The organism is Streptomyces sp. NPDC058579 (assembly GCF_042718575.1).
Taxonomy (GTDB): domain Bacteria; phylum Actinomycetota; class Actinomycetes; order Streptomycetales; family Streptomycetaceae; genus Streptomyces.
On record NZ_JBHXPI010000021.1, the window covers coordinates 1 to 56,048 of the forward strand.

Consider the following 56,048-nt stretch of genomic DNA (forward strand, 5'->3'; position numbering starts at 1 on the left):
CCACCGAACCGAACCGCTCGGAGAACAGCTCGGAGAGGATCCGGGGGATAGGCTCGCGCGGCTGCTCGCCGTCCAGCCAGCGGCGCACCCGCGAGGTGTCCGTGGAGATGTGGTGCGCGCCCATCTGGCGTGCCCTGCGGTTCACTTGACGCGCCAGTTCGCCCTTCGACCAGCCGCTCCGCACGAACCACGAGCTCAGCTGCTCGTTCGGGCGCTTGCCGGCAGTCGTACCGTCTGCGCCGTTGCCGCCCACAGGAACGCCCCCATCCAGGTCGAGACTTCTGTTGCGCGAACCCCTATCAGAATGCCGTGTCTTGCGGCTTCCGTCTGGAGCTTCTACTCCTTCGAACGGGAAAGCGGGTTGCCTCCGGCATACCCGCGTGCGCAAGGACTCCAGGGTTCGAGCACCGAAAGTAATCCTACGATCACCCGTCCCGCGAGGCGGATTCAAGAATCGCCACCATTCGCCACCCCTTCGAATGAACTCGCCTGCCACCGAACACGATTCACTTGACATGCGACGAACCAGAGTCGGCGGACCGTAGCGCCAGCAGGCGCGCGCCATGGACCGCACCACCTCGCCCACGTCCGCGCGCCACCCCCGGCGACGGAGCGTGACAGTGGGGCTCCGGGTCGTAACCACCGGCGCGTCCGACCCGTTGGAGGGGGCATGGGCTTCACGATCGGCGGCATTCGTGAGATGCGGTCCGGCTCACGTCGCCGCGTCCGCACCACGGAGTGCACAGCGGTGGCCGAGTACACCGGGCTGTGGGGCTGGGACGTGGTCCCCGGCGCCCGGGCCGTCTCCGGCCGGTGTTCCTGCGGCGACGCGTCCTGTACGGCTCCGGGGGCGCATCCGCTCTCGTTCGCCGAGCCGGTCCCGGCCGGCGCGGGCCTCGACGACGCGACCAAGGAGTGGGGCCGGTATCCGGGAGCGGCGCTGCTGCTGCCGGTGGGCCGGGCCTTCGACGTGATCGAGGTCGCCGAGCCGGCGGGGCGGCTTGCGCTGGTCCGCCTGGAGCGGATGGGCCTGCCGCTGGGGCCGGTCTGTGCGACGCCGACGGGACGGGCCCAGTTCTTCGTGGCACCCGGCGCGGCGGCGGAGCTGCCTCAGCTCCTGTACCGGATGGGCTGGGACGACGCGGACCTGGACCTGCGCGGCCTGGGTCCCGGCGACCACGTGACGGCGCCGCCCTCGGACCTCGGCGGCCTGGGTCCGGTCCGCTGGCTGCGGCCGCCGACCCTGGACACGGCGGGCGCGCCGCCGCAGGCACGACTGCTGCTCGGGACGCTGGCGTACATCTGCCACCGCACACACTTCTGACTTCTGACAGACGCCCGACACGCGAAGGGCCCCGCCGGAGACCGGCGGGGCCCTTCGCGTGGTGTCGGGGTCAGTCCCCGATGAGGGCGTCGACGAAGGCGCCCGGCTCGAAGGGGGCCAGGTCGTCCGGGCCCTCGCCCAGGCCGATCAGCTTGACCGGGACGCCCAGCTCGCGCTGGACGGCGATGACGATGCCGCCCTTGGCCGTGCCGTCGAGCTTGGTGAGGACGATGCCGGTGATGTCCACGACCTCGGCGAAGACGCGCGCCTGGACCAGTCCGTTCTGGCCGGTGGTGGCGTCGAGGACGAGCAGGACCTCGTCGAGCGGGCCGTGCTTCTCGACGACCCGCTTGACCTTGCCCAGCTCGTCCATCAGACCGGTCTTGGTGTGCAGCCGGCCGGCGGTGTCGATGAGGACGACGTCGGCGCCCTCCGCGATGCCCTCCTTGACGGCGTCGAAGGCGATCGACGCCGGGTCGCCGCCCTCGGGACCGCGCACGGTCCGCGCGCCGACCCGCTCGCCCCAGGTCTGGAGCTGGTCGGCGGCCGCCGCGCGGAAGGTGTCGGCCGCGCCGAGGACGACGGAGCGGCCGTCGGCGACCAGGACGCGAGCGAGCTTGCCCGTGGTCGTGGTCTTGCCGGTGCCGTTGACGCCGACGACCATGACGACGCCCGGGGTGCCCGGGGCGCTCTCGGTCTTCACGGTGCGGTCGAAGTCGGGGCGGAGGAGGGTGACGAGCTCCTCGCGCAGCAGGCCGCGCAGCTCCTCGGGGGTACGCGTACCGAGGACGCGGACGCGCTCGCGCAGCCGCTCGACCAGCTCCTGGGTCGGGGCGACGCCGACGTCGGCGGTCAGCAGGGTCTCCTCGATCTCCTCCCAGGTGTCCTCGTCGAGGTTGTCCCGGGAGAGCAGCGTGAGCAGCCCCTTGCCGAGGGAGTTCTGGGAGCGGGCGAGGCGGGCGCGGAGGCGGACGAGGCGGCCGGCGGTCGGCTCGGGCACCTCGATCTCGATCGCTGGCGCCTCGGCGACGACCGGGTCCTCGACGGCGGTCGGGGCCTGGGCGGCCTCCTCCGCGGTCGGGAGGTCGACCTCCTCGATGGTGCGGCGTGGTTCTTCCCGCGGTGTCTCCGCCTCCTCGCCGACGTGCGGCTCGGCGGGCGGAGCGGTGATGGTCGGCGTGGTGGACGGTGCCTCGGGCGGCGGCAGCTGCTTCTTCTTGCGGCCGCTGATCACGAGCCCGCTGGTCACGGCGACGGCGACGACCAGGGCGATGACTACAGCAAGAATGAGTTCCATAACGCGTCCCAGTATCGGCCACGACCGGACCGGAGGAGGAGCACGTACGCTGTGTGGGTCCCCCACACCCCGCACGGAGTACCGCCATGCCCCCTGCCGCCGATACCGCCGCGGAATTCTCCGCCGAAGCCGGAAGCTCGGTCGAGACCCGTGGTCTCGAACCCGTCCCCGACGCCGAGCGCGGCGGTCACGTCCGGGAGCTGTTCCCGACGTGGGTCGCCGCCAACATCAGTGTGCTTCTTCTCACGATGGGCGCCGGGCTCATCGTCTTCAACGGCCTGAACTTCTGGCAGGTGCTCGTCGTCGCGACGGCGGCGCCGATCCTCTCGTACGGGATCGTCGGCCTGATTTCGATCGCCGGGAAGCGCGGCGGCTCCCCCGGCATGGCCCTGTCGCGGGCGGTCTTCGGGCAGCGCGGCAACCTCTTCCCCGGTTCGTTGATCTGGGTGGCCCGCTGGGGCTGGGAGACGATCAACGCGGTCACCGGCGCGTACGCCGTCCTGACGGTGCTCGACCTGCTCTTCGGGATCGAGTCGAACACCGCGCTGATCGTCATCACGCTGCTGCTCTTCGTGGCCTGCACCTTCCTGGTGTCCGGGCTCGGGATCAACGCCCTGCGGGTGTGCAGCAAGTGGTCGACGTACCTCTTCGGCGCCTTCTCGGTGCTCGTCCTTGTCTATCTGGTGGCGAACACCGACTGGTCGGCGGTCTTCGACAAGCCGGCCGGTTCGACGGCGATGATGATCGCGGGCATCGGCACCATCGCGGCGGGCGGCATCAGCTGGGTGCCCTCCGGCCCGGACTTCACCCGCTATCTGCCGCGTACCGCCTCCTCGAAGGCGATGGTCGGCACCACGATCGGCGGCGCCGGGATCGTCGTCCTGCCGATGGTCCTGATGGGCGCGGTGATGGCGGTCGCCACCCCGGACCTCGCCTCGGCGCAGGACCCGGTCTCCTTCATCGGCGAGCTGCTGCCGACCTGGATCTCCGTGCCGTACCTGCTCATCGCGCTGATCGGGATGCTGCTGATCAACTCGATGTCGATGTACTCGGCCGGGTTCACCGCGCAGACGCTCGGCATCAAGGTCTCGCGCGCGGCGGCGGTCAGCGTGAACGCCGTGATCAGCCTGGTCTTCGGCTTCCTGCTCATGGTGGTGGCGACGAGTTTCATCGGCTCGTTCATCTCCTTCCTGACGCTGCTCGCGGTGGCGTTCTCGGCGTGGATCGGCGTCTTCGGCGTCGACATGCTGCGCCGCAGGTCGTACGACGGCGTGGCCCTGATGGACACGGGCCGGACCAGCGCGTACTGGTACCGGGGCGGTTTCGCCTGGCAGGCGATGACGGCGTGGGCGGTGGCGCTCGTGGTGGGGCTGCTGTTCACGAAGGTCGACTGGTTCTCCGGTCCGCTCGCCTCCTCCTGGATCGGCGAGAACGGGCTCGGCTGGGGGGCGACGATCGTGGTCGCGGGCGTGCTGTACGCCGTACTGCCGAGGGACCGCGCGCGGGTTCCCGCGGAGCCGGTCGAGGCGCCCGTCGCGGCCGGCGAGTCCGTTTCCGTCTGACGCACCCCGTTCTCATCTGACGCTACGTCAGATACCGTCCCCCTTCGCCGACTTCCCACGCGCGGAGGGGACTTCCCATGCCCTTCACAGTCGTACGGTTCAACCTGGTCGATCCGCACGGGACCCCCGAGTCCCTCTCGGAGCGCTACCGGGCCGCCCTCGCCATGGCCGCCTACGCCGACGAGCACGGCGTGGACACGATCCAGACCGAGGAGCACCACGGCGCGGCCAACAACTGGCTGCCCTCCCCCTTCGCCTTCGCCGGCGCGGTCTTCGGCGCGACGAAGAGGATCGCGGTCACGGTCTCCGCGATCATCGGGCCGCTGCACGACCCGCTGCGGCTCGCGGAGGAGATCGCCGTCCTGGACCTGCTGAGCGGCGGCCGCCTGGTGACGGTCGCGGGCATCGGCTACCGGCCGGAGGAGTACGAGGAGCGCGGGGTCGACTGGGGCCGCCGGGGCAAGCTCCAGGACCTGCTCCTGGAGACCCTGCTGAAGGCCTGGTCCGGTGAGCCCTTCACGTACGAGGGCCGTACGGTACGGGTCACCCCCCGGCCGTTCACCCAGCCGCATCCGCTGCTGCTCGTGGGCGGTTCCTCGAAGGCGGCGGCGCGGCGGGCGGCCCGGCTCGGGTTGCCGCTCTTCCCGAGCGCGCACCTGCCGGAACTGGAGACGTACTACCGGCAGCAGTGCGCGGAGCACGGCACGGAGGGCTGGACGATGATGCCGGCCGAGAAGACCCCGCTGCTGCACGTCTCGGAGGACCCCGACCGGACGTGGGAGCTGTACGGGGAGCACTTCCTGCACGAGGCGCGGACGTACGCGTCCTGGCAGTCGAAGGACATCCGCTCGGCGGTGCGCTCGGCGGCGACGACGGTGGCGGAGCTGCGCGCGGAGGGGGTCTACCGGATCGTCACGCCCGAGGAGTGCGTGGCGCTCGGGCAGGACCTGGAGAGCCTGGTGCTGCATCCGCTCTGCGGCGGGATGCCGGTCGAGGAGGCGTGGCGGTCGGTGCGGCTGCTCGGAGAGACGGTGCTGCCCCGGCTCAAGGCATAGGGCCCTGGGCCGGGGCAGTCCCGGTGTCGAGGAGAGGGGCAGCGGGGTTTAGCCCATCTCCTCCAACGCCTTGCCCTTCGTCTCCTTCACGTACCTGAGCACGAAGGGGATGGAGAGCACGGCGAAGAACGTGTAGATGATGTACGTGCCCGAGAGGTTCCAGTCCGCCAGGGACGGGAAGCTCGCGGTGATGGCCCAGTTGGCGATCCACTGCGCGGAGGCGGCGACGCCGAGCGCGGCGGCGCGGATCCGGTTGGGGAACATCTCGCCGAGGAAGACCCAGACCACCACGCCCCAGGAGAGCGCGAAGAAGAGCACGAAGACATGGGCGGCGACGAGCGCCACGACACCCTCGGTGTTGGGGAGCTTGCCGTCGACGAGGTCGGCGGAGAAGGCCCAGGCCTCGACGGCGAGGGCGATCGCCATGCCGACGGAGCCGACGAGCGCGAGCGGCTTACGGCCCACCCGGTCGACCAGGACCATCGCGATGACGGTGCCGATGATGTTGATGATCGACGTGGTGAACGAGTAGAAGAACGAACTCGTCGGGTCGATTCCGACCGACTGCCAGAGCGTCGAGGAGTAGTAGAACGCGACGTTGATGCCGACGAGCTGCTGGAAGACCGAGAGTCCGATGCCGACCCAGACGATGGGCAGCAGCTTGAACCGGGCGCCTGCCACCATCAGGTCCTTGAAGGTGGACTTGTGCTCGCTGTGCATCGCGTGCTCGATCTCGGCGACGCGGTGGTCGAGGTTCACGTCCTTGCCCTCGACCTCGGAGAGGACCTCCTTCGCCCGGTCGATCTTGCCGACCGAGATGAGGAAGCGGGGCGACTCCGGGATGGCGAACGAGAGCAGGCCGTAGAGCAGGGCGGGGACGACCATCACGCCGAGCATCCACTGCCAGGCTTCGAGGCCGCCGATCTCGCCGCGCTGGTCGCCGTCGGCGAGCTGCAGGATGCCGTAGTTGACCAGCTGCGAGATGGCGATGCCGATGACGATGGCGGCCTGCTGGAAGGAGCCGAGGCGGCCGCGGTAGGCGGCGGGGGCGACCTCGGCGATGTACGCCGGGCCGATGACGGAGGCCATGCCGATGGCGAAGCCGCCGACGATCCGCCAGAAGGCGAGGTCCCAGAGGGCGAAGGGCAGGGCGGAGCCCACGGCGCTGATCGTGAAGAGCACGGCGGCGATCTGCATGCACCGGATGCGGCCGATGCGGTCGGCGATCCGGCCCGCGGTCGCGGCGCCGATGGCGCAGCCGATCAGGGCGATGGCGATGACCTGGGCCAGGGTGCCGGAGCCGATGTCGTAGCGGTCCCTGATGGCCTCGACGGCGCCGTTGATGACGGAGCTGTCGTAGCCGAAGAGGAACCCGCCCATCGCGGCCGACGCCGTGATGAAGATGACGTGGCCGAGGTGGTCGGGGTGGGCGGCCCGGCCTTCGGACGGCGGCGGGGTGGGCGCCTGCTCTGTGTTGGTCACATGGACTCCTAGGCTCCGGCGGCGGTGCCGGGGCGTGGGGGGCGAGCCCTTCCAGTGGCGCACAACATCACGCCGCCCACCACGTGAAGGTAAAAGCAACGTTGCAGAGACTATGCCTTCAAGTTTCGAAGTCAATACTTGATGTCGTATGACTTAAAACAAGCTGCTTGGCGCGATGTGTTCAAGACTTGAAGCTTTTGGCTGTCAGCGGAGCCGCTGGCTGATGACCTTCGAGACGCCGTCGCCCTGCATGGAGACGCCGTAGAGCGCGTCCGCGACCTCCATCGTCCGCTTCTGGTGCGTGATCACGATGAGCTGCGAGGACTCCTGGAGCTCCTGCATGATCCGGATCAGCCGCTGGAGGTTGGTGTCGTCGAGCGCCGCCTCCACCTCGTCCATCACGTAGAACGGGCTGGGGCGGGCCTTGAAGATGGAGACCAGCATGGCCACGGCGGTCAGCGAACGCTCGCCGCCGGAGAGCAGCGAGAGCCGCTTGACCTTCTTGCCCGGCGGACGGGCCTCCACGTCGACGCCGGTGGTGAGCATGTTGTCGGGGTCGGTCAGGATCAGCCGGCCCTCGCCGCCCGGGAAGAGCCGGGAGAACACGCCCTCGAACTGGCGGGCGGTGTCCCGGAACGCCTCGGTGAAGACCTGCTCGACCCGGATGTCGACCTCCTTCACGACCTGAAGGAGGTCGGCCCGGGTCTTCTTGAGGTCCTCCAGCTGCTCGGAGAGGAACTGGTGCCGCTCCTCCAGCGCCGCGAACTCCTCGAGAGCCAGCGGGTTCACCTTTCCGAGCTGCTGGTACGCCCGCTCGGCGGCCCTGAGCCGCTTCTCCTGCTCCGAACGGACGAACGGCCGCGGTCGGTTCCGCGGATCCTCCGGGTCCTCCGGCAGCTCCTCGCCCTCGGCGGGCGGCGACGGCGGTACGAGCTGATGGGGGCCGTACTCGGAGACGAGTCCGGCCGGCTCGACGCCCAGCTCCTCCAGGGCCTTGGTCTCCAGCTGCTCGATCCGCATCCGCTTCTCGGCGCCGAGAACCTCGCCCCGGTGGACGGAGTCGGTGAGCTTGTCCAGCTCGGCCTTCAGGTCGCGGCCCCGGGTACGGGCGGCGGAAAGGCCCTGTTCGCGGGCGCCCTTCGCGGCGTCGGCCAGGGCGCGCTCCTGCTCGGCCCGGACGAGGGAGACCTCGATGTGGGCGAGGAGCTGCCGCGTACCGGCGGCCACGGCGGCGGCGACCTCCGCCTCGTGCCGCATCCGGGCGCGGCGCTGCTCGGCACGCGCGCGTGCCTCGCGTTCGGCGCGGGCGCCCCGGTCGAGGGAGTCGGCCCGTCCGGCGAGCCCCTTGACGCGTTCCTCGTGGGTACGGAGCTGGAGCCGGGCCTCCATCTCCGTCTGGCGGGCGTTGGCGCCGTCGGCGGCGAGCCGGTCGCGCACGGAGGTGTCGGGCTCCTCCTCGGCCGGAGCCTCCTCGGCGACGAGCAGCCGCTCGGCGAGCTCCTCGGCCTCGTAGAGCGCCTTCTCCAGGGCCTCGTCGGCGCGGGCGGCGGCGGCCGCGGTCCGCTCTGCCTCTCCGGCGGCGCCCCTAGCCTGTCCGGCGAGCCGGCCGAGCTGCTGGGCGACCTGGGACTTCTCGCGGTCGGCGGCGCGGCGGCGTTCGGCCAGGTCCTCGACGAGCGCGGCGGCGGTGCGGCGCGCTTGGGTCGCGCCCTGCTGGGCGTCGGCGAGCGCCTCGCAGCGCGACTCGAGCTCCTCCAGCTCGGCGGCCGCCTCGTCCACGGAGGCCTGCACTTCGAGGAGGCTGGGCGCGCCGGCGGAGCCGCCTTGCGCGTAGTGCGCGCCGAGCAGGTCGCCCTCGGCGGTGACGGCGGTGAGCGCGGGGTGCGCCCGCACCAGCTCGACGGCCTCGTCGAGCCCTTCGACCACGACGACGTCCCGGAGCAACCGGCGGACGGCACCCATGAGTTCGCCGGGGCCGTCGACGAGCCGGGTGGCGGGGACGGCGGAGCTGCCTCCGAAGTCGGCGGTCGGGGCGCCGGCCGGCTCCTGCGCGCCCGCGAGCAGCAGCGCCGCGCGGCCCGCGTCCTGCTTGCGGAGCAGGCGCAGGGCCTCGGCCGCCGCGCCGGGTCCTGTGACGGCGACGGCGTCCGCGGCCGCGCCGAGGGCGGCCGCGAGCGGGACCTCGTATCCGGGGGTGACGGTCAGGAGTTCGGCGGCCGGGCCGAGCAGGCCGGTCAGGGTCTCGCGGGCGCCGAGCAGCGCCCCGGTGCCGTCCTTGCGGCGCAGGCCCAGGGAGAGCGCCTCGTGGCGGGCCCTGGTCGCGGCGCGGCGGCGGTCGGCGGCGGTGGCGGCCTCGCGGGCGGCGGTCAGCGCGGCCTCCGCATCGGCGAGGTCGCGGCGGGCGGTCTCGTACCGCTCCCCCAGTTCGCTGTCGTCCGCGTCGAGACCGTCGACCTCGGCCTTGAGCTGCTCGTACTCCTCCTGCGCGGCGACGGCCCGTTCCTGCGCCTCGTCCCGGGCGGCGGCGAGCCGGTCGATCTCGGCCTGGGCGGACGCGGCGCGCGAGCGGGCGGCGTTGACCTGGCCGTGCAGCCGGGCGAGGCCCTCGCGCCGGTCGGCGATGGCACGGGCCACGTCCTTGAGCCGCCGCTCCTCGACCGCGAGCTCGCGCTCCAGGTCGGCGCGGTGGGCGACGGTGTCCTCCAGGGCGCGTTCGGCCGCTTCGAGGGCGGCCTCCAGCTCGGCCTCCTGCTCGCGGATGCGGGCGGCCTCGCGCTCCATGTCCTCCGGGTCGCGGCCCCGGCGCTCCTCGGGCGGCTGGGCGGTGGCGCTCTTCACGCGCGCGTCGGCGAGCGAGATCGTGCCCCGTACCCGCTCGGCGAGCTGGGAGAGTTCGTACCAGGTCTGCTGGGCGCGCTGGAGGCGCGGGGCGAGCCTGCGGACCTCGTCCTCCAGGTCGGCCTCCTTGGCGAGGGCGGCCTTCAGCTCGCTCTCGGCGCTCTCCTTGCGTTCCTTCAGCGCGGCCTCGTCGGCGACCTCGGTCTTCAGCGCCTCCTGGAGGCGTACGAGGTCGTCGGAGAGCAGCCGGAGGCGGGCGTCGCGCAGATCGGCCTGGATGACGGCGGCCCGGCGGGCGACGGCCGCCTGGCGGCCGAGCGGCTTGAGCTGGCGGCGCAGTTCGTCGGTGAGGTCCTGCACGCGCGCGAGGTTGGCCTGCATCGCGTCCAGTTTCCGCAGCGCCTTCTCCTTGCGCTTGCGGTGCTTGAGGACGCCCGCGGCCTCCTCGATGAACGCGCGGCGTCCCATCGGGTCGGCGTGCAGGACGGAGTCGAGCTGGCCCTGGCCGACGATGACGTGCATCTCGCGGCCGATGCCGGAGTCGGAGAGCAGGTCCTGGATGTCGAGCAGCCGGCAGGTGTCGCCGTTGATCTGGTACTCGCTGCTGCCGCCGCGGAACATGATCCGTGTGATGGTGACTTCGGCGTAGTCGATGGGCAGCGCGCCGTCGGAGTTGTCGATCGTCAGCGAGACCTCGGCGCGGCCGAGCGGCGGCCGGCCGGTCGTGCCGGCGAAGATGACGTCCTCCATCTTGCCGCCGCGCAGCGACTTGGCGCCCTGCTCGCCCATGACCCAGGACAGCGCGTCCACGACATTGGACTTGCCGGACCCGTTCGGCCCCACGACACACGTGATTCCCGGTTCGAACCGCAGGGTGGTGGCGGAGGCGAACGACTTGAAACCGCGGAGCGTCAGGGCCTTGAGATGCACGCCCCGGGACTCTACCTGGGGTTGCGCGTTTCACCCGTGAAGGTGCAGGGCACACCCTCCGGTAAGAACCGGGGTGGGACGTGGGGGACTCAAGAAAGAAGGGACGCCTGAGCGTCCCTTGCATATCTAGCTGTGCCAGCGAGAGTGTTTCTCACCTTGCCCCGGCACGGGGCTGACCGTCGGGGCTGACTGTCCGATGGTGCCGACCGTCAGGTGAGCGCAGGCTCCGCCTTGGGAACGTCGAGTTCGATGCTGTCGAGCAGCGACTCGCCATGATGTGCGGCGGCAGCGTTGAGCGCGTCGTTCTCGGACTGAATCCGTACCAGCTCGGACTCGAGGTCCTGGACGCGCTGCTGAAGCCGTCGCATCTCGGCGAGGAGTCGCGGGTCGGAGCCGCCGACGTAACCGAGAAGCGCCTTTGCCATGATGGATGGTCCTCCACAATGAGTGACCGACCGAAGCGGTGTGGGTCGTGAGGGATTTCGCACCCGCGGTGCTCGGCAGTGCTTCATGTCGTGCCGGTTTTTACTGCCAAACAGCTAAGGTGCGCGGGGATTCCAGAGTCTCACCAAAAAGTTTGACGGTCAACACGATCACGCCCTGTATCAAGGGGCGACCGGGGGGTCCGCGGCCGCACTACAGGCGGCGGCGCCTCGCAACTCGGTGCCTCAGGGGCGTCGCGATCATCCTTCCGCGCACGGAAGCGCACCGCAAGCCCTTCTCGGCAACCCGCAGGTCATTTCCCCTTCGGCACCCCTTCGCCGAACATCCGCCCGAGGACCGCGCAGGCCATCGGGCGGTGCCGGATCGAGGGGTCGTCAGCGGATCGCGAAGCCGTCGTAGCCGCCGCGCGGGGTGGCCCAGATCTCGGTGACTCCGTCCACCCGCCCGGGAGTGTCGGCGGAGCGCAGCCAGTCGAGCAGACGGTGGCAATTCTCACTCGGCCCCTCGGCCACGACCTGCACGCGGCCGTCGTCGAGGTTGAGGGCGAAGCCGACGAGCCCGCCGATCTCCAGTGCGTTTGCCCTGGTGAACCAGCGGAAGCCCACTCCCTGTACTCGGCCGCGCACCCAGGCGGTGAGCCGTACGTCTTCGTTCATGGATGAACGCTAACGGCCCAATAACTCAGGGAGCACACCACCCCCTCGTGTCATGGCGTACAGTCCCGACCGAATGCGGCTCACCCGTTCGGGCGCGTCGCATTCGACAAGCCCGCAGAAGCAAAGATCAGCAAAGACAGCACCGCAGAACATCAGGGAGGCAGAGGGATGGGACGCCATCGCAGGAGGCGCGGCGCGCCTTTGCGCACCGGACTGCTCGGTGCCTCCGCCGCGGTCGCCGTCGGCGCCGGCCTCGTCGCCGCGGGCCTGATACCCGGTGGGGACGTGCTCACCGTGGGCAGCGCGGGCTCCGGCACGGAGCAGACCCACTCGTCGTCCCGGCAGGCGCCGGAGCTGACGACGCAGGGCGGTTCGTCCGCGACGCCGACGAACCCGACGTCCGCTTCCGCCTCCGCGTACAAGAAGCCGGCCGCCCCGAGCACGAGCACGGGTAGTACGTCTCCCTCGGCCACCCCGTCGCCGAAGCCGAAGCCGTCGAAGACGACCGCCGCCCCGAAGCCGAAGCCCAAGCCTTCGAAGCCGGCCGTCACGCCGTCGAAGACGGCGAAGCCGAAGCCGGCCCCGACGACCACGAAGCCCGCGCCCCGCACCGAGGCGCCCGCTAAGCCCGCCGCACCGACCCCGACCCTGAGCCGTGCCGCGGCTGCCGAGGCGGAGGTCGTCCGGCTGGTCAACGACGAGCGGGCCAAGGTCGGCTGCAGCGCGGTGCGCTCGGACGCGGCGCTCGCGAAGCTGGCCGGCGAGTTCAGCGCCGACATGGCAGCGCGCGGCTTCTTCGACCACACGGACCCGGACGGCGACACCCCGTGGGAGCGGGCCGGCCAGGCGGGCGTCACCGGCATGGGCGGCGAGAACATCGCCCGCGGCCAGGCGGACGCGACGGCCGTGATGCAGTCCTGGATGAACAGCGACGGCCACCGCGCGAACATCCTGAACTGCGACTACACGACGCTCGGCGTCGGCGTGCACTTCGCCGACGGCGGCCCGTGGTGGACGCAGGACTTCGGCTTCTGAGGCCCTTGCCGACCCGCTGAAGCACTAACTCCTGGTGAGCGCTGTGCGGAAGTACGGTGCCGGAGTACCGTGAAGCCATGAGTGACGACGACCTCGCCTTCGACGTGTTCGCCCGCGCCTGTCCGTCGCGGGTCACGCTGGAGCACGTGACCGGGCGGTGGGGCAGCCTCACCCTCGGCGCGCTCCATGACGGGACGTTCCGCTTCAACGAGCTGCGCCGCCGGGTCGACGGGGTCAGCGAGAAGATGCTGTCGCAGACCCTGCACGCCCTGGAGCGAGACGGGCTCGTGCACCGCGAGGCGCAGCCGACGAACCCGCCCCGGGTGGACTACACGCTCACGCCGCTGGGCCGCGAGGTCGCGGAGCGCCTGGTCGGGCTCATCGAGCTGGTCGAGGGCCGGATGCCGCAGGTCATCACGGCACGCGAGCGTTACGACGTGGCCAAGGAGACGCCCCGCGAAGTGACCCCCGAAGTGACCCGCGAGACGGTCACGCCGTAGCGCGGGGCGGGCGCTGGCAGCGCGGGCAGAAGTAGCTCGACCGGTTCATCCAGGGCCGTCGCCGCATCGGGGTCCCGCAGCGGCGGCACGGCTCGTCCTCGCGCCCGTAGGCGTCGAGCGAGCGGTCGAAGTAGCCCGACTCGCCGTTCACGTTCACGTACAGGCTGTCGAAGCTGGTCCCGCCTGCGGCGAGGGCCGCGTTCATGACGTCCCGGACATGCTGGAGCAGCTCGGCCGAGCGGGGGCGGGTCAGGGCTGCGGTCGGGCGCTCGTAGTGCAGCTTGGCGCGCCAGAGCGCCTCGTCCGCGTAGATGTTGCCGACCCCGCTGATCAGGGTCTGGTCGAGCAGCGCCCGCTTGATCGTCGTACGGCGCAGGCGGAGCGCGGTCTGGAAGGCGGCGTCGTCGAACTCCGGGTCCAGCGGGTCGCGGGCGATGTGCGCGATGACGTCGGGCAGTCCGTCGGGCGTGTTCTCGTGGAGCGAGAGCCCGCCGAAGGTGCGCTGGTCGACGAAGCGCAGTTCGGTGCCGAGCCCGTCCTGGAACCGGACCCTGATGCGCAGATGCTTCTCGTCCGGGGCGTCCTCGGGCTGGACGAGCAGCTGCCCGCTCATGCCGAGGTGGCCGAGGACGGAGGCGTCGGAGTCCGCCAGCGGGATCCAGAGGTACTTGCCACGCCGCCGCGCGGTCCCGAAGCGGTGGCCCTTGAGGCGGGCCGCGAAGTCCGCGCCGCCGGCCGGGTGCCTGCGCACGGCCCTCGGGTGCAGGACCTCGACCTCGCCCACGGTCCGCCCGCCGACCCAGCGCTCGAGTCCGCGCCGTACGACCTCGACCTCGGGCAACTCGGGCACGGGACTCCTCCGCAAGGGGTACGGGAACGATGCCCGAAGCCTACCGCCGGGCCCGATACAGAAAGCCCCCGAGCCAAGACTCCCGGACCCGGCACGAAAGCGCCCCGGGCCGGGACCCGTAAGGGGTCCCGGCCCGGGGCGTCGGAAGACGAAGGGTCAGGCGGAAGCCTCGTCGGCGGGCGTCGGCACCCCGCCGGTCTCCGGCTGCTCGCCGGCTGCCGGAACGGCGTCACCGGTTTCGTCGGCGTCACCGGCAGCACCGGCTTCACCCACGTCGCCGGCCTCGGCCGCGGCCTTCGCCGCCGCCGCACGCTCGTCCGCAGCCGCGCGAATCGCGCGCCAGGCGGACTCCGCCGCCTGCTGCTCCGCTTCCTTCTTGCTGCGGCCGGTGCCGGTGCCGTACGAGACACCACCGACGCGGGCGGCAGCAGTGAAGGTCTTCTCGTGGTCGGGACCCGTCTCCGTGACGAGGTACTCCGGCACACCAAGTCCCTCGGCCGCGGTGAGCTCCTGGAGACTGGTCTTCCAGTCCAGGCCCGCACCGAGGTTCGAGGACTTCTCGATCAGCGGGTCGAAGAGCCGGTGCACCAGCTCCGAGGCCGCCACGAGGCCCTGGTCGAGATAGACCGCGCCGATCACCGCTTCAAGGGTGTCGGCGAGGATGGAAGCCTTGTCCCGGCCGCCCGTGCCCTCTTCGCCCCGGCCGAGCCGGATGAAGGAGCCGAGTTCGAGGCCGCGACCGACCTCCGCAAGCGCACGCGAGTTGACCACCGCGGCCCGCAGCTTGGCCAGCTGGCCTTCGGGCAGGTCGGGGTGGGTGCGGTACAGCGTGTCCGTGACCACCAGGCCGAGCACGGAGTCCCCGAGGAACTCCAGACGCTCGTTGGTGGGCAGACCGCCGTTCTCGTACGCGTACGAGCGGTGCGTCAGCGCACGCACCAGAAGGGCGGACTCGAGCTGATACCCGAGCCGCCCTTCCAGAAGCGTGTGGGACGAGGCATTGTCCGTCTTGATGGACTCAGACATCGCGCCTCTCACCAGCCACTCAGACCGAGAGGACCTGGCGCTTGTTGTAGGTGCCGCAGCTCGGGCACGCGATGTGCTGCAGCTTCGGCTCCTGGCAACGCTCACACGAAACCAGGGTGGGGACCGCAGCCTTCCACTGCGACCGGCGGTGGCGCGTGTTGCTGCGCGACATCTTCCGCTTCGGAACAGCCACGGCTACTTCTCCTGCTTCTCGTCGACGCCAGCTTCGGCGCCGCTCATGTTGTCCTTCTCATCGGTTCCCAGCGAACCGGCGAGTCCTTGCAATGCCGCCCAACGCATGTCGACGGCATCGTGGTGGTGGTCCGGGTTCTCGTTCAGGTTGATTCCGCATTCGGAACACAGACCCGCGCAGTCCTCCCGGCACACCGGCTGCATCGGCAGTGCGAGCACCACCGCATCAAGCAGCAGGGGTTCGAGGTCGAACATGCCGTCCTCGAGGGGGATCATGTCCTCGTCGTTCTCGGCTTCGTCGTCCGCGACCGCTTTGGAGCGGCCCCGGTCGTCGGAGTCGGGGTACGAGTACATCTCCTGGAAGTCCACGTCGAGATCAAGCTCGACGGGCTCCAGACACCTTACGCACTCCCCCTCGGCCGACGCACGGGCGGTGCCTGTGACAAGCACCCCTTCCATGACCGACTCAAGACGGAGATCGATTTCCACGGGCGCGCCTTCCGGCACACCGATGACCCCTTCGACACCGAGGCTCGTGGGGGCCTCGACCGAGCGGGAGATCCGCTGAAGGGCACCAGGACGCCGCCCCAGCTCGTGTGTGTCGAACACGAGGGGGTTGCGGTGGTCAAGGCGCGTGCTCAGGGTTCTTCCTGCTTTCGGATCGTGAGGGGGCTGCCGTCTTCGAATCGAGAGACGAAGCGGGCAGCGGGGATCGCGGGCATACGCGCGACCGAAGAGCCAGGATACTGGACGCTTCGCTCAGGGCCCAATCCGGGCCCGTGGTCCCGCTCGGCCCGCTCGCTCAGTGGCCCTGACCGTGGCCTTGACCCTGCTCGTACTGCCGCAGCTGCTCCAGGTCGATCATGCTCGTGTCGAAGAAGCTGGTCTCGTCGAGCGCGGCGGCCTGCGGCTGCTGCTGGTGCTGCGGCTGCTGGTCGTAGCTGTACTGCTGCTGGTACGCGTACGGGTCCTGATGCTGGGCCTGCTGCTGGTACGCGTACGGGTCCGGCTGCTGCTGGTACGCGTACGGGTCCTGGTGCTGGGCCTGCTGCTGGTAGGCATACGGGTCCGGCTGCTGGGCCGGGGTCTGCTGGTGGACGGGCTGCTGCACCGGCTCCGGGTCGGCCAGCTCCGCGAGTCCGGCCAGGTAGTCCGCGTCGCTGGTGTGCACGGAGCCGCCCGCCGCGTCCTGGGCGGCCATGTGCGCGCCGAGGTCGTCCGAGGCGATCCGGCCGTGCAGCTTCTGCCGGCCTCGGCCGACGGCCTCCAGGGTCTTGGAGAGGACGGCCTCGAAGGCGCCGAGCTTGGCGTCGACGTAGTCGTCGGCCCGGCGGATCAGAGTCTGCGGGTCGGCGCTGTACTCGGGGGCGTCCTCTTCGGCGTAGCCGTTCTCGTCCAGGCCGGGGCCCCGGCCGAGGAGCTTCTCGCGGCCGCGGTCGACGGAGCCGATGGTCTTGTTGAGGACGACCTCGAAGTTGGCGAGCTTGGAGTCGACGTAGTCGTCCGCCTCGGCACGGATCTCCTCGGCCTCCCGGCGGGCCTCGGAGAGGATCCGCTCCGCCTCGTCCTGGGACTGGCGGGCGACCTGGGTGTCGGAGATCAGCGAGCCGCGCTCGGCGTGGGCGGCGGAGACGATCCGCTCGGCCTCCTGACGTGCCTGCTCGACCATGTGCTCGCGCCCGCCGAGCAGCTCCTGCGCCTGGGCCAGGGAGCCCGGCAGGGCCTCCCGTACCTCTTCGAGCAGGTCGAGCAGGTCGGAGCGGTTGACCACGCAGGACGCCGACATGGGCATGGAGCGGGCGTTGGTGATCGTCGAAACGATCTCGTCGAGCTTCTTCTGCACGTCCACCGGGTGCTCGCCACTCTCTACAGCTGGATGGAGACGGACGGGACGACTGTAAGGGCAGTCGTCCCCCGCCCGACACCTGGTGACGGACCGTCAGCGGCAGTCGCTCGGGGTCACTGCTGCGCGCGCCGCTCGGCCAGGCGCTGGGTGAGCCGGCCGAGGACGGCCGGCGGGACCAGGTGGGAGACGTCGCCGCCCCAGGCCGCGACCTCCTTGACCAGGGAGGACGACAGGAAGCTGTAGGTGGGGTTGGTGGGGACGAACAGGGTCTCGACACCCGAGAGGCCGATGTTCATCTGCGCCATCTGCAGCTCGTAGTCGAAGTCGCTGACCGCGCGCAGGCCCTTGACGATCGCGGGGATGTCGCGCTGCTTGCAGAAGTCGACCAGCAGGCCGTGGAAGGACTCGACCTCGACGTTGCCGAAGTCGGCGGTGACCTCGCGGATCAGCTCGATCCGCTCGTCGACCGTGAAAAGGCCCTGCTTGGACTGGTTGATCATCACCGCGACGTGTACGACGTCGTACAGCTTGGAGGCACGGGCGATGATGTCGAGATGTCCGTTGGTGATGGGGTCGAATGACCCCGGACAGACGGCGCGGCGCAACTTGGGTCCCTCGCTCTCCGGTCCGGTCATCGTGCGTCTTCGCACGTAGAGGCGGCGCGACCGTACCAAAACGTTCCCTCGCCGTAGCGACGGGACCGCAGGGGTTCGAAACCGTCGGGCCAGCCGAACTCGCCGCCTCGGGTGCTGCGCTCCACGGTGACGACGGCTTGCTCCGCGATCCAGCCCCCGGAGCGGAGTGTGAGGAGAATCTCCCGAAGATCGTCGTCCGAGACGGCGTAGGGAGGGTCGAGGAAGAGGAGGTCGTACGGCTCCGCGGGGGGCGGGCCCGTCACGATCTGCTCGGCCTTGCCGGTGCGCAGTTCGGCGCCGGGCAGGGCGAGGGCGCGGATGTTCTCCCGTACCGTCCTCGCCGCGCGCTGGTCGGCCTCGACGAGCAGGGCGTGGGAGGCGCCCCGGGAGAGGGCCTCGAGTCCGACGGCGCCCGAGCCCGCGTACAGGTCGGCGACGCGGGCCCCGGCGAGGGTGCCGAGGAGCGCCTCCCAGGTGGAGAAGAGGCCCTCGCGCGCCCGGTCGGAGGTCGGACGGGTGCCGGTGCCGGGTGGCACGGCCAGTCGGCGTCCGCCGGCGGTGCCGGCGATCACGCGGGTCATGGGAGGTCCCTGTTTCTTCTGCGGTTCTCGGGTCTGTGCCTCCACGATATGGCCGGTCGGCGCGGAGTGATGTCACCCCTTCTCCAGGAACTCCTCCCGTTCCTTGTCCAGGAGGGCGTCGAGCGCGGTGCGCAGCTCGGGGTGGTCGGAGAGGTCGGGGTCGGCGAGGACGACGGCGGTGGCCTCCTCGCGGGCGGCGGCGATGACCTCCTCGTCGTCGATGACGGTGAGCATCCGCAGGGAGGAGCGGACGCCGGACTGGGCCTGGCCGAGGACGTCGCCCTCGCGGCGCTGTTCGAGGTCGATCCGGGAGAGCTCGAAGCCGTCGAGGGTGGAGGCGACGGCGTTCAGGCGCTGGCGCGCGGGGCTGGCCTCGGGCATCTCGCTGACGAGGAGGCAGAGGCCCGGGGCGGAGCCTCGGCCGACGCGGCCGCGGAGCTGGTGGAGCTGGGAGACGCCGAAGCGGTCGGCGTCCATGATCACCATGGCCGTGGCGTTGGGGACGTTCACCCCGACCTCGATGACGGTGGTGGCGACCAGGACGTCGACGTCGCCGGCGGCGAAGCGGCGCATGACGTCGTCCTTGTCGTCCGGGTGCATCCGGCCGTGCAGGACCTCGACGCGGAGTCCGGCGAGGGGGCCCGAGCGGAGCTTCTCGGCGATCTCCAGGACGGCGAGCGGCGGCCGCTTCTCGGCCTCGTCCTCGGGGGACGCCTTCTGTTTCTGCTTCTTCTTCTCGTCCTCGTCGTCGCCGATGCGCGGGCAGACGACGTATGCCTGGTGGCCGTTCTCCGCTTCTTCGCGCACGCGCTCCCACGCGCGCGTGAGGAAGTGCGGCTTGTCGGCGGCGGGGACGACATGGCTGGCGATCGGGGAGCGCCCGGCGGGGAGCTGGTCCAGGACGGAGGTCTCCAGGTCGCCGAAGACGGTCATGGCGACCGTGCGCGGGATCGGCGTGGCGGTCATGACGAGCAGGTGGGGAGGTTGCTTGCCCTTGCTCCGGAGGGCGTCGCGCTGCTCCACGCCGAAGCGGTGCTGCTCGTCGACGACGACCAGGCCGAGGTCGTGGAACTGCACCTTGTCCTCGATCAGCGCGTGCGTGCCGATGACGATCCCGGCCTCGCCGGTGACCAGGTCGAGCAGGGCCTGCCGGCGCCCCGCCGTGCCCATGGAGCCGGTCAGCAGCACGACCTTGGTGGCGTGCTCGGCGCCGCCCAGCATCCCGCCCTGGGCGAGCTCGCCCATCATCTCGGTGATCGACCGGTGGTGCTGCTGGGCGAGGACCTCTGTGGGGGCGAGCATCGCGGCCTGTCCCCCGGCGTCGACGACGGCGAGCATGGCCCGCAGGGCCACCATCGTCTTGCCGCTGCCGACCTCGCCCTGGAGGAGGCGGTGCATGGGGTGCTCGGTGCCGAGGTCGTCGAAGATCTCCTTGGAGACCTTCTTCTGGCCGTCGGTGAGGGTGAAGGGCAGCTTGGCGTCGAAGGCGTCGAGGAGCCCGCCGGGGGTGGGCCTGCGGGCGACGGCGGGCAGCTGGGTGTCGGCGTACCGGCGGCGGGCGAGGGCGACCTGGAGGACGAAGGCCTCGTCCCACTTGAGCCGCTGCCGGGCGTCCTCGATGTCGGCCTTGGTCCGCGGCCGGTGGACCTTCAGGAGCGCCTCGGGCAGGTCGGTGAGGCCGCGGCCCTCGCGCAGGGCGGGCGGCAGCGGATCGGCGAGCCCGGCCCAGCCGGTGGCGGCGAGGGAGTCCAGGGCGATGGAGACGGACTGCTCGATGGTCCAGGACTCCAGCTGCTTGCAGGCGGGGTAGATCGGCAGCAGTTCGCCCGCGAACGCCCTGACCGTCTCGTCGCTGCTCTCGGCGTCCAGGAGTTTGTACTCGGGGTGGGTGAGCTGGAGCTTGCGGTTGAAGACGCCGACCTTGCCGGCGAACATCCCGCGCCGGCCCGGCAGCAGCTCCTTCTGGTGGAAGTGGACGCCCCGGCCGAAGAAGACGAGCTGCATCCGGCCGCTGCCGTCGGTGATCGTGACTTCCAGGCGCTGGCCCTTGCCGCGGCCGCCCTTGTTGAACGTCAGCACGCGGGCGTCGGCCACCTGCGCGACCACCGTGACGTGCTCGTCCAGCGGCAGGTCGGCGAGGGCGGTGAGCTCGCCGCGCTCGGCGTACCGCCGGGGGTAGTGGTGCAGGAGGTCCCCGACCGTCCGCAGGTCGAGGTGCTCGGCCATCACCTTCGCGGTGGCGGCGCCGAGCAGGTTCTTCAGAGGTTCGTCGAGCACTGGCACGCGTTCCATTGCACACCACCGCACTGACACCCGTCGCGCAGGCTGTGGAAATCTCCTGGTCACGTCGGCGTCGTGGCCCCTAGGATGACGCGCACCCTCCCCGCTCCGCGATCACCGCTCGCCGGGATCGCCCGACCCGCGCCGTCGCTCGTCCCCCCACCGGCGCAGCGACGATGACTGCTGATCAGACACCGCACACCTTCCAGGTCGATCTGCGCGGACTCGTGGATCTCCTCTCCCACCACCTCTATTCGAGCCCGCGGGTCTATCTGCGCGAACTGCTGCAGAACGCCGTGGACGCGATCACCGCGCGCCGCGCGGAGCAGCCGGACGCCCCGGCGCGGGTCCAGTTGTACGCGGACGGCGCCGTCCTGCGGGTCGAGGACAGCGGCATCGGTCTGACCGAGCGGGACGTGCACAGCCTGCTGGCCACGATCGGCCGCAGCTCGAAGCGGGCGGACGCGGCCGGCATCGCGAGCGCGCGGGCCGAGTTCCTCGGCCAGTTCGGCATCGGACTGCTCGCCTGTTTCGTCGTGGCCGCCGAGATCCGGGTGGTCAGCCGCAGCGCCCGGACGCCCGCCGAGCCGCCGGTCGAGTGGACGGCCCGCGACGACGGTTCGTATACGGTCCGTACGCTCCCGGACAGCGCGCGTCCCGAGCCGGGCACCACCGTGCACCTCACCGCGCGCCCCGGCTCCGGGGAGTGGCTGACCGAGGAGCGGGTGCTCGCCCTCGCCCGGGTGTACGGCTCCCTCCTCCCGTACGAAGTACGGGTCGGGGACCAGCCCGTCACCGACCTTCCGGCGCCCTGGGACCGGGCGTACCCGAGCCCGGCCGCGCGGCGGGTCGCGCTGGCGGGCCACTGCCAGGAGACGTTCGGCTTCACCCCGCTCGACTCGATCGACCTCCATCTGCCGCTGGCCGGCATCCGGGGCGTGGCGTACGTACTGCCTTCGGCCGTCAGCCCGGCCCAGCGCGCCGGGCACCGGGTGCACCTGAAGGGCATGCTGCTCACGGAGCGGGCCGACGGGCTGCTGCCGGACTGGGCGTTCTTCGTGCGCTGCGTCCTGGACACGGACAGCCTGCGGCCGACGGCCTCGCGCGAGGCGCTGTACGAGGACGAGACGCTGGCCGGCGTACGGGACGCGCTGGGCGCGGCCGTACGGGAGTGGCTCGGCGGGCTCGCCGCGGGCTCCCCTGAGCGCCTGGAGGAGTTCCTTGCCGTCCACCACCTCGGGGTGAAGTCGCTGGCCCGGCACGACGCCGAGATGCTGCGGACGATGCTGCCGTGGCTGCCGTTCGAGACGACGGCCGGCCGGCTCTCGCTGGAGGAGTTCGCCCGCCGTCACCCGGTCGTGCACTACACCCGTACCGTCGAGGAGTACCGGCAGGTCGCCGCGATCGCGACCGCGCAGGGCATCGGCGTGGTCAACGGCGGCTACACGTACGACACGGAGCTGGTGGAGCGCCTCCCCGAGGTCCGTCCCGGCACCGCCGTCGCCGAGTTGGACGCCGACACCGTCACCGCGCATCTCGACTCCGTCGACCCGGAGCAGGAGCTGGCCCTTTCGGCGTTCCTGTCAGTGGCGCGGGCCACGCTCGACCCCCTGGGCTGCGACGTGTCGCTGCGCTCCTTCCACCCGCTGACCGTGCCCGCGCTGCACCTGGACGACCGGGCGGCCCGGCACGAACAGGCCCGCGCCGAGGCCGAGGAGCGGGCGGACGACCTCTGGGCCGGGATCCTCGGTTCGCTGCGCGGCAGCGCGCCGAGGGCCCGGCTCGTCCTCAACCACCTGAATCCGACGATCCGCCGCATCGGCTCGCTCGGCGACCGGGAGCTGGCGGGGACGGCCGTCGAGGCGCTCTACGGGCAGGCGCTGCTGATGGCGCAGCGGCCGCTGCGGCCGGCCGATTCGGCGCTGCTCAACCGGGCCTTCGCGGGGCTGCTCGCCTGGGCCACCCACCACGGGGAGAACGACGCATGACCCTGACCTTCGAGGCCCTGCGCGAGGCCCTGCGGGAGAACGCGCGGCAGCCGGAGGGACCGGCGCGCAACGCGCGCGCCGAGCGGCTCCTCGTGGAGGCCGAACAGCTGGGCGAGCCGCTGGCCGTCATCGAGGCGCTCGGGCACCAGCTCCAGGCGTACAACTACAGCTCCGAGAAGGCGAAGATGTTCGTGCCCTTCTCGCGGCTGCTCCGGATGTGGGACGAGAATCCCGGGGACTTCGACGCGTACGAGACGCACACCCTGCACTGGGTCTTCAAGTGGGTCTCCAGCGGCATGCTCGACCAGCCGCACATCCCGCTGGCGTCGATCGAGAAGTGGCTCGGCGAGATGGAGCACCGCTACCGGCTCGCGGGCCACTCCGAACGGGCCGTGCGGCAGGGCGAGTTCCGGGTGGCGCGGCACATCGGCGACGTGGAGCGGGCGGACCGGGCGTACGCGGCGTGGCTGGCGGCCGACCGGGACCGGATGGCCGACTGCCACGCGTGCGAGCTGCACGGGCAGGGCGGGTGGTCGGCGGAGCGCGGCGACGACGAGCGGGCCCTGCGGACCTGGGGGCCGGTGCTCTCGGGCGAGCACGTCTGCGCGCACGAGCCGCACGCGGTCCTCGCCTCCTCGCTGCTGCCGCTGGTGCGGCTCGGCCGGCCCGACGAGGCCCGGGTGAACCATCTGCGCGGCTACCGTCTGGTGCGGCCGTTGGAGAGCATGCGCGGGGCGGTGGCGGACCACATCGAGTTCTGCGCGCTGACCGGCAACGAGGCGCGGGGCCTGGAGATCCTGGCCGAGCGGCCGGCGTTCTTCACCGACGGCGGCGATCCGGACAGCCTGCTGTGCTTCCTGTCCGTGACGGCGCTGCTCATGTCCCGGCTGGTCGCGCGGGGCCTGGGCGCCCAGTCGGTGCCGGGCCCCGCGCGGACCGCGGGCGGCTCGTGGACGGCCGCCGAACTGGGCGCCCACGCGCGCGTGGAGGCGCTGGCGATCGCGCGGCGCTTCGACGAGCGCAACGGCACGGGGCGGGTGAGCGAGCGGGCGCGTTCCCGGATGGACGCGGCGCCGCTCCTTGACCGGCTGCCGCTGGGGGTACGGGCGGTGGGCCCGGTGGCGGTACCGGTCGCCGTTCCGGCGGCTGTTCACGCTCCTTCGGCGGAACCGCGCGACCTGCTCGCGGAGGCCCGGCGCCTGTCGGCGGAACGGAACCCGGCCTCGCGCGCCGCATGGGAGGCGGTGGCCGCCGCGGACCTCGAACTGGACGCGCTCGGCCGCGCCGAACTGGACGACCACCGCGCCATCGCCATGGAGCGGAGCCCCGCCGAGTCGGTCCGCCTCTTCCTCCGCGCGGCCGAGGGCTACGAGACGGCCGACGACCCCGGCGAGGCCCAGGCGGCCCGCGCCAGGGCCGCGTTCGCCCTGGCCCTGGACGACCGCCTCCCGGAGGCATGGTCGGCGGCGGAGGCCGCGGTCGGCGGGATCCAAGCCCTCCACGCGGAGGGCGCGGCGACCCCCCGCCAGGTGTCGGGCGCGCTGCTGTCCCGGGTACGGGTGGGGCTGCTGCGGCTGCATGCGGAGGACGAGGGGGCGACCGGGCCCCGCGAGGAGGCCGTCCGCGCCGAGGAGTCCTCCGCCGTCGACGCGCTCGCTGAAGCGCTCGACGCGTTGGTCGCGTTCGCCTCCGCGCACGTCGGGGATCCGCTGGTCGCGGACCGGGCCGCCGAGGCCGAGTCCGTACGGGGGGATCTGGCCGCGCACGCGGGGGACGCCGAGGAGGCGGCGCGGCAGTACGCGTACGCCGCCGAGCTGTACCACCGGGCCGGACTGCCCTGGTACGCCGTCGAGCCCGAGGCCCGGCTCTCCCGGGTCGCCCTGCACACCGGCGACCTGGAGACCGCCGAGCGCGCCGCACGGGCCGCCCTCGACCACGGCGTGGAGCACGCCGGGGCGGCCGGGCAGAGCCGGCTCCGGCTCCAGCTCGCCGAAGTCCTCGGCGCGGCGGACCGGTTCGGCGAGGCGTCCGCCCACGCCCTGGAGGCGGCCCACTGGGCCGACGAGGCGGGCGAGAGCCTGGGCCTCGGCGCGTACGCCCGGCACCAGCTGGGCGGTTGGCTGCTGCGGGAGTCCCGGGTCGAGGAGGCCGCGGCGATCCTGGAGTCCGTGCTCCCCGACCTCTCCGTGGACGAGCACGGCGACGGCATGGTCGTCCAGACGCTGTGGTGGCTCGGCGAGTGCCTCGCGGCGCTGAACGAGCCCCGGTCCGCTGCGGAGCAGTGGCTGCGGGCGGCGGAGCTCGCGAAGGAGTGGCCGGAGCAGCGGGACCACGCGATGCTCGCGAACCTGGCCGGGCAGGCCCTGCTCCAGGCGGAGCTGCGGCCGGAGGCCGCGGCGGCGTACGAGCGGGCGGGCGAGCTGTGGCGCGACCTCGGCGACACCTCCGCGTACGTCAGGACCCTACGGGTCCGGGCATGGATCGCCGGCGCCGCCGGTGACGGCCGGGCTCTCATGGACACGGCGGCGGAGGCGTGCGGCACCGACGTGGTGGCGCGCGGGGACACCTACGTCCAGGCGGCGGAGCTGCTGGGGGACGGCGACGTGGACGCCGACGCTCTGGGGGCCGCGCTGTCGTACGCGACGCGGGCGGCGGCGGAGTTCGGCTCGGCCGGTCCGGAGTTCCGCGACCGCCGGACCGCGGCGGAGCTGCTGGCGGCGTGGCTCCACGTCCGGCTGGAGGACGGGGCGGCGGCGGCCGCGTTGGCGCGGGGGGTGTTGGCGGAGTACGGCGCGTCGTCGGGGCCGGCGGCGGAGGGGGAGGCCGCGGCTGAGCGGCGGGCCGAGGCGGAGGCGGTGTTGGAGCGGGTGGGGTCGTGACGGGTGGGTCGGTGGCTGGGGCGGCGGGAAGTCCCCCACCCCGCCCCTTCCCGAGACTCTGACGAGACCGGGGGCTCCGCCCCACGGCCCGGCCCTCGGCACGAGGCACTTGCCGAGCGCGCCGGTCCCCGCTTGTGCCCACCCGCTCCGCCGTGCGGAACGCCTGCCCACAAGCGGGCGGGCACCGCAAGGCGCGCAGCCTGCCCACAAGCTGGGGCCGGAGGGCCTACTCCACGCCGATCAGGAGCATCGGCGCGCCCCGGCCCGCGTGGTAGGTCGTTGTGTCTACTGCCAGGTATGTCTCGCGGACGTGGCGTTCCAGGGTGGTGGACAGCGACTCGGGGGTGTCGTCCGAGACGATCAGGGTGACCAGTTCGCCGCCCGCCGAGAGCATTCGGTCCAGGACCGTGCGGGCCGTCGTCGTCGGGTCCTGGCCGATGACCGCGACGTCGCCCTCGATCAGGCCGAGGATGTCCCCGGCCTGGCAGACGCCGGCCGAGGTGAAGGACTGGTGCTCGGCCACGGCGAGTTCGGCGTACCGGGTCGCGCCCGCCGCCGCCGTCATCGCCACCACGTCCTCGTCGAAGCGCCGGTCCGGTTCGTGGACCGCGAGCGCCGCGATGCCCTGGACCGCCGCCCGGGTCGGGATCAGGGCGACCCGGACGCCCTCCGCGCGGGCCTGCTCGGCCGCCGCGCCCGCCGTGTGCCGCAGGTCGGTGTCGTTGGGCAGCAGCACGACCTCGCACGCGTGCGCCCGCCGGATCGCGTCGACGAGCTCCCCGCTGGCCGGCGGCTCCCCCGGCCTGGCGAGCACCGTCGTCGCGCCCGCCTCCGCGCAGAGGCCCGCGAGTCCCTCCCCCGGTACGACCGCCACGACCGCCCGCCGCAGCCGTTCCCGTACCTCCGGGGCAGCCCCGAAGTGCGTGATCCGGATCCGGTGCGGACGGCCCGCCTCCACGCCCGCCTCGACCGCCGCGCCCGCGTCGTCGACGTGGACGTGCACGTTCCACAGCCCGTCGCCGCCGACGACGACCAGGGAGTCGCCGAGGGCGTCGAGCCGGGCCCGAAGCCGCTCCACACCGGCGTCCTCCGCCTCCAGGAGGTAGATCACCTCGAAGGCCGGGCCGCCCTCCGGGGCGCAGTCGTCGGCCTGGAGCACGGGTACGGACACGGCGGACGGCCGCACCTGCGCCTCGCCCGACACGGCTTCCACCAGCGCCCCGAGGACCGCCACCAGACCCCGTCCGCCCGCGTCCACGACCCCGGCGCGCTCCAGGACGGCCAGTTGCCCGGGAGTCGCCTCCAGGGCCGTCCTGGCCCCCTCGTACGCCCCCCTGGCCACCGTCACCAGGCTGCCGCCGTCCTCGCAGGCGCCGGCCGCCGCCGTCGCGACGCTCAGGATCGTTCCTTCGACCGGGTGTGCCACCGCGTCCCGGGCCGCGTGGGCCGCCACCGCGAACGACCGGGCGAGGTGATCCCCGTCACGGCCGTCGGCGAGCACCGACGCCATGCCGCGCAGCAGCTGCGAGAGGATGGTCCCGGAGTTGCCCCTGGCCCCGAGCAGGGCCCCGTGCGCCATGGCGCGCACGGCGTCCACCGCGTCGGGGTCGTCCGCGGCGAAGACCGCCTCGACGGCCTGGGTGGCGGACTCGACCGTCAGGTACAGGTTGGTGCCGGTGTCCCCGTCGGCGATCGGATAGACGTTGATCGCGTCGATCTCCTCCCGCTCCCGGCCGAGCGCCTCCAGCGCCCGTGCGCACCAGGATCGGACCGCTGCGGCGTCGAGGGTCTGCGGGGCTCGGTGCAACGGGTGGTCCTCCTGCTAGGCGGGCGTCCGCGGTGGGCTCACCGCAGGGTAGACCCGGTCGTGACCTGGGACCGGGGCGGGGGCCGGGGCGATCGTGGTAGTTTCGTTCCACGGGAGCAGCCGTTGTATGCTGCTTCGGTTGCCCGGCGAGAGTCGGGCCAATCCCCCGGCAAGCCACTTCAGAACTCTGATTCCGGTGCGCCGGATTTCACTGTAAATCTGAAGTCTTTGGAGTGACCCGTGGCTGCCAACTGCGACGTCTGCGGCAAGGGGCCGGGCTTCGGCAACAACATTTCGCACTCGCACCGCCGTACGTCTCGTCGCTGGAACCCGAACATCCAGCGTGTGCGTGCCGTGGTCGGTCGGACGCCGAAGCGGCTCAACGTCTGCACCTCGTGCATCAAGGCCGGCAAGGTCTCGCGCTAACGCCGACGTTTCGTCGTAGCGCAGCCCCTGCGGTTGCCTTGAAGGGCCGGTTCACCTCGGTGAACCGGCCCTTCGCCGTACCCGGAATCAACTAGCCCCGGAACCGCCACGCGTGGTCCACCGGGCCGATCCCCGCGCCGAGCGCGAACCCGGCCGCGATCGCCCCGGTCACGTACTCCTTCGCCTCCCGTACCGCCTCCGGCACGGTCAGCCCCTTCGCCAGGCCCGAGGCCACCGCCGAGGCGAGCGTGCAGCCCGTACCGTGCGTGTGCCGGTTGTCGTGGCGCGGCGCGCGCAGCCACAGCTCCTCGGTGCCGTCGGTGAGCAGGTCGACAGCCTCGCCCTCCAGGTGGCCGCCCTTGATGAGCGCCCAGCGCGGCCCGTACGACAGGATCGCCGCCGCCGCCTCGCGCAGATCCGCCTCCGAACCGACCCGTACGCCCGTGAGCTGCGCCACTTCGTCCAGGTTGGGCGTGGCCACCGTGGCGACCGGCAGCAGCTTCGTCCGTACGGAGTCCAGGGCCGAGGCAGCGAGCAGCGGATCGCCGTGCTTGGAGACCCCGACCGGGTCCACGACGACCGGCGCGTCCGTCCCTGCCAGCAGCTCCGCCACCGTCTCCACCAGCGCGGCCGACGCCAGCATGCCGGTCTTCACGGCCTGGACGCCGATGTCGTCGACGACCGCGCGGTACTGGGCGCGTACCGCCTCCTCGGGCAGTTCCCAGGCGCCGCGCACCCCCAGCGAGTTCTGCGCGGTGACGGCGGTGATCACGCTCATGCCGTGGACGCCGAGGGCGAGCATCGTCTTCAGGTCGGCCTGGATGCCCGCGCCACCGCCGGAGTCGGATCCGGCGACGGTCAGGACCAGGGGCGGCCGGCTCACTCGTGGCCGCCGAAGTGGTCCCAGCCGCCCTTGGTGTGCCAGGGCGCCCCGTCCACGGTCACCTGCGGCAGCGCGGAGGGGTTGAGGACCTCGCCGATGACCTTCCAGCGGGCCGGGAGCTTCACGTCCGGCGGGAAGGTGGCGACGATGGCGTGGTCCTCTCCCCCGGTGAGCACCCACTGCAGCGGGTCCACGCCGACCGCCTGGCCGATGTCGTTCATCTGGCTCGGGACGTCGATGAGCCCCGAGCGCAGGTCGATCCGGACCTTGCTGGCCTCCGCGATGTGCCCGAGGTCGGCGATGAGCCCGTCGCTGACGTCGCACATGGCGGTGGCGCCGAGCCCGGCGGCCGCCGGGCCCGCGTGGTACGGCGGCTCGGGCCGGCGGTGGGCCTCGACGAAGGCGCGCGGGGAGCGGAAGCCGCGCGAGAGCACCGCGTAGCCGGCGGCGGACCAGCCGAGCCAGCCGGTGTACGCGACGACGTCACCGGGCTGGGCACCGCCCCGGGTCACCGGGTCGTGGTTGCGCAGGTCGCCGAGGGCGGTGATGGCGACCGTGATGGTGTCGCCGCGCACGACGTCCCCGCCGACCACGGCCGCGCCCGCGACCTGGCACTCGTCCCGCAGTCCGTCCATGAGCTCGACGGGCCAGGTGACCGGGAGTTCGGCCGGGACGACCAGGCCGAGGAGGAGCGCGGTGGGGACGGCGCCCATGGCGGCGATGTCGGCGAGGTTCTGCGCGGCGGCCTTGCGGCCGACGTCGTACGCCGTCGACCAGTCACGGCGGAAGTGACGTCCTTCGAGGAGGATGTCCGTACTGGCCACCACGCGCCGGTCCGGCGCGGAGACGACCGCGGCGTCGTCGCCGGGCCCGATCCGCACCGCCGGGGTGGAGGTGAGCCGGGAGGTGAGCTCCCTGATGAGCCCGAACTCCCCAAGCTCTCCTACTGTGCCCTTCACCGCGTCTCACCTCGTGTTGTCGTGCGGTACCGTCGATGAGGAACCGTCTGGAACGTCAACTGCTGTCGTGCCTGCGCCACCTTGCGGGCGCCTCGGGACGCGCAGGTCTCCCCGCCACCCGCGGCGACGCGGTACCGTGGCGTCTCTTTCTCCCACAAGATCCTCGTGGCCGCCCTGGAGGTTCCGTGGTACAGGCGTACATCCTCATCCAGACCGAGGTGGGCAAGGCGTCGACCGTCGCCGAGACCATCTCCAAGATTCCGGGAGTCATCCAGGCGGAAGACGTCACAGGTCCGTACGACGTCATCGTCCGCGCCCAAGCCGACACGGTCGACGAACTGGGCCGCATGGTGGTCGCCAAGGTCCAGCAAGTGGACGGCATCACGCGGACCCTCACCTGCCCGGTCGTGCATCTGTAGCCCCCGTCTACCCTTGGCCGGTGAAGTCATATCCCCGGCCCTTCGGCCTGCCCGTCGCGGCCGCTTCCCTCCTGGTGCTGCTGACCGCCGCGGGCTGTTCCTCCACGGACGCCGAGGCCTCGGTCGCGGTTCCCAGCCCGCCGGCCGGGGAAGCCGCCCTCTGCCAGGCACTGGCGAAGGAGCTTCCCGACACCGTGGCGGGGCTGGATCGGAGCGATCCGGAACCGGACTCCGACCTGACCGCCGGGTGGGGTGATGGGGCGATCGTACTGCGCTGCGGAGTCCCCCGGCCCGAAAAGATGAGCGATCCCCAGTCGCAGGGCCTCTCGGTGGGCGGTGTGCGCTGGATGCTGGAACGGCGGGAGGGCGACGGACCCCGGTTCACCTCGGTGTACCGCGAGACGTACGTCGAGGTGAGCCTGGCCGAGCGGTACGCGCATGACGCGGGTCCGCTCACGGATCTGGCCGCCCCCGTACAGAAGGCCGTGCCGTGCGCGCTCGATCCGGAGTGCGACTAGAGGCTGTCCGGCCATGATCTGCCGGACAGCCCCTGCCGGCTCTCTCTAGCGCAGGCCCGTCGAGCGGGACAGCGCGGCCTGGATCAGCCGGTCGACCAGCTCGGGGTAGCTGACGCCGCTCTCCTGCCACATCCGCGGGTACATCGAGATCGGGGTGAAGCCCGGCATGGTGTTGATCTCGTTGATCACGAACTCGCCCTCCTCGGTGAGGAAGAAGTCCGCGCGGACCAGGCCCTCGCAGGAGACGGCCTCGTACGCGGCGACGGCGAGGCGCTGGACCTCGGCGGTGGCCTCGTCGCCGATCGGCGCGGGGACGATCCCGGAGGCCGAGTCGATGTACTTGGCCTCGAAGTCGTAGAAGTCGTGGTCGGTGACCGGCGGGATCTCGGCCGGCACGCTGGCGCGCGGGCCGTCCTCGAACTCCAGGACCCCGCACTCGATCTCGCGGCCGCGCAGCAGCGACTCCACGAGGATCTTGGGGTCGTGGCGGCGGGCCTCCTCGATGGCCTCGTCCAGGCCCGAGAGGTCGTCGACCTTGGTGATGCCCATGGAGGAGCCGCCACGGGCCGGCTTCACGAAGAGCGGCCAGCCGTGGTCGGCGGCGAACTCGACGATCTTCTTGCGGGCGGCCGCGGGATTCTGCTCCCACTCGCGCGGCCGGATGACCTCGTACGGGCCGACCGGCAGCCCGAAGGAGGTGAACACCCGCTTCATGTACTCCTTGTCCTGCCCGACGGCGGAGGCGAGCACGCCCGCGCCGACGTAGGGGACGCCGGAGAGCTCCAGGAGGCCCTGGAGGGTGCCGTCCTCGCCGTACGGGCCGTGCAGCATCGGGAAGACGACGTCGACCTCGCCCAGCGCCTTGGGCACGGAGCCGGGCTCGGTGTACACGACCTCGCGGTTGGCCGGGTCGACGGAGAGGACGACGCCGCCCGTCTCGGACTCGGTGAGGTCGGCGACGCTCGGCAGCGCGCGGTCGGCGATGGCCATCCGCTCCGGGGCGTCGGCGGTCAGCGCCCAGCGCCCGTCCGTGGTGATGCCGATGGGCAGGACGTCGTACTTGGTCCGGTCGATGGCGCGCAGGACGGCGCCGGCCGTGACGACGGAGATGGCGTGCTCGGAGCTGCGTCCGCCGAAGACGACGGCCACGCGCGGCTTGCGGGGGCTCTGGGTGTTCTCGCTCATAACGCGTTGAGCGTACCTTGCGTGTTCGACGCGCTTAAGAGCCCCGGCCCGCCGCGCGCGTCCGGCGTAGTGCGCGTCTCGGCGGCGGGCCCGCGAGTGGGCTCAGCGGCGCTCGGCCTTGGCGCTGCGCGACATCAGTTCCTTGAGCGCGACGATCGGCGGCTTGCCCTCGTGGACGATCGAGACGACCGTCTCGGTGATCGGCATGTCGACGCCGTGGCGGCGGGCCAGATCGAGCACGGACTCGCAGGACTTGACGCCCTCGGCGGTCTGCTTGGTCGCCGCGATGGTCTCCTCCAGGGTCATGCCCCGGCCCAGGTTGGTGCCGAAGGTGTTGTTCCGGGAGAGCGGCGAGGAGCAGGTGGCGACCAGGTCGCCGAGGCCGGCGAGGCCGGAGAAGGTGAGCGGGTCGGCGCCCATGGCGAGGCCGAGCCGGGTGGTCTCGGCGAGGCCGCGGGTGATGAGCGTGGCCTTGGAGTTGTCGCCGAGGCCCATGCCGTTGGCGATGCCGACGGCGAGCCCGATGACGTTCTTGACCGCGCCGCCGAGTTCGCAGCCGACGACGTCGGTGCTGGTGTACGGGCGGAAGTACGGGGTCATGCAGGCGGTCTGGAGCCGCTTGGCGACCGATTCGTCGGCGCAGGCGACGACGGCGCCCGCGGGCTGCCGGGCGGCGATCTCCTTGGCCAGGTTGGGGCCGGTCAGGACGGCGACGCGCTCGGCGGGCACGTCGGCGACCTCGATGATGACCTCGCTCATCCGCTCGGCGGTGCCGAGTTCGACGCCCTTCATGAGGGAGACGAGGACGGTGTCGGGGGCCAGTTTGGGGGCCCACTCGGCGAGGTTGGCGCGGAGCGTCTGCGAGGGCACGACGAGGACGGTGAAGTCGGCGTCGTGGGCGGCCTCGGCGGGGTCGGTGGTGGCCCGCACGTTCGCGGGGAGTTCGACGCCCGGGAGGTAGTCCGGGTTGGTACGGGTGGTGTTGATCGCCTCGACGAGTTCGGCGCGGCGGCCCCAGAGGGTCACGTCGCAGCCCGCGTCGGCGAGCACCATGCCGAAGGCCGTGCCCCAGGACCCGGTTCCGAATACGGCTGCCTTGGTCACTTCTTGCCCTCCCCGGCGGCCTTGCGCCGCTGTTCCAGCCGGGCCCTGCGGTGGTCGTACGGCTCGTCCGGCGCCTTCTCGCCGCGGACGTCCTCCAGGAGCGCGGTGATCGAGGCCATGATGACCTCGGTCGCCTCGCGCAGCACCTCGGGCGTGGGCTCCTGGCCGTGGAAGCGCGAGAGGTCGACGGGCGGACCGGCCTGCACGATCAGCGTCTTGCGGGGGAACAGGCTGAGCTTGTTCTCCTTGGCGTACGGCGGCATCGCGAGGTTGGCGCCCCACTGGGCGACCGGGATGACCGGGGCCTTGGTGAGGAGCGCGACGCGGGCGGCGCCGGTCTTGCCGGCCATGGGCCACATCTCGGGGTCCCGGGTGAGGGTGCCCTCGGGGTAGAAGGCGACGCACTCGCCACGCTCGATGGCGTCGACGGCGGCCCTGAAGGCGTCCAGGGCGTTGGTCGTCTCGCGGTAGACGGGGATCTGTCCGGTGCCGCGCAGCATGGTGCCGACGAACGAGCCCTTGAAGAGGCCGGCCTTGGCGAGAAAGCGCGGGACGCGTCCGGTGTTGTACTGGTAATGCGCGTAGGACAGCGGGTCCAGATACGAGTTGTGATTCACGGCGGTGATGAATCCGCCGTCGGCCGGAATGTGTTCCGTTCCGCGCCAGTCCCGCTTGAACAGAACCACCAGTGGGGGTTTGGCGATGACCGCCGCCAGGCGGTACCAGAAGCCGATTCTGCGGCGGGACACTCGTGCACCTTCCTCTGGGACTGGCGTGCAGAGGGTCAAGTGTCGCCCCATGCTCCTGGTCTGTCGAGGACACGGTACGCCCCGGCCCGGCGGCGCCGTCCGGCGCCGGGCCTTTCGTTCCGCCGGACGCGGGGGCGTGGTGTCGGGTCACAATGGGCCGCGATGAACATCGATCCGGACGACGGCTGGTCCCTGGTCGTCCCCCTGAAGCCCCTTGCGCGGGCGAAGAGCAGGCTCGCCGCGGCCGCAGGGGCGCTGTTGCGTCCGCGGCTCGCGCTGGCGTTCGCGCAGGACACGGTGGCCGCGGCGCTCGCGTGCGGGCGGGTGCGGGATGTGGTGGTCGTCACGGACGATCTTGCGGCCGCGGCGGCGCTCGCGGCGCTCGGGGCGCGGATCGTGCCCGACTCCCCGGCGGCCGGGCTCAACGCGGCGCTCGCGCACGGGGCCCGGACGGTACGGGACGCCAGGCCGCACGCGCGCGTGGCGGCGCTCAACGCGGATCTGCCCGCACTGCGGCCCGCCGAGCTCGGGCGGGTCCTGGAAGCCGCCGGGGAATTCCCCCGGACATTTCTCGCGGATGCCGCCGAAATAGGTACGACATTCCTCTCGGCGGGGCCGGGGGTCGAATTGGCACCTGCATTCGGGGGTGCTTCGCGCTGCCGCCATTTGTCGTCGGGCGCGGTGGAAATACGACTGGCCGGGGTGGATTCCGTACGCCGGGACGTGGACACCGGCGAGGATCTGGCGGCCGCGCTCGCGCTGGGGGTCGGGCCGCGTACGGCCGCCCACTGGGACGGCGCGGCCGGTGATCGCGCGGCCGGATAGGCTGCGGGCCATGCAGGCGACCGCGTACACGTACGACTCCGAGACCCGCAGCGGCAGTGTGCTGCTCGACGACGGCACCCCGGTGGAGTTCGGGGCCGAGGCCTTCGACGCGGGCGGGCTGCGGCTGCTGCGTCCGGGGCAGCGGGTGCGGATCGAGACGGAGCCGGGCGCCGGGGGCGCGGGACTCCGGATCACGCTGGTCACGCTCCAGACGCTGTGAACCGAGCGAACCGACCGAACTGACCGATACTGAGCAACTTTCTGGGCCCGACTGGGCCAACAGGGTGCGGACGCGGTGCGGATGCGATGCGCACGCGGGTCCGGACGCGCCGCGGGCCGGCCTCCCCGAGGGGAGCCCGGCCCGGCGTGTGAGTGGCCCTTGACCCTTGTGCCGCTTACTTCTACTTCTTGGCGACGGCCTTCTTGGCGGTGGTCTTGCGCGCCGTCGTCTTCTTGGCGGGCGCCTTCTTCGCCGTGGCCTTCTTCGCCGGCGCGGTCTTCTTGGCGACGGTCTTCTTGGCCGCGGCCGTCGTCTTCTTCGCCGGGGAGGCCTTCTTGGCCGCCGCCGTGGTCTTCTTGGCGGCAGCGGTCTTCTTGACCGCGGCCTTCTTGGCGGCGACGGTCTTCTTGACCGCGGCCTTCTTCGCGGGAGCGGCCTTCTTCGCCGCCGCCTTCTTGGCGGTCGTGGCCTTCTTGGCCGCGGCCTTCTTCACGGTCGCGGAAGCGCCGCCCGTGAGGCTGCCCTTGGGCGCCTTCTTGACGGCGACCTCGCCGCCCTTGGGGAGCTTCTTCGAGCCGCTGACCAGGTCCTTGAAGCCCTGACCCGCGCGGAAGCGCGGCACCGAGGTCTTCTTGACCCGGACGCGCTCACCCGTCTGCGGGTTGCGGGCGTACCGGGCGGGGCGGTCGACCTTCTCGAACGAGCCGAAGCCGGTGACCGAGACCCGGTCCCCGCCGACCACGGCACGCACGATGGCGTCCAGAACCGCGTCGACGGCGTCCGCGGCCTGCTGACGGCCGCCGACCTTGTCGGCAATCGCTTCTACGAGCTGCGCCTTGTTCACGTCTTCCCCTTCGGAGACATTGCCAGAACGAAAGTGTTCAAGCTTTTTCGCACGTTAGGCATGTATATACCGCAAATCAAACACGAAACGGGCTAATCACCCTAGTGCCGCAACGCGGAAGTGCCGTTGCGGAGTTCCTGGTGTCAGTCGTCTTCAGGGAATCGGCCCTCGTCGAGGTCCTTCATCAACCGGTCCAGACGCGTTGCCGCGTCCGCGAGATCGTGCTTCGCCGCTGCCGTGACGACCAGCAGCTTCCGGGACAGCGCCATCCTTACGCCCTCCGGGACTTGCAGTTCGCGCACCCTTGTGTGCGCTTCCTTCAATCGGGCGGCGACTGCCTCGTAGAGCTCGAGTTGGCTGTCGCGTTCCATGCACCGATTGTGCCATCTAGGGCGAGTTGTCGCCCGACGGGGTCTCAACAAGCGACTGCGCCCCCCACCGGAGGGTGGGGGGCGCAGTCGTGGAAAAGCGCTGCTCAGACCGTAATTGTACGGGGTTTGAAGGCCGGCCTGGACGCCTCGTAGGCGGCGATGTCGGCTTCGTTCTGAAGGGTGAGGCTGATGTCGTCCAGACCGTTCAGGAGCCGCCAGCGGGCGTTCTCGTCCAGCTCGAAGTCGGCGTCGATCCCGGCGGCGAGCACCTTCCGCTGCTCCAAGTCAACGGTGATTTCGGCCGTCGGGTCGGACTCCGTCAGCTCCCAGAGCGCGTCGACGACCTTCTGGTCGATGACGACGGTCAGCAGACCGTTCTTCAGCGAGTTGCCGCGGAAGATGTCGGCGAACCGGGAGGAGATCACGGTCTTGAAGCCGTAGTTCTGGAGCGCCCAGACGGCGTGCTCGCGCGAGGAGCCCGTACCGAAGTCCGGACCGGCGACCAGGACCGTGGCGCCCTGCCGCTCGGGGCGGTTGAGCACGAACTCGGAGTCCTTGCGCCAGGCCTCGAAGAGCCCGTCCTCGAAGCCGTCGCGGGTGACCTTCTTCAGCCAGTGCGCGGGGATGATCTGGTCGGTGTCGACGTTGCCGCGGCGCAGCGGGACGGCGCGGCCGGTGTGCGTGGTGAAAGCTTCCATGGTTCCTCAGACCCCCGCGGGCGTAGCGACGTCGGACAGATCGGCCGGGGAGGCCAGATGGCCCAGTACGGCGGTGGCGGCGGCGACCTGGGGCGAGACCAGGTGCGTACGGCCGCCCTTGCCCTGCCGGCCCTCGAAGTTGCGGTTGGAGGTGGACGCGGAGCGCTCACCGGGCGCCAGTTGGTCGGGGTTCATGCCCAGACACATCGAGCAGCCCGCGTGCCGCCATTCGGCGCCGGACTCCTTGAAGACCTTGTCCAGGCCCTCCTCGACGGCCTGCAGGGCGACCCGTACCGAGCCGGGAACGACCAGCATCCGCACCCCGTCGGCGACCTTGCGGCCCTCCAGGAGGGCGGCGGCGTTGCGCAGGTCCTCGATGCGGCCGTTGGTGCAGGAGCCTACGAAGACGGTGTCGACCTTGATGTCGCGCAGCGGCTGTCCGGCGGTCAACCCCATGTACTCCAGGGCCTTTTCGGCGGCCAGGCGCTCCGAAGCGTCTTCGTACGAAGTCGGGTCGGGGACGTTCGCCGAAAGCGGCGCGCCCTGGCCGGGGTTGGTGCCCCAGGTGACGAACGGCGCCAGGGAGGCGGCGTCGATGACGACCTCGGCGTCGAAGACCGCGTCCTCGTCGGACTTCAGGGTCTTCCAGTACGCGACGGCGGCGTCCCAGTCCTCGCCCTCGGGGGCGTGGGCGCGGCCCTTCAGATAGGCGAAGGTGGTCTCGTCGGGGGCGATCATGCCCGCGCGGGCGCCGGCCTCGATCGACATGTTGCAGATGGTCATCCGGGACTCCATCGAGAGCGTCTCGATGGCGGAGCCGCGGTACTCCAGGATGTAGCCCTGGCCGCCGCCGGTGCCGATCTTGGCGATGATCGCCAGGATCAGGTCCTTGGCGGTGACGTCCGCCGGCAGCTCGCCGTCGACGGTGATCGCCATGGTCTTGGGGCGGGCCAGCGGCAGCGTCTGGGTGGCCAGGACGTGCTCGACCTGGCTGGTGCCGATGCCGAACGCCAGCGCGCCGAAGGCGCCGTGCGTGGAGGTGTGCGAGTCGCCGCAGACCACGGTGGTGCCGGGCTGGGTCAGGCCCAGCTGCGGTCCCACGACGTGGACGACGCCCTGCTCGACGTCGCCCAGCGGGTGCAGACGGACGCCGAACTCGGCACAGTTCTTGCGCAGGGTCTCCAACTGCGCGCGGGAGACCGGGTCGGCGATCGGCTTGTCGATGTCGATGGTCGGGGTGTTGTGGTCCTCGGTGGCGATGGTGAGGTCGAGGCGCCGCACCGGCCGGCCGTTCTGACGCAGACCGTCGAACGCCTGGGGGCTGGTCACCTCGTGCAGCAGGTGCAGATCGATGAAGAGGAGGTCGGGCTCGCCCTCGGCGCGCCGGACGACATGGTCGTCCCAGACCTTCTCCGCGAGTGTCCTACCCATCGCTTTCCCTCCGGCCGGCGTGATCGCCGGCACAACTAGAGACCCGTTTCGCGAGCCGTTGTGCGGCCGCCCCACCAGAGTGACAAGTTCCCAGGAAAATTGAACTTGCGTTTCACAGAGTGAGACGTGAATATCGTTGCATGGACAACTCTAGCGGCGTGGGTGTTCTCGACAAGGCAGCCCTTGTCCTGAGCGCCCTGGAGTCCGGTCCGGCCACCCTCGCAGGTCTGGTCGCGGCGACGGGACTCGCAAGACCCACGGCACATCGCCTCGCCGTGGCACTGGAACACCACCGGATGGTGGCGCGCGACATGCAGGGCCGGTTCATCCTCGGACCGCGCCTGGCGGAGCTCGCCGCCGCGGCCGGTGAGGACCGCCTGCTCGCCACGGCGGGCCCGGTACTGACGCATCTGCGCGATGTCACCGGCGAGAGCGCGCAGCTCTACCGGCGCCAGGGCGACATGCGCATCTGTGTCGCGGCCGCCGAGCGTCTGTCCGGCCTTCGGGACACCGTCCCGGTCGGCTCGACGCTGACGATGAAGGCCGGCTCCTCTGCGCAGATCCTGATGGCCTGGGAGGAGCCCGAGCGGCTGCACCGCGGCCTTCAGGGCGCCCGCTTCACGGCGACGGCCCTCTCGGGCGTACGGCGCCGCGGCTGGGCCCAGTCGATCGGCGAGCGCGAGCCGGGCGTGGCGTCCGTCTCGGCGCCCGTGCGCGGCCCGTCGAACCGCGTGGTGGCCGCCGTGTCGGTCTCCGGCCCGATCGAGCGCCTGACGCGCCACCCGGGCCGTATGCACGCCCAGGCGGTCATCGACGCGGCCGCCCGCCTCTCCGAGGCGCTCCGCCGCACCGGCTGACGCGCTTCACGTCCTCCCGCCCGTACGTACAACTCCGGCCCACCGCTTCAACGCCGCAGCGGTGGGCCGGAGTTGTGTGCTCGGGCCGGAACAGCGAAGAAGCCCTCCCCCGAAGGGAAGGGCTTCTTCGTTTGGTACCCCCGACCGGATTCGAACCGGCGCTACCGCCTTGAGAGGGCGGCGTGCTAGGCCGCTACACAACGGGGGCCTTGCGGATGAGATCCGCGTACGTTGCAGATAAGCTCTGCGAGCTGGCCTACCAGGACTCGAACCTAGAATGACGGTACCAGAAACCGTAGTGTTGCCAATTACACCATAGGCCATGGTGGTTTAGACCAGTACCCCCGACCGGATTCGAACCGGCGCTACTGCCGTGAGAGGGCAGCGTGCTAGGCCGCTACACAACGGGGGCCCTAGCGATCCTGCATCGGGTTCACCGGGTGCGACCCAGGTGATCCCGCGGGAAGGATCTGTACCCCCGACCGGATTCGAACCGGCGCTACTGCCGTGAGAGGGCAGCGTGCTAGGCCGCTACACAACGGGGGCGTTGCGGATCTGGAATCCGCGTGGTGCAGATAAGCTCTGCGAGCTGGCCTACCAGGACTCGAACCTAGACTAACGGAACCAGAAACCGTCGTGCTGCCAATTACACCATAGGCCACCAAAACGCGACCCCCCGCGAAGGGGATCTTGTTCGGGCTGTGCTCCGGTGGGTTTTTGCCTTTCGGCTTGCTCCCCTCGGCGCAGGAAGAACATTACCTGAAGGTGTCCGGCGCTCCAAAACGGGTTGTCCCGCGCAGCAGTCCGGGCAGTTGGGCGAGGCTGGTGATGCGGGTCAGCTCGGGCCGTCCGCCGGTGCCGGCCCGGTCGAGCCAGATGCCCCGGAGACCGGCACCCTCCGCGCCCAGGGCGTCGATGTCCGGCTGGTCGCCGACGTACGCCACCTCGGCGGGGGCCAGGCCGAGGGCGTCGCAGGCGGCGTGGAAGGCCTCGGCGGCGGGCTTGGCCACCCCGAGCTCCGCCGCGCAGACGACGGCCTCGAAGCGGTCCCGTACGCCGAGCACGCGCAGCTTGCGGTCCTGGTTGTGGATCGAGGAGTTCGACAGGACGGCGTGACGGTAGTCACTCGCGAGCAGGTCGAGCACGGGGAGCGCGTCGGGGAAGAGCTCCCAGGCCGCCTCGTAGTGCGCGAGGTACCGCCCGAACCAGGCGTCGGCCTCGGCGGCGGTCAGCCCGGGCGCCGCCAGGAAGTCCCGGACCCGCTCGCGCCGCTGGTCCTGGAAGTCCACCCCACCGGCCTCGAAGCGCCGCCAGTGGACGACGGTGAGCTCCTGCCAACGACGCAGGGCCTGGCCGACGGAGTCGAATCCGTCCACCAGGCCCTCGGCGGTGAGATGGTCGCGCATACCGGCCAGGTCGGCGCGGGAGTAGTCGAAGAGCGTGTCGTCGATGTCCCAGAGGACCGCGCGGATGGGCATGGTCCGAACGTACTCCGACGCCGGTGCCGGCGCCGCCCGTTCCCCGGATCAGCGGCGCAGCGCCTCCGCGGGCTCGATCCCGGCCGCACGCCAGGCGGGGTAGAGACCCGCGACGACGCCCGTCACCAGACCGATGGCCGGGGCGCCCGCGGCCGTCATCGGATGGATCACCGGGGTCCAGTCGCGGATCACCGCGACCCCCACGACCGTCAGGACGCCCAGGGACGTGCCGACGAGGCCGCCCAGCGCTCCGAGCGCGCCGGACTCCGCGAGGAACTGCACGGTGATGTGGCGTCCGCGCGCGCCCAGCGCCCGGCGCAGACCGATCTCTCCCGTGCGCTCCAGGACGGCGACCAGCGTGGTGTTGGCGATCCCCACCGCGCCGATCACCAGACAGATGGACGCCAGCAGCAGGAACAGCCGGTTCAGGTCGTCACCGACGTCGCCCCGCAGCGCCTTGGGGTCCGGCGGCGGAACGACCTTGAAGTACTCCGGGTGGTCCGGGCGTAGCGCCGTCGCGGCCTCGTCGGCGATCTGCGAGGCGGCTCCCAGCTCGGTCGAGACCAGCATCTGCGCCCCGCCGTCCTCCGGCTGCCCCCACACGCGTTCCGCCGTGGTGCGCGGTACGACGACCGAGAGCAGCAGATCGGCCTTCCGGTCCGTGCCGGCGACGATGCCCGTGACGGTGAACGGCCTTCCGCCGATGAAGATCGCCGGGTGGGTCTCCAGGGTGGTGATGCCGAGCCGGTCGGCGACTGCCTCACCGACGACGGCCACCGGCTCCGCACGCTCCGACGCGTAGGCGTCGTAGATCCTGCCCTCGGCGAGACGGGCGCCCGCCGCCGCGAGCACTCCGGGCGACGCGGCGACGACGTCGACCGCGCCCTGGCCGCCGCCGGAGCCGGCGAGGGCCGAGGAGTGTACGGACTCGTCGGGCGCCAGCCGAACGGGCCAGAACACCCCCGCGTGCTCGACGCCGTTCAATCGCTCGATCCGCGCGTCGGCGTCCGCCGGAAAGGCGGCCCCTGCGAACTCGTCCTGCTGGCGGGCGACGTCCTCGACGGTCACCTCGGTCGCGCTGAGGGCGTTGAACCGCGCGTCGATCTGCGACGAGGTGGTGGCCGTCAGCCCGAGGACCGCCACGAACGATCCCACGCCTAGGACCGTGCCGAGTGCGGTCAGCGCCGATCGCCCGGGACGCTGGATCATTCCGGCGAGGGACTCGGCGAGCACGTCCCGCCAGGCGAAGACGGAGTGCGCGACCGTTCCGCCGCGGCGTACCCGCCTCATCGGACCTCCTCGTGCTCCGCCGTGTCCGACATGCTCAGCCGGCCGTCCCGGATCGTCGCCGTGCGCTTGGCGCGCGCGGCGACCGCCGGGTCGTGGGTGATCACCAGAACCGTCATGCCGTCCGCGTGCAGCTCCTCCAGCAGGGCCAGCACGGCTTCGGCGTTGGCCGTGTCGAGGTTGCCGGTCGGTTCGTCGCAGAGCAGCAGGGAGGGCCGGGTCACCAGCGCCCGGGCGACGGCCACCCGCTGCCGTTCGCCGCCCGACAACCGGGTGGGCAGGGTGTCGACGCGGTGGCCGAGACCGACCTGCTCCAGCGCCTCGCGGGCGCGGGCGGCCCGCTCCCGGCGGGGCGCGCCGTTGTAGACCAGGGCGAGGGTGACGTTCTCCAACGCGCTGCGCTGGGGTAGCAGGTGGAAGGACTGGAAGACGAAGCCGATGCGGCGCCCGCGCAGCGCGGTGCGGTCGGCGTCCCGGAGCGTTCCGGTGTCGATGCCGTCCAGGAGGTACGTCCCGGTGGTGGGAGCGTCCAGGAGCCCGGCGATGTTCAGGAACGTGGACTTGCCCGAGCCCGACGGGCCGACGACGGCGACGAACTCACCGCGCCGGACCGTCAGGTCGCAGGGCCTGAGGGCCGCGACCGGCGGCGGTCCGGGGTACGTCAGTCCTACCTGGCGGAACTCGATGACCGGCTCGGGGGCGGGGCCGGCGACGGTGTCCGTCACGGGGACGTCCTCTCGCGGGACACTCCCGTGATGACCTGGTCGCCCGCGGCGAGCGAGCCGCCCGCCATCGGCGTGACGGCCACGAAGCCGTCTCCGGCCGTGCCCGTCCGTATCTCCACGCGGCGCCGGTCACCGCCCGACCCGAGGACGGTCACGGTGGTCCGTCCGTCCGCGCCGGAGCTGATCGCCGTGATGGGAACGACCAGGGCCTTGCCCTCGGTCGAGGCGGCGATCACGGTGACGCGCACGTCCTGGCCGGTCAGGTCGGCGTTCAGCCGCGTGTCGGGGGTGATCTCGACGAGCCACCCCGTCGCTCCCTGACCCGCCTCCGCAGCACCGTTCTGTGTCCCCTGCCCTTCGCCGCCCGTCGCGCCGGCCTGGACGGGGGCGTCGGAGACGAACGCGACCCGGCCCTTCGCCGAAGCGCCGGTCACCTCGGAGTAGAGCTCGGCCGCGCTCCCGGGCCGGATGAGGCCCTTCTGGTACTCGGGTACGTGCGCCTGGACGACGAGCCGGCCGGCGGACAGCTTCATCGCGGTGCCCGTCGCCTCGCCGCCGATCTTCGCGGACACCACGTCCACACGGGCCGGGAAGCTCTTCAGGAACACCACTTCGGCCGCGGGCAGCATCGGCCCCGCGGCCGCCTCTGCGGCGTCGAGCTTCTTCCGCGCGGTGGCCAGGTCCTCCCGCGCGCGGCGCACGGCCTTCTGCCGGTCCCCGCCGTCGTCGGTCGCTCCCGCGTCGGCGGAGGCGGACGCCTCGGGCTCCGGCTTCGGCTTGGGCTTCGGCGCGGCCGTGACGTCCTCCAGGGCGCGTTCGGCGGCGGTGACCTGGCCGCGGGCGTCCTCGACCGGGTCGCCCTCGCCTTCGCGCGTCGCGGTCACCGGGTCGTAGCCCAGGGACCGGTAGAAGACGCCGAGCGCCGCCTTCGTACCTGCGCCGAAGCGGCCGTCCGCGTCGGAGCCCGTGGCGTGGCCGAGCTTCCGTAGGGCCCGCTGGAGTTGCCGTACGTCGTCGCCGGTGCTGCCCGGCCGCAGATCGCGGTAGACGGGCAGGGCGCCCTCCAGGACGAACACGGGCCGTCCGGAGACCTCCAGGAGGACCTGTCCGGCCCGTACGGTGTCCCCGGGAGCCACCTGGATCTTGGTGATCACCGAGCGGGCCGCTCCCTCACCGGCGGACACCCGCGGGATCACGTCGACGGTCTGGCCCGCCACCACCTCGCCGCGGGTGACGACCGAGGAGTTGAGCACCCGGTGTTCCACGGGCGCGGTCAGCACGTCCGGGGCGGGTGGTGCGGCATCCGCGGCCGCCTGGGCGGGGGACTTCACCAGCAGCGCCGCCCCCAGGCCTCCGGCCGTGGCGAGTACGGCGCCGACGGCGACGGCGAGCACCCACCGGCGGCGGCGGGCGGCGGCGGGCCCTGGTTCGGTCCCGGTCGGCTCCGGTCCGGTCGGTCGCTCCATGACCGAAGTGGTGTTCTCGTCCTGCGCCATCGTCGTCCTTCGTCGTATCACCGGTGTGTGCGGTCAGCCTCCGACGACGCCGCTACCCGTGTCCGGAGCGCACTTCGTGACGACGGACCGGAACTCGGGCGTCGTGAACGCCGCCCGCTCCTCGGGCGTCAGTGCGACCTCGCCCGTGGCCGGATCGGGGTCCGGGTACGCGGGGAAGCCGTTCTGACGCACGCAGGAGCTGAACTGCCGTGCCGCCTTCAGGAAGGCCGCCGGGGGAGGCGAGGCCGCGGCGGTCGGCGTGGCGGCGGCAAGGAGGTTCGCGCACTTCGCCTCGGCGCCCGCCTGGGCGGCTGCGTTCTGGTCCTTGTCGACGCGCGGCACTCCGTCGTCGCGCTTCTCCAGGACGACGCCGTTCTCCTCGAGGCAGTTGTAGTACGCCCGCTCCCCCGTCGGCTCGACGGGGTCGCCTCCGGAGCAGCCGGTCACGAACAGGGAGACGAGTAGCGCCGCCGCCAATCCGAGCGCGGCCGGGCGTACTGACATGAGGACTCCGATGCACGGGGGCCGAGCCTCCAGCCCGGGCGGCAACGGTAAAACCCTCAGGTCAGGGGCGTCTACTGTCCTCGGGGACAGTAGACGCCCCGATCGAGACATGGTCCACTTCCCGGTCGCAAGATCTTTACATTGTGGATTAATCGACAGGGGCAGAAATGAACAAGCGCGTGATGAAGGCCGCGGTCGCGGCGGTCGCCGTGGGCGGCTTCCTGCTGGGTACCGCAGGTACGGCCTCGGCCGCGATCGACAAGGACGGCAGGCTGGAGTCCGGCGAGTTCGGCCTCTACTACAACTCCGGCCTGGGCGGCTGCGTCTTCGACGTGGCGGCGGACAACAACTTCGCCGACGACTACTTCAAGGGCGGCTCCTGCAGCGGCAACGGGCAGACGACGAACGACAACACGGCGTCGTACTGGAACCGCTCCGTCTTCACCCAGTACGTCTTCACCGACTGGTACAAGGAGGGCATCCAGGGCTCGCTCCCGTCCGGCTACTCCGGCGACGCCTCCTCCAACTTCAAGAACAAGATCTCGTCGACCAGCATCATCGCCCGGTAGTGAGCCGCTACCACGTGGCAACTGCCGCCGTCGCCGTCCTCGCCCTGGCGGGCTGCTCCGCCACGGCCTCGGACGGCGCCGGCGGCAGCGCCGAGCCACCGATCGACTCCATGCCCACGATGCTCAGGACCACGGGCGTGAGCTTCCCCCTGGAAGCCTACGAAGCCACCCCCGAGCAGCAGAACACGCTCAGCCGGGCACAGAACGTGCTCGTCGGCCGGTGCATGTCCCGGCTCGGCTTCACCTACCGTCCACCCGCGCAGCCGCCGGTCCCGACGACCGGGGCGAACGCCCGGGTCTTCGGTCTCACGGACCCCGACGAGGCCGCACGGTACGGATATCTGAACCCCGCGGTCGCGAAGGCACAGCAGCAGCAGCCTCTGCCCGCCCTGGCGAAGGCGCCGACCCAGGCGGAGTTGCTGGCCCTCAACGGCAAGGACGATCTCAAGCCGACCGACCTGCCCGCCACCTTGGAGGAGGCGAAGAAGGCCGGCGGAAGCGATATCGCCTTCAACGGGCAGAAGGTGCCCGTGGGCGGCTGCACCCGCGAGTCCTTCCTCGAGCTCTACGCCCGCAAAGCGGGCGAGGTCGACATCCTTTTCGTGTTCAACCTGAAGGGCGGGGCCGAGTCGAAGACCCGTGAGGACTCCCGGGTACGCGCGGCCGACAAGAAGTGGACGCAGTGCATGGCGAAGGCCGGATACACGCTCAACGATCCGATGAACGCGCCCAAGGAACTGGCGCTGGCCGGACCGGAGCTCTCGGGTCCGCGTGCGATCACCGCGGCCAAGGCCGACGTACAGTGCAAGCAGCAGGTCAACCTGATCGGTGTGCACTACGCGGTGACGAAGGCCTATCAGCAGCAGCTGATCGAGCAGCACGCGGAGACGCTTGCGCTCGCCAAGGACCAGGTGGACAGCCGACTGCGGCTGGCAGCCTCGCTGACTCGCTGACCTACTGACCACACGTACGCCCGGTCGCCCCGGGGGAGATCGATGACGACCGCCTGCAGACTGTGCCGTCTTCCGGAGCCGCTGCGCTCCACGATGGAGACCGCCCTGTCGCACCTGCACACCCTCACCGCGCGGGAACACCAGATCCTCGCCCAGCTCGTCGTGTCCCAGGAGTCCGAAGAGGTCTCCCGGGCGCTGGGGATCTCGGTGCGCACGGTGAAGTTCCATGTCGCGAACCTCCGCCGGAAGCTGGGCGGTCTGAGCCGGTTCCAGCTGTGCCTGGCGGGGGTGTTCGACCTGATGGGCCTGTCGGGCAGCACCGAGATCTGCTCGGCGCACGGCATGCGGACCGCGCTTCTGCCCGTGGCCTGAGCCGCGGCGGGAAGCACGAACCACGAGAGGGGCGCCGGCCACATGGCCGACGCCCCTCTCGTATGTCTGGAACCCTTACGCGGCCAGCTTCGCCAGCGTCGCGTCGATGCGGGCCAGGGTCTTCTCCTTGCCCAGGATCTCCAGGGACTCGAAGAGGGGCAGGCCGATCGTGCGGCCGGTGACGGCGACGCGGACCGGGGCCTGGGCCTTGCCGAGCTTCAGGCCGTGCTCCTCGCCGGCCGTGAGGACGGCCTGCTTGAGGGACTCCGGGTCGGACCAGTCGGCCGACTCCAGCGTGGCGCGGGCGGTGGTCAGGAGGGCCGCCGGCTCGCCCTTCATGGCCTTGTCCCACGAGGGCTGGTCGAAGACCGGCTCGGGCAGGAAGAGGAAGTCCACGTTGGCCGTGATGTCCGAGAGGACCGTGACGCGGGTCTGGGCGTGCGGGGCGATCCGCTCCCAGGCCGACGCGTCGAAGTCCTCCGGCGCCCAGTTGGCGTGCGGGGCCTGGAGCCAGGGCTCGCAGGCCTCGGCGAAAGCCTTCACGTCCAGCATGCGGATGTGGTCGGCGTTGATCGACTCGGCCTTCTTCAGGTCGAAGCGCGCCGGGTTCGCGTTGACGTCGGCGATGTCGAACTTCCCGACCATCTGCTCGATGGTGAAGATGTCCTCGTCCGCCGAGAACGACCAGCCCAGGAGGGAGAGGTAGTTCAGGAGGCCCTCGCGGAGGAAGCCGCGCTCCCGGTAGAGGTTGAGGGAGGCCTGCGGGTCGCGCTTGGAGAGCTTCTTGTTGCCCTCGCCCATCACGTACGGCAGGTGGCCGAAGGAGGGGATCTCCTTGGCGACGCCCAGCTCGATCAGCGCCTTGTAGAGCGCGATCTGGCGCGGGGTGGAGGAGAGCAGGTCCTCGCCGCGCAGGACGTGGGTGATCTCCATCAGGGCGTCGTCGACCGGGTTGACCAGGGTGTACAGCGGGGCGCCGTTGGCGCGCACGATGCCGTAGTCCGGGACGTTGTCCGGGGTGAAGGTGAGCTCGCCGCGGACCAGGTCCGTGAAGGTGATCGGCTCGTCGGGCATCCGGAAGCGGACGATCGACTCGCGGCCCTCGGCGCGGTAGCGCTCGATGCGCTCGGCGCTCAGGTTGCGGCAGGTGCCGTCGTAACCGGAGGGCTTGCCGGCCAGGCGGGCGGCGTCACGGCGGACCTCGAGCTCCACGGCGGTGCAGAAGCAGTGGTACGCGTATCCGCCGGCGAGCAGCTTCTCGGCTACGTCCTTGTAGATGTCCATCCGCTGCGACTGGCGGTACGGCTCGTGCGGGCCGCCGATCTCCGGGCCCTCGTCCCAGTCGAGACCGAGCCAGCGCATCGAGTCGAGCAGCTGCTGGTACGACTCCTCGGAGTCGCGGGCCGCGTCGGTGTCCTCGATACGGAAGACCATCGTGCCCTGGTTGTGCCGGGCGAAGGCCCAGTTGAACAGGGCGGTGCGGACCAGGCCCACGTGGGGGTTGCCGGTCGGGGACGGACAGAAACGGACGCGGATCGCGTTAGCCACGCTTGATCACCTTGTTGGTGAGAGTGCCGATGCCTTCGATGGTGACGGCGACCTCGTCGCCGACGTTGAGGGGGCCGACCCCGGCGGGGGTGCCGGTGAGGATGACGTCGCCCGGGAGCAGCGTCATGGCCTCGGTGATGTGGACGACCAGGTCCTCGATGGAGCGGACCATGTCGCTCGTACGACCGAGCTGGCGCTGTTCGCCGTTGACCGTGGCCTGGATGGTGAGGTCGCTCGGGTCGAGCTCCGTCTCCACCCAGGGGCCCAGCGGGCAGCTGGTGTCGAAGCCCTTGGCCCGGGCCCACTGCTTCTCGCGCTGCTGCGCGTCGCGCGCGGTGACGTCGTTGGCGCAGGTGTAGCCGAAGATGACGTCCTTGACCCGCTCGCGCGGCACCTCACGGCACATGCGGCCGATGACGACGGCCAGCTCGGCCTCGTGGTGCAGCTCGTTCGAGAAGGAGGGGTACTCGATGGCGTCGCCCGGGCCGATCACGGACGTGGTCGGCTTGAAGAAGGCGACCGGGACATCGGGGACCTCGTTGCCGAGTTCGGCGGCGTGCTCCGCGTAGTTGCGGCCGATGGCCACGACCTTGTTGGGGAGCACGGGCGGCAGGAGCCGCACCTTGCTGACCGGGACCTTGGTGCCGCTCAGCTCGAAGTCGGTGTACGGGATGCCCTTGATGATGTCGAGGACGAGGCCGCCGGATTCGACGGTTCCCTCGCCCTCGACGGCGCCGAAGGCGACATTGCCGTCGATGGAGAATCTGGCGATGCGCACGAGTGCTGTCGCCCCTCACTTGGTACTGGCTGGAGTCTGACGCTCCAGGCTAACGCGGCAAGGGGCGGCGGCCGCCGTATTACTGTGCGGGCTGGTTACTCGGCGGGCTGAGCGGCCGCGGGGGCGGTCATCAGGACCGTGCGGCGCGGGTTGGCCGTCTGCGTCGGGAGATCGAGCGCGTGCTCCGGCTGCGCGCCGCGGCCGAGCTGCTCGGCGTCCTCGAGGTGGGTGAGGGTGGTGCGACGGGGGTTGGCCGTGGAGCGGAGCAGCATCGTCGTCTTCATCGGGCGCCTTTACAGAGCGGATGGTTTGTAAAGCGTCAGGCTAAACGTCTCATTCCCTTCGAATGCATGGGGAAGGCAACGATCCCGGTGTGAGTTTGCTCACCACAGCGGTGACAATCCAGGCATTACGGACCGTCATTCAGGGTCACGGAAACGGACAATGCACCACTGAATGCTGCATTCCGCTCCTGATCATGGCGACTGGGACACCAGCACTGCATGACCCTTTGGGGGCAGTACGCCCGATTCCTCCGTGATCATCTTCTACATGGGGTGACATGCTGTGCACGAATTGTCATGCGACCCGTGCCCGGACACGTGGCCCTTGTTGGAGATCCAGCACTGTGCTGGAATTCCACGCACCGCCGCGGATTGGATCCGGCGCGCAGAGGGGCGCAACGCAGCGCCGGGTGAGCGGCGGGGAAGGGGGAACTGCGCCGGTCATCGACGACCACCACGGGGGCGCATTCGCGCCCCGAGACGCCGACACCGTCCACTCCGTTCACGCGGAAGGACGCCTGGTCCAGAGGTTGCGACGCTAGTGCAGGGACGATTCAAGAGGGACAGCGCTGCTGCCGAGCAGGAGCCTCGCGCCGGGACCGACCGCGCCCAGAACCCGAACCAGGGTCCGGCCGGCGAAGGCGGTGACGGTGCCACGCGCAAGGGCACCGCGAACGCCTCCTCCGAGTCCACCGCCCCGGCCGCCAAGAAGCCCCGGGCCGAGAACGAGGTCGGGCCTCGAATAGCCCTGCGCAACTGGCGCATCTCCACGCGCCTGGTCGCCCTGCTGACCCTCCCCGTGGTCGCGGCGACCAGCCTCGGCGGCATCCGCATCAGCGAGTCGCTCCAGGACATGGAGCAGCTCGACCACATGCAGCTGCTCACCAAGCTGACCGAAGAGGCGACCGACCTCGCCAAGGCCCTCCAGGCCGAGCGTGACCTCTCCGCGGGCCCGCTGGCCAACGGCAAGTCGGCCAACGACTACCAGGTCGCCAACCCGCGCAAGAACACCGACCGGGCCCAGAAGGCGTTCATGGACGCCACCGCGGAGATCCCGGCCACCGAGGGCGACGAGGCGCTGCAGAGCATCCGCCAGAACGTCAGCCAGATCGCCTCCCAGGTCGTCCAGATCGGCGGCATCCGCCAGGAGGCGTACAAGACCGGCGTCGCCAAGTCGGTGACGGTCGAGGCGTACAGCCGGCTCATCCGCTCGCTGCTCAGCCTCTCCCAGGACATGGCGCAGGCGACCAGCAACCCGGAGATGATCAAGCGGACCCGGGCCCTCGCGGCCTTCTCTTCCGCCAAGGAGTACGCCTCCGTCCAGCAGGCGATCATCGCCTCCGCGCTCCCCTCCAGCGACAGCACGCGCGGCAAGCTGGAGCCGGGTGACCGTCTCTACGGCTACGCGGCCCAGCAGGGCGAGAAGGTCCAGCTCAAGCAGTTCCAGACGATCTTCGAGTCGGCCGGCGGCGACGCCGACTCGCTCACGTCCACGCTGACCAGCGGCAACCCCTCGATCGACGCCGCCGACAAGTACGCGGACCGCGTGCTGTCCATCGACTCCGGCATGGCCGACCGCATCCCGCGCGGTCACCTGAACTTCACGGACGAGTACGGCACCAAGATCCAGGCCATGACCGTCATCGAGGCCGACCTCCTCGACAAGATGGAGACCAAGGCCCGTGAGCTGCGCGCCGAGTCGCAGCGCGAAGCGATCATCAACGGTGCGCTGATCCTGCTCGTCCTCGGTGTCTCGCTCGTCGGCGCCTTCGTCGTGGCCCGGTCCATGATCCGCTCGCTGCGCCGGCTCCAGGACACCGCGACCAAGGTCGCCCAGGACCGACTGCCCGAGCTCGTCAAGCAGCTCTCCGAGTCGGACCCGCAGGACGTCGACACCTCCGTCGAGTCCGTCGGTGTGCACTCCCGGGACGAGATCGGCCAGGTGGCCGCGGCCTTCGACGACGTGCACCGCGAGGCCGTCCGCCTCGCCGCCGAGCAGGCCCTTCTCCGGGGCAACGTCAACGCGATGTTCACCAACCTCTCGCGCCGCTCCCAGGGCCTCATCCAGCGTCAGCTCTCGCTCATCTCCGAACTGGAGTCCCGCGAGGCCGACCCGGACCAGCTCTCCTCGCTCTTCAAGCTCGACCACCTCGCGACCCGCATGCGCCGTAACGGCGAGAACCTCCTCGTCCTCGCCGGTGAGGAGCCGGGCCGCCGGTGGACCCGCCCGGTCCCGCTGGTCGACGTGCTCCGTGCCGCCGCCTCCGAGGTGGAGCAGTACGAGCGCATCGAACTGGCCGCCGTGCCCGCGACCGAGGTCGCGGGACGCGTCGTCAACGACCTCGTGCACCTCCTGGCCGAGCTGCTCGAGAACGCCACGTCGTTCTCCTCGCCGCAGACCAAGGTCCGGGTCACCGGTCACGCGCTGCCCGACGGCCGTGTGCTCGTCGAGATCCACGACACCGGCATCGGCCTCTCCCCCGAGGACCTCGCCGCGATCAACGAGCGGCTCGCCTCGCCGCCCACCGTGGACGTCTCCGTCTCCCGCCGCATGGGTCTGTTCGTGGTCGGCCGCCTGTCCCTGCGACACGGCATCCGTATCCAGCTGCGCCCCTCGGACTCCGGCGGCACCACCGCGCTCGTCATGCTCCCGGTCGACGTCGCCCAGGGCGGCAAGAAGCCCGCGCCCAAGCCGGGCACCGGTGGCCAGGGCGCGATGGGCCAGGCTCCGTCCGCTCCCGGTGGCCGGCTCGCCGGTGGTCCCGGTTCGGCCGGCGGCCCCGGTTCCGGTGCCCGGCCGGGCCTCGGCGGCGCTCCGACGGGGTCGGCCGCCGGCCGGCTCGCCACCGGAGCCGGTGCCGCCCGCGGTCAGGTCGGCGCGGGCAGCGGTCCGCGCGCGGCGCTGCCCGGCCGGGACGGCGTACCGCGCCAGAACGGTCCGCAGGACCGGTCGCAGGGCCAGGCCCCGCAGCAGCCTCAGCAGCCCCAGCCCCAGCCCCAGCCCCAGAACGCGCAGACTTCGCAGATGCCGCAGATCTCCCCGGATCCGCAGCAGCAGCGGCCGGGTCTCGGTGCCGGCGGCTTCGGCGGCGCGCAGAGCGCCATCCCGTCCCGTACGGACGTCTGGGGCGGCGGCCAGGGCAACCAGGGCCAGAACAGCCAGGCCCAGAACAGCCAGGGCCGGCAGAGCCAGGGCCAGGGCCAGCAGGGTCCGGGCAACCAGGCCCCGCAGGGCGGCCGTCCGGCTCAGGGTGGTTACCCGCGCGCCGAGCTGCCCGGGGGCAACCCGCAGCAGCAGCGCCCGCAGTCCGCGAGCTGGGGCAACGAGCAGGCGCCGGTCCGTCGCCCGCAGCAGGACATGACGCCGCTGGACGCCCCGCGCGGCCACGAGGAGCCGGAGACCACGGGCCAGTTCGCCCGTCCGACGGCGCCTCAGGGTCCCGGCTCCACGGGCCAGTTCCCGCGCCCGGACTTCGGTCAGCAGCAGCCGCAGCAGCAGGCCCCGCAGGCGTACCAGCCCGGACCGCAGGACCCGGCGTCCACCGCCCAGTTCGCGCGCCCGGACTTCGGTCAGCAGCAGGCGCCCCAGCAGGCCCCGCAGCCGCAGCCGTACCAGCAGCAGCCGCAGTCGGCCCCGCGTCAGGGCGGCGGCAACGACTACGGCGCGCCGCGCCCGGCCGGGAACCTGCCCCAGCAGCCGCAGCAGCCCCAGCTCCAGCAGCCCCGTCAGCCCGAGGCGCTGCCGCCGGCCGGTAACTCGGCCGGCGCGCGGACCCCGCTGTACGACACGCTGGAGACCAACTGGTTCAACCAGAGCCAGGGTCAGGGCGGCCAGGGTCACGGCCAGCAGGCGCCGCAGGCGCAGGCACCCGCCGCACCGCAGCAGCCCCAGCAGCCCGCTCCCCCGGCCCCGCAGCGTCCCGCCCCGCAGCAGCAGGGCGGCGGCACCGGTGCCGGTGGCGGCCAGCAGCCGGCCGGACCCGCCTCCTGGCGGACCTCGCCCAACGACGAGTTGGTGCGCCAGGCCGAGCGGGTCCGTAAGCCGGCGGCCGGGGGGATCACCACCTCCGGGCTGCCCAAGCGCGTACCCCGCGCCAACCTCGTACCCGGGACCGCCCAGGAGCAGGCCCACACGGCCGGCCCCCAGGTCTCGCGTGCACCCGATGACGTCCGTGGCCGGCTCACCAATCTGCGCCGCGGCATCCAGCAGGGCCGCCAGGCGGGCAACTCCACCACGGGCACCTTCCACACCGGCCCCACCCACCAGCAGGAGCACTAGTTGAGCGCGATGAGCCAGGCTGCGCAGAATCTGAACTGGTTGATCACCAACTTCGTGGACAACACCCCCGGGGTGTCCCACACGGTGGTGGTCTCCGCCGACGGTCTGCTCCTTGCCATGTCCGAAGGCTTCCCCCGCGACCGCGCCGACCAACTGGCGGCTGTCGCGTCCGGGCTGACCTCGCTGACCGCGGGCGCGTCCCGGATCTTCGAGGGCGGACCCGTCGCCCAGACCGTCGTGGAGATGGAGCGCGGCTTCCTCTTCCTGATGTCGGTCTCCGACGGTTCCTCGCTGGCCGTGCTCGCGCACCCGGAGTGCGACATCGGCCTGGTGGGCTACGAGATGACGCTGCTGGTCGACCGGGCCGGCAGTGTCCTCACCCCGGATCTCCGCGCGGAGCTCCAGGGCAGCCTGCTGCACTAGACCCGTACCGTTGCACGTTGCGACAGTGCGGTACGCCCCTCCGTACCGCACTGGGCACCAGAAACCGTCCGGCCGCCCCATCCGGCCCCCCACCGGCCCCATCAGACGGCATGACCTCGTGCCGTCACGCCCGGAGGATTCATGACCCCGCCCCCCGCCTCTCACGATCCGTACGGCGCCTCCCTCGACGAGTCGTACGGACATGAGGGCGACCAGCCGCTGGTCCGGCCCTACGCCATGACCGGCGGCCGGACCCGGCCGAGGTACCAACTCGCCATAGAGGCCCTGGTCAGCACCACGGCCGACCCGGCGCATCTCGCCACTCTGCTTCCCGAGCACCAGCGGATCTGCCACCTGTGCCGTGAGGTCAAGTCGGTGGCGGAGGTGTCGGCGCTCCTGTCGATGCCGCTCGGTGTGGCCCGGATCCTCGTCGCCGACCTGGCGGAGGCGGGCATGGTGGCCATCCACCAGCCGGGCAACGGAGAGGCCGGCGGCACGCCGGACGTAACACTGCTCGAAAGGGTGCTCAGTGGACTTCGCAAGCTCTAGCGGCGGCGCCGCCCGGTCGACCACCAGCGCGAAGATCGTGGTGGCGGGTGGCTTCGGCGTGGGCAAGACCACGTTCGTCGGCGCCGTCTCGGAGATCAACCCGCTGCGTACCGAGGCCGTGATGACCTCGGCCTCGGCGGGGATCGACGACCTCACGCACACCGGGGACAAGACCACCACCACGGTGGCGATGGACTTCGGCCGCATCACCCTGGACCAGGACCTGATCCTGTACCTCTTCGGTACGCCGGGCCAGGACCGCTTCTGGTTCATGTGGGACGACCTCGTTCGCGGCGCCATCGGCGCCGTCGTCCTTGTCGACACCCGCCGTCTCGCCGACTGCTTCCCCGCGGTCGACTACTTCGAGAACAGCGGCCTGCCGTTCGTCATCGCCCTCAACGGGTTCGACGGCCACCAGCCGTACAACCCGGAGGAGGTCCGCGAGGCCCTCCAGATCGGCCCGGACGCCCCGATCATCACCACCGACGCCCGCCACCGCGCGGACGCCAAGAGCGCGCTGATCACCCTCGTGGAGCACGCGCTGATGGCACGCCTGAAGTAGGGACACCCGTACGGAAGTTGTCGTACGCCCTTCGGGAGGCGGCCTGTGTCCTTTGACACGGTCCGCCTCCCCCTTCATAACGTTTCGAATGAGAATTGCGGCGCCTCGGCCACCCGACGCATCCGATCGGTACCACAGCGCTCACCTGAGCCCCGCCTTTTGGCGGGGCTCGTTCTTTATGCCCGTTTTATCTGGCCCATGGACCGTTGAAAACCGAAGCTCAGGGCTGTTTGGAAGGGAGCCCTTTCACGTGCTGCAATTCATGAACTCCCGAGTAGTACGGCCCTGAACGAAACACCGGCACAACGTAGGTGCCGACGCCGAGAGGTTGTTGGTCGAGTGAGGCGAAGCAAGGAAAGCTCCGCAGAGCAGCAGGCGCGGGGCAACTTCACGCCGCCGGCACGCATGGTGACGGCGCCCGCCGAGGTGCCCGTGACGCCCCAGGCCCCCAGCGGCAAGGGGAGCTCCAGCAAGCTGTCCCCGCGCAACTGGCGGGTACCGACCAAGCTGAACGCGATCCTCCTCATACCCGTGCTTGTCGGCCTCGTCATGGGCGGCTTCCAGGTGAACGGGGCGATCAACACCTGGCAGGAGGCGCAGAACGCCGAGAAGACGGCGCTGATCGTGCGCGCCGCCTCGGAGTACAGCCAGGCACTGCTCGACGAGCGTGACCTGACCGCGATACCCCTGCTGACGGCCAAGACCGCCGAGGACCGCAAGAGCGACGAGGTGACGAAGGCGTACGCCGCCACCGACGCCGCCAAGGTCAAGTTCGACGAGGCCATCAAGGACATGCCTGAGGGCGAGGGCCTGGAGCGCCGTCTGCGGCTGTTCCAGGACGAGGAGCCCAAGCTCGAGAAGCTCCGCCAGGCCGCGTACTCCACGGCCCTCGACCCGGTGAACACCCAGCTCGGCTACACCGGCGTCCAGCACTTCCTGCTCGAGTTCTCCAACGAGCTCGGTCTCGGCACGACCAACGTCACCGCCTACGGCAAGACGCTCTACGCCATCCAGCTCGCCAAGGGCGCCGAGTCGCTGCAGCGCTCGATCGCCACTCAGCTCCTCGTCCGGCCCAGCCAGAAGGCCAACGTCTTCGCGCAGCAGTCGGTGGCGCTCAACTCGTACAACTACCTGGAGCAGATCGCTCTCGGCGAGTACAACTCCGGCGGCACCCAGGCGGACGTGGACCGGCTGAAGCAGGTCATGGCCGGGAAGGCCGCCGAGGGCGAGAAGAAGATGCAGGCGGCCGGCATCACCCTGCCCAAGGGCGCCGACGGTTCCGTCTTCACCGGCATGGCCCAGCAGATCGGTGCCGCCAAGGACGCCGACGCGATCGAGGACCTCCAGAAGAAGGGCATCACGCCCGAGACCTGGATGGCCGTGGCCACCGGCAAGTTCGAGGGCTACAACGAGGTCGAGAAGGAGCTCGTCGACAAGGCCGTGGGCGAGGCCGCCAGCATCTCCTCGGACGCCCAGACCGACGCCTACGTCATCGGTGGCATCACCGTCGTCGCCCTCCTCGCCGCCTTCATCATCGCCGGGATG

General features: G+C 71.3%; 52 protein-coding genes, 5 tRNA genes and 1 pseudogene (1 of these 58 running past the window's edge). 21 read left to right on the forward strand and 37 right to left on the reverse strand.

Annotated elements, in window-relative coordinates; translation table 11 throughout:
- Positions 1 to 253: pseudogene (locus tag ACFWRO_RS22500) on the reverse strand (hypothetical protein); the annotation flags it as partial.
- 417 nt (positions 254 to 670) lie between these two features.
- On the opposite strand from ACFWRO_RS22500, the gene ACFWRO_RS22505 reads away from it, so the two are divergent.
- Entirely contained in the window at positions 671 to 1,324 is a 654-nt protein-coding gene (locus ACFWRO_RS22505) for a bifunctional DNA primase/polymerase (protein WP_384512850.1), read from the forward strand.
- 70 nt (positions 1,325 to 1,394) lie between these two features.
- Here ACFWRO_RS22505 and ftsY read toward each other — a convergent pair whose 3' ends face one another.
- Positions 1,395 to 2,621, reverse strand: a complete 1,227-nt coding sequence (ftsY, locus tag ACFWRO_RS22510) for a signal recognition particle-docking protein FtsY (protein WP_384512851.1) — start codon at positions 2,619 to 2,621, stop codon at positions 1,395 to 1,397.
- 86 nt (positions 2,622 to 2,707) lie between these two features.
- Here ftsY and ACFWRO_RS22515 point away from each other — a divergent pair, with 86 nt between their 5' ends.
- Together ACFWRO_RS22515 and ACFWRO_RS22520 are read left to right on the forward strand one after the other, a co-directional pair.
- The gene (locus ACFWRO_RS22515; protein ID WP_384512852.1) at positions 2,708 to 4,183 is read left to right on the forward strand and encodes a cytosine permease; all 1,476 of its coding nucleotides are present in this window, start codon (positions 2,708 to 2,710) and stop codon (positions 4,181 to 4,183) included.
- Positions 4,184 to 4,260: 77 nt separating this feature from the next.
- Positions 4,261 to 5,238, forward strand: a complete 978-nt coding sequence (locus ACFWRO_RS22520) for an LLM class flavin-dependent oxidoreductase (RefSeq protein WP_384512853.1) — start codon at positions 4,261 to 4,263, stop codon at positions 5,236 to 5,238.
- Positions 5,239 to 5,286: 48 nt separating this feature from the next.
- On the opposite strand, the gene ACFWRO_RS22525 is transcribed toward ACFWRO_RS22520, so the two are convergent.
- From ACFWRO_RS22525 to ACFWRO_RS22540, 4 genes are all read right to left on the reverse strand, one after another.
- Positions 5,287 to 6,720: a sugar porter family MFS transporter gene (locus ACFWRO_RS22525; RefSeq protein ID WP_384512854.1), complete on the reverse strand. Its 1,434-nt coding sequence runs from the start codon at positions 6,718 to 6,720 to the stop codon at positions 5,287 to 5,289.
- 204 nt (positions 6,721 to 6,924) lie between these two features.
- A complete protein-coding gene (smc, locus tag ACFWRO_RS22530; protein WP_384512855.1) occupies positions 6,925 to 10,488 on the reverse strand; it encodes a chromosome segregation protein SMC in 3,564 nt (1,187 codons plus the stop codon).
- A 209-nt stretch (positions 10,489 to 10,697) separates the two neighbouring features.
- On the reverse strand, positions 10,698 to 10,913 hold the full coding sequence (locus ACFWRO_RS22535; RefSeq protein WP_315893843.1) for a hypothetical protein: 216 nt from the start codon (positions 10,911 to 10,913) through the stop codon (positions 10,698 to 10,700).
- Positions 10,914 to 11,306: 393 nt separating this feature from the next.
- On the reverse strand, positions 11,307 to 11,588 hold the full coding sequence (locus ACFWRO_RS22540; RefSeq protein WP_384512856.1) for an acylphosphatase: 282 nt from the start codon (positions 11,586 to 11,588) through the stop codon (positions 11,307 to 11,309).
- 168 nt (positions 11,589 to 11,756) lie between these two features.
- Between ACFWRO_RS22540 and ACFWRO_RS22545 the strand changes: the two genes are divergently transcribed.
- Positions 11,757 to 12,623: a CAP domain-containing protein gene (locus ACFWRO_RS22545; RefSeq protein ID WP_384512857.1), complete on the forward strand. Its 867-nt coding sequence runs from the start codon at positions 11,757 to 11,759 to the stop codon at positions 12,621 to 12,623.
- A 77-nt stretch (positions 12,624 to 12,700) separates the two neighbouring features.
- Positions 12,701 to 13,123: a winged helix-turn-helix transcriptional regulator gene (locus ACFWRO_RS22550; protein ID WP_384512858.1), complete on the forward strand. Its 423-nt coding sequence runs from the start codon at positions 12,701 to 12,703 to the stop codon at positions 13,121 to 13,123.
- On the opposite strand, the gene mutM is transcribed toward ACFWRO_RS22550, so the two are convergent.
- From mutM to recG, 8 genes are all read right to left on the reverse strand, one after another.
- Positions 13,113 to 13,973: a bifunctional DNA-formamidopyrimidine glycosylase/DNA-(apurinic or apyrimidinic site) lyase gene (mutM, locus tag ACFWRO_RS22555; RefSeq protein WP_384512859.1), complete on the reverse strand. Its 861-nt coding sequence runs from the start codon at positions 13,971 to 13,973 to the stop codon at positions 13,113 to 13,115. The genes ACFWRO_RS22550 and mutM overlap by 11 nt on opposite strands.
- A 156-nt stretch (positions 13,974 to 14,129) precedes the next feature.
- A complete protein-coding gene (gene rnc / locus ACFWRO_RS22560; RefSeq protein WP_384512860.1) occupies positions 14,130 to 14,999 on the reverse strand; it encodes a ribonuclease III in 870 nt (289 codons plus the stop codon).
- Positions 15,000 to 15,018: 19 nt separating this feature from the next.
- Positions 15,019 to 15,192, reverse strand: a complete 174-nt coding sequence (gene rpmF / locus ACFWRO_RS22565) for a 50S ribosomal protein L32 (RefSeq protein WP_015036448.1) — start codon at positions 15,190 to 15,192, stop codon at positions 15,019 to 15,021.
- A 2-nt stretch (positions 15,193 to 15,194) separates the two neighbouring features.
- On the reverse strand, positions 15,195 to 15,833 hold the full coding sequence (locus ACFWRO_RS22570) for a YceD family protein (protein WP_384512939.1): 639 nt from the start codon (positions 15,831 to 15,833) through the stop codon (positions 15,195 to 15,197).
- Positions 15,834 to 15,993: 160 nt separating this feature from the next.
- Positions 15,994 to 17,040: an ATP synthase F0 subunit B gene (locus ACFWRO_RS22575; RefSeq protein ID WP_384512861.1), complete on the reverse strand. Its 1,047-nt coding sequence runs from the start codon at positions 17,038 to 17,040 to the stop codon at positions 15,994 to 15,996.
- Positions 17,041 to 17,150: 110 nt separating this feature from the next.
- Positions 17,151 to 17,642, reverse strand: a complete 492-nt coding sequence (coaD, locus tag ACFWRO_RS22580) for a pantetheine-phosphate adenylyltransferase (RefSeq protein ID WP_384512940.1) — start codon at positions 17,640 to 17,642, stop codon at positions 17,151 to 17,153.
- A 26-nt stretch (positions 17,643 to 17,668) separates the two neighbouring features.
- Entirely contained in the window at positions 17,669 to 18,253 is a 585-nt protein-coding gene (gene rsmD / locus ACFWRO_RS22585; protein WP_384512862.1) for a 16S rRNA (guanine(966)-N(2))-methyltransferase RsmD, read from the reverse strand.
- Positions 18,254 to 18,325: 72 nt separating this feature from the next.
- Positions 18,326 to 20,545 carry an ATP-dependent DNA helicase RecG gene (recG, locus tag ACFWRO_RS22590; RefSeq protein WP_384512863.1) on the reverse strand — a complete coding sequence of 740 codons (2,220 nt, stop codon included), beginning with the start codon at positions 20,543 to 20,545 and terminating at the stop codon, positions 18,326 to 18,328.
- A gap of 164 nt (positions 20,546 to 20,709) precedes the next feature.
- Here recG and ACFWRO_RS22595 point away from each other — a divergent pair, with 164 nt between their 5' ends.
- Together ACFWRO_RS22595 and ACFWRO_RS22600 are read left to right on the forward strand one after the other, a co-directional pair.
- Positions 20,710 to 22,521, forward strand: coding sequence for an HSP90 family protein (locus tag ACFWRO_RS22595; protein WP_384512864.1), 1,812 nt, complete (start codon positions 20,710 to 20,712; stop codon positions 22,519 to 22,521).
- A complete protein-coding gene (locus ACFWRO_RS22600) occupies positions 22,518 to 25,400 on the forward strand; it encodes a tetratricopeptide repeat protein (RefSeq protein ID WP_384512865.1) in 2,883 nt (960 codons plus the stop codon). Before ACFWRO_RS22595 ends, ACFWRO_RS22600 begins: the two co-directional genes overlap by 4 nt.
- 226 nt (positions 25,401 to 25,626) lie before the next feature.
- Here the strand turns inward: ACFWRO_RS22600 and ACFWRO_RS22605 are convergent, their stop codons facing one another.
- The gene (locus ACFWRO_RS22605) at positions 25,627 to 27,207 is read right to left on the reverse strand and encodes a DAK2 domain-containing protein (protein ID WP_384512866.1); all 1,581 of its coding nucleotides are present in this window, start codon (positions 27,205 to 27,207) and stop codon (positions 25,627 to 25,629) included.
- A gap of 240 nt (positions 27,208 to 27,447) precedes the next feature.
- Between ACFWRO_RS22605 and rpmB the strand changes: the two genes are divergently transcribed.
- Positions 27,448 to 27,633 (forward strand): 50S ribosomal protein L28, encoded by a 186-nt coding sequence (rpmB, locus tag ACFWRO_RS22610; protein WP_003957616.1) that lies wholly within the window; start codon positions 27,448 to 27,450, stop codon positions 27,631 to 27,633.
- Positions 27,634 to 27,724: 91 nt separating this feature from the next.
- Here rpmB and thiD read toward each other — a convergent pair whose 3' ends face one another.
- On the reverse strand, positions 27,725 to 28,516 hold the full coding sequence (gene thiD / locus ACFWRO_RS22615) for a bifunctional hydroxymethylpyrimidine kinase/phosphomethylpyrimidine kinase (protein ID WP_384512867.1): 792 nt from the start codon (positions 28,514 to 28,516) through the stop codon (positions 27,725 to 27,727).
- Positions 28,513 to 29,475, reverse strand: coding sequence for a thiamine-phosphate kinase (locus ACFWRO_RS22620; protein ID WP_384512868.1), 963 nt, complete (start codon positions 29,473 to 29,475; stop codon positions 28,513 to 28,515). The genes thiD and ACFWRO_RS22620 overlap by 4 nt, the downstream gene beginning before the upstream one ends.
- A 185-nt stretch (positions 29,476 to 29,660) precedes the next feature.
- On the opposite strand from ACFWRO_RS22620, the gene ACFWRO_RS22625 reads away from it, so the two are divergent.
- A complete protein-coding gene (locus ACFWRO_RS22625; protein ID WP_028802415.1) occupies positions 29,661 to 29,894 on the forward strand; it encodes an Lrp/AsnC family transcriptional regulator in 234 nt (77 codons plus the stop codon).
- A 20-nt stretch (positions 29,895 to 29,914) separates the two neighbouring features.
- A complete protein-coding gene (locus ACFWRO_RS22630; RefSeq protein ID WP_384512869.1) occupies positions 29,915 to 30,412 on the forward strand; it encodes a DUF3515 domain-containing protein in 498 nt (165 codons plus the stop codon).
- 45 nt (positions 30,413 to 30,457) lie between these two features.
- Here ACFWRO_RS22630 and ACFWRO_RS22635 read toward each other — a convergent pair whose 3' ends face one another.
- The 3 genes from ACFWRO_RS22635 to ACFWRO_RS22645 form a co-directional block, all read right to left on the reverse strand.
- Complete coding sequence (locus ACFWRO_RS22635; protein ID WP_384512870.1) at positions 30,458 to 31,597, reverse strand: D-alanine--D-alanine ligase family protein; 1,140 nt, start codon at positions 31,595 to 31,597, stop codon at positions 30,458 to 30,460.
- A gap of 102 nt (positions 31,598 to 31,699) precedes the next feature.
- The gene (locus ACFWRO_RS22640; protein ID WP_384512871.1) at positions 31,700 to 32,701 is read right to left on the reverse strand and encodes an NAD(P)H-dependent glycerol-3-phosphate dehydrogenase; all 1,002 of its coding nucleotides are present in this window, start codon (positions 32,699 to 32,701) and stop codon (positions 31,700 to 31,702) included.
- Positions 32,698 to 33,450: a lysophospholipid acyltransferase family protein gene (locus ACFWRO_RS22645; RefSeq protein WP_384512872.1), complete on the reverse strand. Its 753-nt coding sequence runs from the start codon at positions 33,448 to 33,450 to the stop codon at positions 32,698 to 32,700. The genes ACFWRO_RS22640 and ACFWRO_RS22645 overlap by 4 nt, the downstream gene beginning before the upstream one ends.
- A 162-nt stretch (positions 33,451 to 33,612) precedes the next feature.
- Here ACFWRO_RS22645 and cofC point away from each other — a divergent pair, with 162 nt between their 5' ends.
- Positions 33,613 to 34,275 carry a 2-phospho-L-lactate guanylyltransferase gene (gene cofC / locus ACFWRO_RS22650; RefSeq protein ID WP_384512873.1) on the forward strand — a complete coding sequence of 221 codons (663 nt, stop codon included), beginning with the start codon at positions 33,613 to 33,615 and terminating at the stop codon, positions 34,273 to 34,275.
- Positions 34,276 to 34,285: 10 nt separating this feature from the next.
- Entirely contained in the window at positions 34,286 to 34,495 is a 210-nt protein-coding gene (locus tag ACFWRO_RS22655) for a hypothetical protein (RefSeq protein ID WP_361959071.1), read from the forward strand.
- 181 nt (positions 34,496 to 34,676) lie between these two features.
- Here the strand turns inward: ACFWRO_RS22655 and ACFWRO_RS22660 are convergent, their stop codons facing one another.
- The 4 genes from ACFWRO_RS22660 to leuC all read right to left on the reverse strand — a co-directional run bounded on the left by ACFWRO_RS22660 (position 34,677) and on the right by leuC (position 37,839).
- Positions 34,677 to 35,339 carry an HU family DNA-binding protein gene (locus ACFWRO_RS22660; protein WP_384512874.1) on the reverse strand — a complete coding sequence of 221 codons (663 nt, stop codon included), beginning with the start codon at positions 35,337 to 35,339 and terminating at the stop codon, positions 34,677 to 34,679.
- Positions 35,340 to 35,482: 143 nt separating this feature from the next.
- Positions 35,483 to 35,710, reverse strand: coding sequence for a hypothetical protein (locus ACFWRO_RS22665; RefSeq protein WP_260227783.1), 228 nt, complete (start codon positions 35,708 to 35,710; stop codon positions 35,483 to 35,485).
- A gap of 104 nt (positions 35,711 to 35,814) precedes the next feature.
- Positions 35,815 to 36,408: a 3-isopropylmalate dehydratase small subunit gene (gene leuD / locus ACFWRO_RS22670; protein WP_384512875.1), complete on the reverse strand. Its 594-nt coding sequence runs from the start codon at positions 36,406 to 36,408 to the stop codon at positions 35,815 to 35,817.
- A gap of 6 nt (positions 36,409 to 36,414) precedes the next feature.
- Positions 36,415 to 37,839, reverse strand: coding sequence for a 3-isopropylmalate dehydratase large subunit (leuC, locus tag ACFWRO_RS22675; RefSeq protein WP_384512876.1), 1,425 nt, complete (start codon positions 37,837 to 37,839; stop codon positions 36,415 to 36,417).
- A 140-nt stretch (positions 37,840 to 37,979) separates the two neighbouring features.
- On the opposite strand from leuC, the gene ndgR reads away from it, so the two are divergent.
- Positions 37,980 to 38,696 carry an IclR family transcriptional regulator NdgR gene (gene ndgR, locus ACFWRO_RS22680; RefSeq protein ID WP_015036427.1) on the forward strand — a complete coding sequence of 239 codons (717 nt, stop codon included), beginning with the start codon at positions 37,980 to 37,982 and terminating at the stop codon, positions 38,694 to 38,696.
- 132 nt (positions 38,697 to 38,828) lie between these two features.
- On the opposite strand, the gene ACFWRO_RS22685 is transcribed toward ndgR, so the two are convergent.
- The 10 genes from ACFWRO_RS22685 to ACFWRO_RS22730 all read right to left on the reverse strand — a co-directional run bounded on the left by ACFWRO_RS22685 (position 38,829) and on the right by ACFWRO_RS22730 (position 44,186).
- Positions 38,829 to 38,904, reverse strand: a tRNA-Glu gene (locus tag ACFWRO_RS22685).
- 43 nt (positions 38,905 to 38,947) lie between these two features.
- Positions 38,948 to 39,019 (reverse strand) — tRNA-Gln (locus ACFWRO_RS22690).
- A gap of 16 nt (positions 39,020 to 39,035) precedes the next feature.
- Positions 39,036 to 39,108, reverse strand: a tRNA-Glu gene (locus tag ACFWRO_RS22695).
- A 61-nt stretch (positions 39,109 to 39,169) separates the two neighbouring features.
- Positions 39,170 to 39,242 (reverse strand) — tRNA-Glu (locus ACFWRO_RS22700).
- A 43-nt stretch (positions 39,243 to 39,285) separates the two neighbouring features.
- Positions 39,286 to 39,357 (reverse strand) — tRNA-Gln (locus ACFWRO_RS22705).
- Positions 39,358 to 39,451: 94 nt separating this feature from the next.
- Positions 39,452 to 40,174: an HAD family hydrolase gene (locus ACFWRO_RS22710; RefSeq protein WP_384512877.1), complete on the reverse strand. Its 723-nt coding sequence runs from the start codon at positions 40,172 to 40,174 to the stop codon at positions 39,452 to 39,454.
- A 48-nt stretch (positions 40,175 to 40,222) separates the two neighbouring features.
- A complete protein-coding gene (locus ACFWRO_RS22715) occupies positions 40,223 to 41,464 on the reverse strand; it encodes an ABC transporter permease (RefSeq protein WP_384512878.1) in 1,242 nt (413 codons plus the stop codon).
- Complete coding sequence (locus ACFWRO_RS22720) at positions 41,461 to 42,186, reverse strand: ABC transporter ATP-binding protein (RefSeq protein ID WP_384512879.1); 726 nt, start codon at positions 42,184 to 42,186, stop codon at positions 41,461 to 41,463. The genes ACFWRO_RS22715 and ACFWRO_RS22720 overlap by 4 nt, the downstream gene beginning before the upstream one ends.
- Positions 42,183 to 43,682 carry a peptidoglycan-binding protein gene (locus ACFWRO_RS22725; RefSeq protein ID WP_384512880.1) on the reverse strand — a complete coding sequence of 500 codons (1,500 nt, stop codon included), beginning with the start codon at positions 43,680 to 43,682 and terminating at the stop codon, positions 42,183 to 42,185. Before ACFWRO_RS22725 ends, ACFWRO_RS22720 begins: the two co-directional genes overlap by 4 nt.
- A gap of 33 nt (positions 43,683 to 43,715) precedes the next feature.
- Entirely contained in the window at positions 43,716 to 44,186 is a 471-nt protein-coding gene (locus tag ACFWRO_RS22730; RefSeq protein ID WP_384512881.1) for a hypothetical protein, read from the reverse strand.
- A gap of 167 nt (positions 44,187 to 44,353) precedes the next feature.
- Between ACFWRO_RS22730 and ACFWRO_RS22735 the strand changes: the two genes are divergently transcribed.
- From ACFWRO_RS22735 to ACFWRO_RS22745, 3 genes are read left to right on the forward strand one after another with little or no spacing between them, the layout of a single operon-like run.
- Complete coding sequence (locus ACFWRO_RS22735; RefSeq protein WP_384512882.1) at positions 44,354 to 44,755, forward strand: hypothetical protein; 402 nt, start codon at positions 44,354 to 44,356, stop codon at positions 44,753 to 44,755.
- Positions 44,756 to 44,769: 14 nt separating this feature from the next.
- A complete protein-coding gene (locus tag ACFWRO_RS22740) occupies positions 44,770 to 45,708 on the forward strand; it encodes a hypothetical protein (RefSeq protein ID WP_384512883.1) in 939 nt (312 codons plus the stop codon).
- A gap of 42 nt (positions 45,709 to 45,750) precedes the next feature.
- Positions 45,751 to 46,080 carry a helix-turn-helix transcriptional regulator gene (locus ACFWRO_RS22745; RefSeq protein WP_384512884.1) on the forward strand — a complete coding sequence of 110 codons (330 nt, stop codon included), beginning with the start codon at positions 45,751 to 45,753 and terminating at the stop codon, positions 46,078 to 46,080.
- A gap of 75 nt (positions 46,081 to 46,155) precedes the next feature.
- Here ACFWRO_RS22745 and gltX read toward each other — a convergent pair whose 3' ends face one another.
- The 3 genes from gltX to ACFWRO_RS22760 form a co-directional block, all read right to left on the reverse strand.
- Positions 46,156 to 47,628 (reverse strand): glutamate--tRNA ligase, encoded by a 1,473-nt coding sequence (gltX, locus tag ACFWRO_RS22750; RefSeq protein WP_384512885.1) that lies wholly within the window; start codon positions 47,626 to 47,628, stop codon positions 46,156 to 46,158.
- Positions 47,621 to 48,406, reverse strand: coding sequence for a fumarylacetoacetate hydrolase family protein (locus tag ACFWRO_RS22755; protein ID WP_384512886.1), 786 nt, complete (start codon positions 48,404 to 48,406; stop codon positions 47,621 to 47,623). The genes gltX and ACFWRO_RS22755 overlap by 8 nt, the downstream gene beginning before the upstream one ends.
- Positions 48,407 to 48,501: 95 nt before the next feature.
- Positions 48,502 to 48,690, reverse strand: a complete 189-nt coding sequence (locus ACFWRO_RS22760) for a hypothetical protein (RefSeq protein WP_384512887.1) — start codon at positions 48,688 to 48,690, stop codon at positions 48,502 to 48,504.
- 541 nt (positions 48,691 to 49,231) lie between these two features.
- On the opposite strand from ACFWRO_RS22760, the gene ACFWRO_RS22765 reads away from it, so the two are divergent.
- The 5 genes from ACFWRO_RS22765 to ACFWRO_RS22785 form a co-directional block, all read left to right on the forward strand.
- Positions 49,232 to 52,969 (forward strand): nitrate- and nitrite sensing domain-containing protein, encoded by a 3,738-nt coding sequence (locus ACFWRO_RS22765; protein WP_384512888.1) that lies wholly within the window; start codon positions 49,232 to 49,234, stop codon positions 52,967 to 52,969.
- Positions 52,970 to 52,978: 9 nt separating this feature from the next.
- Positions 52,979 to 53,392: a roadblock/LC7 domain-containing protein gene (locus tag ACFWRO_RS22770; protein WP_030325548.1), complete on the forward strand. Its 414-nt coding sequence runs from the start codon at positions 52,979 to 52,981 to the stop codon at positions 53,390 to 53,392.
- 141 nt (positions 53,393 to 53,533) lie between these two features.
- Entirely contained in the window at positions 53,534 to 53,941 is a 408-nt protein-coding gene (locus ACFWRO_RS22775; RefSeq protein ID WP_147979834.1) for a DUF742 domain-containing protein, read from the forward strand.
- Positions 53,922 to 54,503, forward strand: a complete 582-nt coding sequence (locus ACFWRO_RS22780) for an ATP/GTP-binding protein (RefSeq protein ID WP_137993156.1) — start codon at positions 53,922 to 53,924, stop codon at positions 54,501 to 54,503. The genes ACFWRO_RS22775 and ACFWRO_RS22780 overlap by 20 nt, the downstream gene beginning before the upstream one ends.
- 339 nt (positions 54,504 to 54,842) lie before the next feature.
- Positions 54,843 to 56,048 carry the 5' end (the start) of a nitrate- and nitrite sensing domain-containing protein gene (locus ACFWRO_RS22785; RefSeq protein WP_384512889.1) on the forward strand. The gene runs 2,028 nt beyond the window's last position, so the window shows 1,206 of its 3,234 coding nt (coding positions 1-1,206); the start codon lies at positions 54,843 to 54,845; the stop codon falls past the right edge of the window.

Coding starts and splice junctions, on each gene's coding strand:
- ACFWRO_RS22505 (WP_384512850.1), top strand. CDS start 671: ATGGGCTTCACGATCGGCGGCATTCGTGAGATGCGGTCCGGCTCACGT.
- ftsY (WP_384512851.1), bottom strand. CDS start 2,621: ATGGAACTCATTCTTGCTGTAGTCATCGCCCTGGTCGTCGCCGTCGCC.
- ACFWRO_RS22515 (WP_384512852.1), top strand. CDS start 2,708: ATGCCCCCTGCCGCCGATACCGCCGCGGAATTCTCCGCCGAAGCCGGA.
- ACFWRO_RS22520 (WP_384512853.1), top strand. CDS start 4,261: ATGCCCTTCACAGTCGTACGGTTCAACCTGGTCGATCCGCACGGGACC.
- ACFWRO_RS22535 (WP_315893843.1), bottom strand. CDS start 10,913: ATGGCAAAGGCGCTTCTCGGTTACGTCGGCGGCTCCGACCCGCGACTC.
- ACFWRO_RS22540 (WP_384512856.1), bottom strand. CDS start 11,588: ATGAACGAAGACGTACGGCTCACCGCCTGGGTGCGCGGCCGAGTACAG.
- ACFWRO_RS22545 (WP_384512857.1), top strand. CDS start 11,757: ATGGGACGCCATCGCAGGAGGCGCGGCGCGCCTTTGCGCACCGGACTG.
- ACFWRO_RS22550 (WP_384512858.1), top strand. CDS start 12,701: ATGAGTGACGACGACCTCGCCTTCGACGTGTTCGCCCGCGCCTGTCCG.
- rnc (WP_384512860.1), bottom strand. CDS start 14,999: ATGTCTGAGTCCATCAAGACGGACAATGCCTCGTCCCACACGCTTCTG.
- rsmD (WP_384512862.1), bottom strand. CDS start 18,253: ATGACCCGCGTGATCGCCGGCACCGCCGGCGGACGCCGACTGGCCGTG.
- recG (WP_384512863.1), bottom strand. CDS start 20,545: ATGGAACGCGTGCCAGTGCTCGACGAACCTCTGAAGAACCTGCTCGGC.
- ACFWRO_RS22595 (WP_384512864.1), top strand. CDS start 20,710: ATGACTGCTGATCAGACACCGCACACCTTCCAGGTCGATCTGCGCGGA.
- ACFWRO_RS22600 (WP_384512865.1), top strand. CDS start 22,518: ATGACCCTGACCTTCGAGGCCCTGCGCGAGGCCCTGCGGGAGAACGCG.
- ACFWRO_RS22635 (WP_384512870.1), bottom strand. CDS start 31,597: ATGAGCGAGAACACCCAGAGCCCCCGCAAGCCGCGCGTGGCCGTCGTC.
- cofC (WP_384512873.1), top strand. CDS start 33,613: ATGAACATCGATCCGGACGACGGCTGGTCCCTGGTCGTCCCCCTGAAG.
- ACFWRO_RS22655 (WP_361959071.1), top strand. CDS start 34,286: ATGCAGGCGACCGCGTACACGTACGACTCCGAGACCCGCAGCGGCAGT.
- ACFWRO_RS22665 (WP_260227783.1), bottom strand. CDS start 35,710: ATGGAACGCGACAGCCAACTCGAGCTCTACGAGGCAGTCGCCGCCCGA.
- leuD (WP_384512875.1), bottom strand. CDS start 36,408: ATGGAAGCTTTCACCACGCACACCGGCCGCGCCGTCCCGCTGCGCCGC.
- leuC (WP_384512876.1), bottom strand. CDS start 37,839: ATGGGTAGGACACTCGCGGAGAAGGTCTGGGACGACCATGTCGTCCGG.
- ndgR (WP_015036427.1), top strand. CDS start 37,980: ATGGACAACTCTAGCGGCGTGGGTGTTCTCGACAAGGCAGCCCTTGTC.
- ACFWRO_RS22710 (WP_384512877.1), bottom strand. CDS start 40,174: ATGCCCATCCGCGCGGTCCTCTGGGACATCGACGACACGCTCTTCGAC.
- ACFWRO_RS22715 (WP_384512878.1), bottom strand. CDS start 41,464: ATGAGGCGGGTACGCCGCGGCGGAACGGTCGCGCACTCCGTCTTCGCC.
- ACFWRO_RS22725 (WP_384512880.1), bottom strand. CDS start 43,682: ATGGCGCAGGACGAGAACACCACTTCGGTCATGGAGCGACCGACCGGA.
- ACFWRO_RS22730 (WP_384512881.1), bottom strand. CDS start 44,186: ATGTCAGTACGCCCGGCCGCGCTCGGATTGGCGGCGGCGCTACTCGTC.
- ACFWRO_RS22735 (WP_384512882.1), top strand. CDS start 44,354: ATGAACAAGCGCGTGATGAAGGCCGCGGTCGCGGCGGTCGCCGTGGGC.
- ACFWRO_RS22745 (WP_384512884.1), top strand. CDS start 45,751: ATGACGACCGCCTGCAGACTGTGCCGTCTTCCGGAGCCGCTGCGCTCC.
- ACFWRO_RS22760 (WP_384512887.1), bottom strand. CDS start 48,690: ATGAAGACGACGATGCTGCTCCGCTCCACGGCCAACCCCCGTCGCACC.
- ACFWRO_RS22770 (WP_030325548.1), top strand. CDS start 52,979: ATGAGCCAGGCTGCGCAGAATCTGAACTGGTTGATCACCAACTTCGTG.
- ACFWRO_RS22775 (WP_147979834.1), top strand. CDS start 53,534: ATGACCCCGCCCCCCGCCTCTCACGATCCGTACGGCGCCTCCCTCGAC.